General features: G+C 66.7%; 44 protein-coding genes and 1 pseudogene (2 of these 45 only partly in view). 21 read left to right on the top strand and 24 right to left on the bottom strand.

The window, feature by feature from the left end; all coding sequences use genetic code 11:
• The 4 genes from ACZK4Z_RS08870 to ACZK4Z_RS08855 all read left to right on the top strand — a co-directional run.
• Nucleotides 1-642 carry the 3' portion of a carbon-nitrogen hydrolase gene (locus ACZK4Z_RS08870; protein WP_005409280.1) on the top strand. It extends 246 nt beyond the left edge of the window, so only the last 642 of its 888 coding nucleotides appear in the window; its start codon lies beyond the left edge, outside the window; it ends in the stop codon at nt 640-642.
• Between the two features lie 14 nt (nt 643-656).
• The gene (locus tag ACZK4Z_RS08865; protein WP_107432020.1) at nt 657-1187 is read left to right on the top strand and encodes a GNAT family N-acetyltransferase; all 531 of its coding nucleotides are present in this window, start codon (nt 657-659) and stop codon (nt 1185-1187) included.
• Between the two features lie 4 nt (nt 1188-1191).
• A complete protein-coding gene (locus ACZK4Z_RS08860) occupies nt 1192-2412 on the top strand; it encodes a TraB/GumN family protein (RefSeq protein ID WP_107432021.1) in 1221 nt (406 codons plus the stop codon).
• Nucleotides 2413-2576: 164 nt separating this feature from the next.
• Nucleotides 2577-3578 carry a hypothetical protein gene (locus ACZK4Z_RS08855; protein ID WP_043035156.1) on the top strand — a complete coding sequence of 334 codons (1002 nt, stop codon included), beginning with the start codon at nt 2577-2579 and terminating at the stop codon, nt 3576-3578.
• A 90-nt stretch (nt 3579-3668) separates the two neighbouring features.
• Here the strand turns inward: ACZK4Z_RS08855 and ACZK4Z_RS08850 are convergent, their stop codons facing one another.
• From ACZK4Z_RS08850 to ACZK4Z_RS08840, 3 genes are read right to left on the bottom strand one after another with little or no spacing between them, the layout of a single operon-like run.
• On the bottom strand, nt 3669-6749 hold the full coding sequence (locus tag ACZK4Z_RS08850; RefSeq protein ID WP_478451366.1) for an efflux RND transporter permease subunit: 3081 nt from the start codon (nt 6747-6749) through the stop codon (nt 3669-3671).
• Complete coding sequence (locus ACZK4Z_RS08845; protein WP_478451364.1) at nt 6746-10267, bottom strand: efflux RND transporter permease subunit; 3522 nt, start codon at nt 10265-10267, stop codon at nt 6746-6748. The genes ACZK4Z_RS08850 and ACZK4Z_RS08845 overlap by 4 nt, the downstream gene beginning before the upstream one ends.
• Complete coding sequence (locus ACZK4Z_RS08840; protein WP_149909093.1) at nt 10264-11415, bottom strand: efflux RND transporter periplasmic adaptor subunit; 1152 nt, start codon at nt 11413-11415, stop codon at nt 10264-10266. Before ACZK4Z_RS08840 ends, ACZK4Z_RS08845 begins: the two co-directional genes overlap by 4 nt.
• Before the next feature lie 206 nt (nt 11416-11621).
• Between ACZK4Z_RS08840 and ACZK4Z_RS08835 the strand changes: the two genes are divergently transcribed.
• Together ACZK4Z_RS08835 and ACZK4Z_RS08830 are read left to right on the top strand one after the other, a co-directional pair.
• Nucleotides 11622-12011, top strand: a complete 390-nt coding sequence (locus tag ACZK4Z_RS08835; RefSeq protein WP_005413034.1) for a c-type cytochrome — start codon at nt 11622-11624, stop codon at nt 12009-12011.
• Between the two features lie 9 nt (nt 12012-12020).
• The gene (locus ACZK4Z_RS08830) at nt 12021-12482 is read left to right on the top strand and encodes a c-type cytochrome (RefSeq protein ID WP_006361215.1); all 462 of its coding nucleotides are present in this window, start codon (nt 12021-12023) and stop codon (nt 12480-12482) included.
• A 185-nt stretch (nt 12483-12667) separates the two neighbouring features.
• Here the strand turns inward: ACZK4Z_RS08830 and ACZK4Z_RS08825 are convergent, their stop codons facing one another.
• Complete coding sequence (locus tag ACZK4Z_RS08825; RefSeq protein WP_180836829.1) at nt 12668-14551, bottom strand: ATP-binding cassette domain-containing protein; 1884 nt, start codon at nt 14549-14551, stop codon at nt 12668-12670.
• Between the two features lie 256 nt (nt 14552-14807).
• The gene (locus ACZK4Z_RS08820) at nt 14808-15683 is read right to left on the bottom strand and encodes a LysR family transcriptional regulator (protein WP_125895769.1); all 876 of its coding nucleotides are present in this window, start codon (nt 15681-15683) and stop codon (nt 14808-14810) included.
• 102 nt (nt 15684-15785) lie between these two features.
• Here ACZK4Z_RS08820 and ACZK4Z_RS08815 point away from each other — a divergent pair, with 102 nt between their 5' ends.
• Nucleotides 15786-16865, top strand: a complete 1080-nt coding sequence (locus ACZK4Z_RS08815; protein ID WP_253144384.1) for a YeiH family protein — start codon at nt 15786-15788, stop codon at nt 16863-16865.
• A 154-nt stretch (nt 16866-17019) separates the two neighbouring features.
• Nucleotides 17020-18396: an ATP-dependent RNA helicase DbpA gene (gene dbpA / locus ACZK4Z_RS08810; protein WP_049461879.1), complete on the top strand. Its 1377-nt coding sequence runs from the start codon at nt 17020-17022 to the stop codon at nt 18394-18396.
• Between the two features lie 142 nt (nt 18397-18538).
• Here dbpA and ACZK4Z_RS08805 read toward each other — a convergent pair whose 3' ends face one another.
• The 4 genes from ACZK4Z_RS08805 to ACZK4Z_RS08790 all read right to left on the bottom strand — a co-directional run bounded on the left by ACZK4Z_RS08805 (nt 18539) and on the right by ACZK4Z_RS08790 (nt 22349).
• Complete coding sequence (locus ACZK4Z_RS08805) at nt 18539-19075, bottom strand: adenine phosphoribosyltransferase (protein ID WP_032969786.1); 537 nt, start codon at nt 19073-19075, stop codon at nt 18539-18541.
• Nucleotides 19076-19664: 589 nt separating this feature from the next.
• Entirely contained in the window at nt 19665-21230 is a 1566-nt protein-coding gene (locus tag ACZK4Z_RS08800; protein WP_180836821.1) for a protein adenylyltransferase SelO, read from the bottom strand.
• 32 nt (nt 21231-21262) lie between these two features.
• Nucleotides 21263-21952, bottom strand: a complete 690-nt coding sequence (locus ACZK4Z_RS08795; protein WP_180836819.1) for a glutathione S-transferase family protein — start codon at nt 21950-21952, stop codon at nt 21263-21265.
• A 187-nt stretch (nt 21953-22139) separates the two neighbouring features.
• The gene (locus tag ACZK4Z_RS08790) at nt 22140-22349 is read right to left on the bottom strand and encodes a cold-shock protein (protein ID WP_004153307.1); all 210 of its coding nucleotides are present in this window, start codon (nt 22347-22349) and stop codon (nt 22140-22142) included.
• A gap of 301 nt (nt 22350-22650) precedes the next feature.
• On the opposite strand from ACZK4Z_RS08790, the gene ACZK4Z_RS08785 reads away from it, so the two are divergent.
• Nucleotides 22651-23139 carry a YaiI/YqxD family protein gene (locus tag ACZK4Z_RS08785; protein WP_010484520.1) on the top strand — a complete coding sequence of 163 codons (489 nt, stop codon included), beginning with the start codon at nt 22651-22653 and terminating at the stop codon, nt 23137-23139.
• 6 nt (nt 23140-23145) lie between these two features.
• On the opposite strand, the gene ACZK4Z_RS08780 is transcribed toward ACZK4Z_RS08785, so the two are convergent.
• Entirely contained in the window at nt 23146-24024 is an 879-nt protein-coding gene (locus ACZK4Z_RS08780; RefSeq protein ID WP_125895965.1) for a pseudouridine synthase, read from the bottom strand.
• Between the two features lie 124 nt (nt 24025-24148).
• Between ACZK4Z_RS08780 and ACZK4Z_RS08775 the strand changes: the two genes are divergently transcribed.
• The 3 genes from ACZK4Z_RS08775 (at nt 24149) to ACZK4Z_RS08765 (ending at nt 28039) form a co-directional block, all read left to right on the top strand.
• Nucleotides 24149-24697 carry a YaeQ family protein gene (locus ACZK4Z_RS08775; protein WP_125895966.1) on the top strand — a complete coding sequence of 183 codons (549 nt, stop codon included), beginning with the start codon at nt 24149-24151 and terminating at the stop codon, nt 24695-24697.
• Nucleotides 24694-25878, top strand: a complete 1185-nt coding sequence (locus tag ACZK4Z_RS08770; protein WP_121503055.1) for a BaiN/RdsA family NAD(P)/FAD-dependent oxidoreductase — start codon at nt 24694-24696, stop codon at nt 25876-25878. The genes ACZK4Z_RS08775 and ACZK4Z_RS08770 overlap by 4 nt, the downstream gene beginning before the upstream one ends.
• A 91-nt stretch (nt 25879-25969) precedes the next feature.
• A complete protein-coding gene (locus tag ACZK4Z_RS08765) occupies nt 25970-28039 on the top strand; it encodes a GGDEF/EAL domain-containing response regulator (RefSeq protein WP_121503054.1) in 2070 nt (689 codons plus the stop codon).
• Nucleotides 28040-28147: 108 nt separating this feature from the next.
• Here the strand turns inward: ACZK4Z_RS08765 and fabV are convergent, their stop codons facing one another.
• The 6 genes from fabV to queA all read right to left on the bottom strand — a co-directional run bounded on the left by fabV (nt 28148) and on the right by queA (nt 35896).
• Nucleotides 28148-29407, bottom strand: coding sequence for an enoyl-ACP reductase FabV (gene fabV, locus ACZK4Z_RS08760; protein WP_293796529.1), 1260 nt, complete (start codon nt 29405-29407; stop codon nt 28148-28150).
• A gap of 720 nt (nt 29408-30127) precedes the next feature.
• Nucleotides 30128-31108: a protein translocase subunit SecF gene (gene secF, locus ACZK4Z_RS08755; protein WP_125895587.1), complete on the bottom strand. Its 981-nt coding sequence runs from the start codon at nt 31106-31108 to the stop codon at nt 30128-30130.
• Nucleotides 31109-31123: 15 nt separating this feature from the next.
• Nucleotides 31124-32980, bottom strand: a complete 1857-nt coding sequence (secD, locus tag ACZK4Z_RS08750; protein ID WP_125895586.1) for a protein translocase subunit SecD — start codon at nt 32978-32980, stop codon at nt 31124-31126.
• A gap of 61 nt (nt 32981-33041) precedes the next feature.
• Nucleotides 33042-33386 (bottom strand): preprotein translocase subunit YajC, encoded by a 345-nt coding sequence (gene yajC / locus ACZK4Z_RS08745; protein WP_046430173.1) that lies wholly within the window; start codon nt 33384-33386, stop codon nt 33042-33044.
• A 134-nt stretch (nt 33387-33520) separates the two neighbouring features.
• Complete coding sequence (gene tgt, locus ACZK4Z_RS08740) at nt 33521-34651, bottom strand: tRNA guanosine(34) transglycosylase Tgt (RefSeq protein ID WP_125895585.1); 1131 nt, start codon at nt 34649-34651, stop codon at nt 33521-33523.
• A gap of 177 nt (nt 34652-34828) precedes the next feature.
• A complete protein-coding gene (queA, locus tag ACZK4Z_RS08735; RefSeq protein WP_125895584.1) occupies nt 34829-35896 on the bottom strand; it encodes a tRNA preQ1(34) S-adenosylmethionine ribosyltransferase-isomerase QueA in 1068 nt (355 codons plus the stop codon).
• Between the two features lie 210 nt (nt 35897-36106).
• On the opposite strand from queA, the gene ACZK4Z_RS08730 reads away from it, so the two are divergent.
• Both ACZK4Z_RS08730 and ACZK4Z_RS08725 read left to right on the top strand, forming a co-directional pair.
• Nucleotides 36107-37603, top strand: coding sequence for an aminotransferase class III-fold pyridoxal phosphate-dependent enzyme (locus ACZK4Z_RS08730; RefSeq protein WP_125895583.1), 1497 nt, complete (start codon nt 36107-36109; stop codon nt 37601-37603).
• A gap of 241 nt (nt 37604-37844) precedes the next feature.
• The gene (locus ACZK4Z_RS08725) at nt 37845-38438 is read left to right on the top strand and encodes an LOG family protein (protein WP_125895582.1); all 594 of its coding nucleotides are present in this window, start codon (nt 37845-37847) and stop codon (nt 38436-38438) included.
• A gap of 19 nt (nt 38439-38457) precedes the next feature.
• On the opposite strand, the gene ACZK4Z_RS08720 is transcribed toward ACZK4Z_RS08725, so the two are convergent.
• Entirely contained in the window at nt 38458-41298 is a 2841-nt protein-coding gene (locus ACZK4Z_RS08720; RefSeq protein ID WP_125895581.1) for a bifunctional diguanylate cyclase/phosphodiesterase, read from the bottom strand.
• A 247-nt stretch (nt 41299-41545) separates the two neighbouring features.
• Here ACZK4Z_RS08720 and ACZK4Z_RS08715 point away from each other — a divergent pair, with 247 nt between their 5' ends.
• From ACZK4Z_RS08715 to ACZK4Z_RS08695, 5 genes and pseudogenes are all read left to right on the top strand, one after another.
• Nucleotides 41546-42064, top strand: a complete 519-nt coding sequence (locus ACZK4Z_RS08715; protein ID WP_229301232.1) for an RNA polymerase sigma factor — start codon at nt 41546-41548, stop codon at nt 42062-42064.
• Nucleotides 42061-43064 (top strand): annotated as a pseudogene (locus ACZK4Z_RS08710) (hypothetical protein). The gene ACZK4Z_RS08715 and the pseudogene ACZK4Z_RS08710 overlap by 4 nt, the downstream one beginning before the upstream one ends.
• Before the next feature lie 40 nt (nt 43065-43104).
• The gene (locus ACZK4Z_RS08705; RefSeq protein ID WP_049400110.1) at nt 43105-43701 is read left to right on the top strand and encodes an IMPACT family protein; all 597 of its coding nucleotides are present in this window, start codon (nt 43105-43107) and stop codon (nt 43699-43701) included.
• Entirely contained in the window at nt 43694-45466 is a 1773-nt protein-coding gene (locus ACZK4Z_RS08700; protein ID WP_032128297.1) for an ABC transporter transmembrane domain-containing protein, read from the top strand. Before ACZK4Z_RS08705 ends, ACZK4Z_RS08700 begins: the two co-directional genes overlap by 8 nt.
• Before the next feature lie 70 nt (nt 45467-45536).
• Nucleotides 45537-45731, top strand: coding sequence for a hypothetical protein (locus ACZK4Z_RS08695; protein WP_005409247.1), 195 nt, complete (start codon nt 45537-45539; stop codon nt 45729-45731).
• 265 nt (nt 45732-45996) lie between these two features.
• Here the strand turns inward: ACZK4Z_RS08695 and ACZK4Z_RS08690 are convergent, their stop codons facing one another.
• From ACZK4Z_RS08690 to ACZK4Z_RS08680, 3 genes are all read right to left on the bottom strand, one after another.
• Nucleotides 45997-47121, bottom strand: a complete 1125-nt coding sequence (locus tag ACZK4Z_RS08690; protein WP_125895579.1) for a prephenate dehydrogenase — start codon at nt 47119-47121, stop codon at nt 45997-45999.
• Nucleotides 47118-48026 (bottom strand): pyridoxal kinase, encoded by a 909-nt coding sequence (gene pdxY, locus ACZK4Z_RS08685; RefSeq protein WP_043035460.1) that lies wholly within the window; start codon nt 48024-48026, stop codon nt 47118-47120. Before pdxY ends, ACZK4Z_RS08690 begins: the two co-directional genes overlap by 4 nt.
• A 743-nt stretch (nt 48027-48769) precedes the next feature.
• Nucleotides 48770-49969 (bottom strand): MFS transporter, encoded by a 1200-nt coding sequence (locus ACZK4Z_RS08680; protein WP_478451361.1) that lies wholly within the window; start codon nt 49967-49969, stop codon nt 48770-48772.
• A gap of 72 nt (nt 49970-50041) precedes the next feature.
• Here ACZK4Z_RS08680 and ACZK4Z_RS08675 point away from each other — a divergent pair, with 72 nt between their 5' ends.
• On the top strand, nt 50042-50839 hold the full coding sequence (locus ACZK4Z_RS08675) for an AraC family transcriptional regulator (protein ID WP_049463047.1): 798 nt from the start codon (nt 50042-50044) through the stop codon (nt 50837-50839).
• A gap of 92 nt (nt 50840-50931) precedes the next feature.
• On the opposite strand, the gene dnaJ is transcribed toward ACZK4Z_RS08675, so the two are convergent.
• The 4 genes from dnaJ to hrcA form a co-directional block, all read right to left on the bottom strand.
• Nucleotides 50932-52056 carry a molecular chaperone DnaJ gene (gene dnaJ, locus ACZK4Z_RS08670; protein WP_032128292.1) on the bottom strand — a complete coding sequence of 375 codons (1125 nt, stop codon included), beginning with the start codon at nt 52054-52056 and terminating at the stop codon, nt 50932-50934.
• 154 nt (nt 52057-52210) lie between these two features.
• Nucleotides 52211-54136, bottom strand: a complete 1926-nt coding sequence (gene dnaK, locus ACZK4Z_RS08665; protein WP_093999974.1) for a molecular chaperone DnaK — start codon at nt 54134-54136, stop codon at nt 52211-52213.
• A gap of 182 nt (nt 54137-54318) precedes the next feature.
• Nucleotides 54319-54834 carry a nucleotide exchange factor GrpE gene (gene grpE / locus ACZK4Z_RS08660; protein WP_005409240.1) on the bottom strand — a complete coding sequence of 172 codons (516 nt, stop codon included), beginning with the start codon at nt 54832-54834 and terminating at the stop codon, nt 54319-54321.
• Between the two features lie 63 nt (nt 54835-54897).
• On the bottom strand, nt 54898-55962 hold the full coding sequence (gene hrcA / locus ACZK4Z_RS08655) for a heat-inducible transcriptional repressor HrcA (RefSeq protein ID WP_005409239.1): 1065 nt from the start codon (nt 55960-55962) through the stop codon (nt 54898-54900).
• 115 nt (nt 55963-56077) lie between these two features.
• Between hrcA and recN the strand changes: the two genes are divergently transcribed.
• A protein-coding gene (recN, locus tag ACZK4Z_RS08650) for a DNA repair protein RecN (protein ID WP_049404573.1) crosses the window boundary here: on the top strand, nt 56078-57671 show its 5' portion. 68 nt of this gene lie beyond the right edge of the window; 1594 of the gene's 1662 nt are visible here — the first part of the coding sequence; it begins with the start codon at nt 56078-56080; the stop codon falls past the right edge of the window.

Below are 57671 nucleotides of genomic sequence, written 5' to 3'. Positions count from 1 at the left end.
CATGGCGTGGTGCTGGTCGGCTCGCTGTTCGAGCGCCGTGCTGCCGGCCTGTACCACAACACCGCCGTGGTGTTCGAGAAGGACGGTACGCTGCTCGGCAAGTACCGCAAGATGCATATCCCGGACGATCCGGGCTTCTACGAGAAGTTCTACTTCACCCCGGGCGACATCGGTTTCAAGCCGATCGATACCTCGGTGGGTCGCCTCGGCGTGCTGGTGTGCTGGGACCAGTGGTACCCGGAAGCGGCACGCCTGATGGCGCTGGCCGGCGCCGAGCTGCTGCTGTACCCGACCGCGATCGGCTGGGACCCGGACGACGTGCAGGACGAGAAGACCCGCCAGCGCGACGCCTGGGTGCTGAGTCACCGCGGCCACGCCGTGGCCAACGGCCTGCCGGTGCTGAGCTGCAACCGCGTCGGCCACGAGGCATCGCCACTGGGCGCGTCGGGCATCCAGTTCTGGGGCAACAGCCACGTGCTCGGCCCGCAGGGCGAATTCCTGGCCGAAGCCGGCACTGACGCCACCGTGCTGCTGTGCGATGTCGACCTGCAGCGCAGCGAGCACGTGCGCCGCATCTGGCCGTTCCTGCGCGATCGCCGCATCGACGCGTACGGTGACCTGCTCAAGCGCTACATCGACTGAGCCGGAGCCCGCGCATGGCCGTCCTCATCCGTGATGCCGGCCCGGCCGACATCGCCGCGATCACCGCGATCTACGCGGTGGAAGTGACCGACTTCGTCAACACCTACGAGTACGACATCCCCGACGCGACCGAGATGCTGCGCCGTATGCGCGACATCATCGATCGCGGCTTCCCCTACCTGGTCGCCGAGATCGACGGCCAGGTGGCCGGCTATGCCTACGCCAACACCTACCGCACCCGCGTTGCCTACCAGTGGACCGTGGAGAACTCGGTCTACGTCGATGCCGCGTTCCAGGGCCAGGGCGTGGGCACCGGCCTGCTGCAGGCCTTGATCGATGCCTGCGTGGCGCGTGGTTACCGGCAGATGGTGGCCGTGATCGGCGAACCGACCAACGCCGCGTCGATCAAGCTGCACGAACGCTTCGGCTTCGAGCTGGTCGGCGTGTTCCGTGGCCTTGGCCGCAAGCACGGCCGCTGGCTGGATACCGTGCAGATGCAGCGCGCGCTCGGCGATGGCGCCGACACCGCACCTTCCAATGAATGAACCCATGACCGAAACCCTTCCCGAAACCGGCGACGACCTGTTCGCCGGCCAGCCGGTGCGCGTCGTTGAACGCGATGGCGTGCGTTATACCCTGCTGGGCACTGCCCACGTCTCCCGCGCCAGCGTCGAGGCGGTGGAAAAAGCCATCGACAGCGGCCGCTTCGATGCCGTTGCCGTTGAACTGGACCCACAGCGCCTGCAGGCGCTGAGCGATCCGGACACACTGGCCAAGCTCGATCTGGTCGAAGTGATCCGCAAGGGCCGCGTGGCCCTGTTCGCCGCCAACCTGGCCCTGTCCGCGTACCAGCGCCGCCTGGCCGAACAGCTCGACATCGAGCCGGGCGCCGAACTGAAGCGCGCGGTGGAACTGGCGCGCGAGCGCAACCTGCCGGTACACCTGATCGACCGTGAAGTCGGCCTGACCTTCCGCCGTGCCTCGCAACGGCTGGGCTTCTTCGGCAAGCTGAAGCTGGTCGCCGGGCTTGGCGCAGGTCTGTTCTCATCCGAGGAAGTGGGCGAAAACGAGATCGAGAAGCTCAAGCAGGGCGACATGCTGGAGTCGAGCTTCGGCGAGTTCGCCAGCGAGAGCCCGGCGCTGTACGAGACCATCATCGGCGAGCGTGACCGCTACATGGCCACGCGCCTGCGCGAGGAACACGACCCGCAGCAGCGTGAAGTGCTGGCGGTGGTGGGTGCCGGTCACCTTGCCGGGCTGGCCCGCTACCTGGAAACCGACACCGAAGCACCGGCACCGCTGCGCGCCGAGCTGGAAGCGGTGCCGAAGAAGCGCAACATTCCGTGGTTCACGCTGGGCATCCTGGCCATCGTGGCGACCGGCATCGGCGTAGGTTTCTACCGCGGTGGCCTGGGCGTGGGCACCGAACTGCTGGCGACCTGGGCGATGTATACCGGCGGCCTCGCCGGCCTGGGCTGCCTGCTGGCCGGCGGCCATCCGCTGAGCATCCTCACCGCGATCGCGGTGGCGCCGTTCAAGCCGTTCCGCCTGAGCATCCCGACCGGCGCATTCTCGGCGCTGGTGGAAGCGCGCCTGCGCAAGCCGGCGTATGAGGACTTCCTGAAGCTGCGCGACGATGCGCAAAGCCTGAAGGGCTGGTATCGCAACCGCGTCACCCGCGTGGTGCTGACCTTCATGCTGACCAACATCGGCAGCATGCTCGGCCTGTGGCTGACCACGTTCAAGGTGTGGGGCAAGGTGGCGGGTTGATTGTTCCGTGTAGCGTCGAGCCAAGCTCGACTGCGCTCTGGTAGGTGCCAACCTTGGTTGGCACATCATTCCCAAGCAAAAAAGCCACGCATTGCGTGGCTTTTTTTGTGCCACGCTTCCGGCAAGTATGATCAATGAAACTTTTCTGAGCCTGGAGGGCCAGTATGGGAAAAGGTATCAAGATGGCTTCAGCCGTGGACGATCGGAGGAACCGACATACGCTCGAATCACTGCAGAATCGAGCCGAAAATGGTCAAACAATCCCTCCACTGTTCTGTGATGGTGTTGGATGCTCTGCGTCCGTCCGTTTCGTCAAACTTGGACTTCGAAATGGACCGCCGGGAAAAGAGCCGGTAGAGCGGGCTGCATACATAGGCCTCACATCAGCCAGAGATTCAGATCACGCGACAAGCTGCAGCTACAACGCAACCGGAAAGCTCAAGCTGATCATCGCCAATCAATCTGATCCTGACTTCTTGTCAAGCCTTGACGAAGGAAAACACGAGCTTCGCTTACAGCTGCTACACAACGCACTTGGCAATTCTGATCGATCTGTGAAGGCTGGTTACCAGACTGGATCGAAAACTAAAGATGAACACATAAGAACAGACTACATCAGAACTGGTGGAAAGCTCGACGGCTATCTCCGAACTACGATGGACATTCTCAAGCTGCGCGAACGCTGCGAGGAGGATGCCGAGCTGAGCGCGACGCTGCTCCTGCGCTTTGGCAATCGCAAAATCCCTTGGCGCCGTTTCTACTTTGAACAAGATCGGTATGAGGACGCTTGGAAAATGCTGCGTAAGGCCGAGCCTTCGGCCCACCCGTTTGCGATAGCCGGCGTTGTGGATCGAATCTGGCTTCCAAACACCGGTTCGAATCAACGGAATACGTTTCTCAATCTGATTCCGGAACGGCACAAGGTTGGAACTGACGGGATACAGCTGACGTATGGAGCAAGTATCGGTCACACTGACCAAGAATGGCTCCAGCAGTATCCGCATGGCACCCATGTCATTGCGTTTGGCCTTTGGAGGGCATCAGACCCCCAACAAAACTCGGTAAGGCGTCTAGACCCTCACGCGCGCGTAAAGGGTTTCCTCAACCATCAGATCACGCTGTTTCCAAAGTTCAAATCACAGGTGATCAAGGTCGAAATGAGCTGAAAGAAAGGGGGAGGCCGCCCCACTACGACCGGCCTCCCCCACACCACAACACGTTGTCGTGCATTACGGACGGTCGAGCAAGCTCGACCACTACACCGGGGTACCCGGCACGATCTCCAGACCGCGGGCGCGGCGGATCAAGCGTGTCACCGCACTGCGCAGGTCATCCAGCACTGCATAGATCGTCGGCAGGAACAGCAGGCTGACCACGGTCGAGAACGCCAGGCCGCCGGCAATCGCGCGCGCCATCGGCGCGTACTCCGGGCCGTTGCCGAACATCTGCGTACTGGTCAGCGAGATCGGCACCATCGCCAGGATCGCCGTGCCCATGGTCATCATGATTGGCCGCAATCGCTCGCGTGAGCCCTCCACCAGCGCCTGGGTGCGTCCCATGCCGCCGCGCCGCAGGTTGTTGATGTGCTCGATCATCACGATGCCGTTGTTCACCACCACGCCCATCAGCACCAGGATGCCGATGAAGGACATGATCCCGAACGAGGTGCCGGTGATCCAGAACAGCCAGAACACGCCGAAGATCGAGAACAGCACGCCACTCATGATCGCCGCCGGGAACAGCAGCGACTCGAACACCGCCGCCATCACCACGTAGATCATCACCAGCGCGATCAGCAGGTTGAACACCATCTGCTGCATCGCTTCGTCGTCGTTGCCGTAGTCACCGCCATCGAAGGTGAAGCCATAACCGGCCGGGAAGTTCATCGGCTTGAGCACCGACTCCATCGCCTTGCGGCCATCCGGCGCGGTGACCTTCTCGGCCAGGTTGGCCTTGATGGTCAGCGTGGTCTGGCGGTTGGTGCGGCCGATCTGGGTGGCGGACGAACCGACGTCGACGGTGACCAGGCTCAGCAGTGGCACGCTGCGGCCATCGCCGGTACGCACGCTGAAGCCGGCCAGGTCTTCCGGGCTGCTCTGCTCGGCACCGGCGAAGCGCACCCATACCGGCACTTCGTTGTCACCACGGCGGAACTCGCGCATCGGTGCACCGCGCAGCGCCAGGCCGACGAAGCTGGCTACCTGTTCGGCATTGAAGCCGAACGCCGCCGCACGCTCGCGGTCGACGCGCACCTTCAGTTCGCCGCCCTTTTCACCATTGTCGATGCGCACATCGCGCAGCTCGGTGCGCTGGGCCAGCAGCGGCACCACTTCCTGGCCGATCTCCTGCAGCATCGAACTGGAGTCGCCGACCAGCTGCACCTGCACGCCCTGGTTGCCGCCACCGCCGCCATCACCGCCCTGGTTGCCGACGAAGTAGTCGGTGCGGGCCGACTTCGGCAGGCCTTTGCGCAGTTCTTCCTGCAGCGCCTTGATGTCCTTGGCGTACTTCTCGTCCAGGGTGACCACGGTGGAGCTGCCTTCCTGCTCGCTGTACCAGGAATACACCTGCTTGACGTGCAGGCGCTCGCGGTTGGCGTCGATCCAGTTCTCCACACGCGCCACTTCCTCGGACATCTGCCGGTAGGTGTAGGCGCCCTTCCACATGTAGCCGATGAAGATGTCCTTGCCGCCGTCGCCACCGAACATGTCGACCTTGGTCAGCTTCATCGGCACCAGGCTGACCAGCACCACCAGCACGATGCCGAGCAGGCTCCAGCCACGATGGCGCAGCGACCAGTCCAGCAGCTTGGCGTAGCGGCGCTGCAGCCGCGCGATCAGGCCGGTCTGCGAGTGCACCAGCTTCGGCGTGGCCATGCGCGCGGACAGCATCGGGATCAGGCTGACCGCGACCAGCCACGAGGCCAGCAGCGAGACCGAGATGGTGATCGCGATCTGCGCCATGAAGATGCTGATGTTGTTGGTCTCGCCGAACAGGTTCGGCACGAACACGATGCAGTGGCACAGCGTACCGGCACTGAGCGCGATGGCCACGTTGCGGGTGCCGATGATCGAGGCCAGCCGCGGCTGCCCGGGCATGCGCTCGCGCTCCTGGTAGATGCTCTCCACCACCACCACGGCGTTGTCGACCAGCATGCCGACCGCCAGCAGCAGGCCCATCATGGTCAGGATGTTCAACGTCACCCCGGCGAAGTACATGAAACCCAGGGTGATGGTGAAGCAGATCGGAATGGCCAGGGTCACCATCAGCGTGGACGGCCAATGGCGCAGGAAGAAGAACAGCACCGTGATCGACAGGATCAGGCCGACCGCACCGGCCTCGGCCAGTTCCAGCAGCGAGGAGGTCACCGCCTTGCCCTGGTTGTCGATCACCTTGATCTGCACGTCGCGCATCGACGCTTCGGCACGGATCGATTCAACCTCGGCCAGTGCCGCGCGCGACACCTCCACCAGATTGGCACTGCGCTCCTTGAAGATATCCAGGCCAACCGCCGGGTTGCCGTCCAGGCGGCGCCCGTAGTTCATCCGCGCCGGCTTCAGGCGCACATCGGCGATATCGCCCAGGCGCAGGCCCTTGGCGTTGATCACCAGATCGCGCATTTCCTGCAGGTCGGTGATCTCACCCACCGGCTGCACGCGCACGCGCTGGCCGTTGTCGTCGATCTGCCCGGCCGAGATCGAGAAATTCAGCGTACGCAGGCGCTCGCTCAGTTCATTGATGCTCAGGCCGTGCGCGTTGAGCCGGTTCGGATCGATGGCGATCTCCACCTCGTTCGGCGGCGCACCGGTGATGTCGACACGGGCCACGCCGGGAATGCGCTCGATGCGCCGCTTGAACTCGCGGTCGAGCATGTCATAGGCGGTGGTCAGGTCGGTGGTGCTGGCCAGGCGCACCTTCAGCACCGGCTGGTCGCTGCTGGACCACTTGAACACGTTGTAGCGCTGCAGGTCGTCGGGCAGGTCGCTGCGGATCGCGTCGATGCGCTCGCGTGCATCGGAGGCGGCGATGGCGATGTCGCGGTCCCAGTCACTGAACTCGATGTAGACCAGCGCCGCCTCCGAGGTGGCCGACGAGCGCATGCGCTTGATGCCGGTCATCGTCGCCAGCGATTCCTCGACTGGGCGGATGATGGTCCGTTCCACTTCCTCCGGGGTGGAGCCGGTGTACGGAATCTGCACGAACAGGAACGGCGCGGAGATGTCCGGCAGCGCTTCCAACGGCAACCGGAACGAAGCGATCAGGCCGATCACCACCAGCGAAACGAAACACATGATGGTGGTGACCGGACGGCGGATGGAGAACTCGGCCACACTCATGCCGGTTCCTCCGCACCCGCCGCACTGCCCGCTGCACCCGGCTCGACCTCACCGGCATGCTTGCGGCCACGTTCGCGGTAATACGCATCGCCACGACGGTCCATCAGGTCGTACACCACCGGGATCACCAGCAGGGTCAGCAGGGTCGACACCAGCAGGCCGCCGATCACGGTGATCGCCATCGGCGCGCGCACTTCAGCGCCCTCACCCATCGCCACCGCCAACGGCAGGAAGCCGAACAGCGTGCACAGCGTGGTCATGATGATCGGCCGCAGGCGCGAGCGCGCGCCTTCCACCAGCGCCTCGTGCTTTGCTACGCCGGCCTCGCGCAGCTGGTTGACCTTGTCGATCAGGATGATCGCGTTCTTGGTGACCAGACCGACCAGCAGGATCAGGCCGATGAACACCACCACCGAGATGGGCTTGCCGGTCAGCATCAGCGCCAGGATCGCGCCGACCAGCGCCAGCGGGATGGTGAACAGGATCACGAACGGATGCAGCAGCGATTCGAACTGCGACGCCATCACCAGATAGACCAGGAAGATCGCCAGGCCAAAGGCGAAGATCAGCGACTTCGCCGCCTGCGCCAGCTCCTCACCCTGGCCACCGATGTGCAGGCCGACGCCCGCACCCAGCGGCTGCTCGGCGACCATCTGCTGCACTTCGCGCATGGCCGCGCCAAGATCGATGTCGCGCAGGTTGGCCGACACCACCGCCACCCGCGTCTGGTCGGCGCGATGGATCTCGCTGGGACCAGTGGTAGCCACCACCTCGGCCACCGCGTCCAGCGTCACCGGACGGGTACTGCCCGGATTGACGATCAGCCGACGGATGCTCTCCACGCTGGCGCGGTCGCCTTCCTGTGCACGCACCAGCACGTCGATCTTGCGGTCGCGGAAGCTGTAGCGGGTGGCCACGTCGCCGCGCACCTTCTTCACCACCACGTCGGCGATCTGGCGGGTGGTCAGGCCCAGCGCACCGGCACGCTCCTGATCGAAGCGGATCTGGATTTCCGGGAAGCCCTCTTCCACCGTCGACTTCACATCGGCGTAGTGCGCATTGCCGCGCAGCAGCGCCGCCAGGCGCTGGCCGGCCACTTCCAGCGTGGCCATGTCCTGCCCGCGCAGCTCGATTTCCAGCGGCGTGGAGAAGCTGAACAACGCCGGCCGCGCGAAATCGACCTGCGCACCCGGGTGCTGGCCCATGGTGTCACGCAGGCGCTCGGTGATCTCGGCCTCGGTGCGTGCATTGCCACCGCCTTCCATCACCACGGTCAGCTTGCCGATGTTCTCGCCGCTCTCGGTGGGGCTGGCATCCAGGCGGGTGCCACTGCCACTGACACCGTACAGCGAGGCCACGCCTTCGCCCTTGCCGTGTGCCAGCTGCAGTTCACGCACCAGCGCATCGGTCTGCTTCAGCGGCGTGCCGGCCGGCAGCTTCACCGTCATTTCGAAACGGTCCTGCGCCAGCTGCGGAATCAGGTCGGCACCGAGCATCGGCACCAGCGCCATGGTCGCCACGAAGATGATCGAGGCCACGCCCAGCACTTTGCCCGGATGCGCCAGCGCGCTCGGCAGCAGGCGCAGGTAGCCACGCTCGGCACCGGCGTAAGGCTTCATTGCCAGATCGCTGGCCTTGCGCATCACCGGACCCACCACCGCCACCACGCCACGCCACACCCGCACCACCAGCCAGGCCAGTGCGTAGAAGCTCCAGCGCGCGGTCGCGACCACGCCACGGCGGCCCAGCGCGACCGGCTTCTGCCAGCGGCTCTGCGGCTGCCACGGCGCGTTCGGCGCCTCTTCCGGGAACGCCAGCGGCGGCCGTCCCTTCAGCGAGCTCAGCATCGGGATCAGGGTCATCGACACCAGCAGCGAGATCGCGATGGCGATCGCCACGGTCAACGCCTGGTCGCGGAACAGCTGGCCAGCGATGCCATCGACGAACACCAGCGGCAAGAACACCGCGATGGTGGTCAGGGTGGAGGCGACCACCGCCATGCTCACTTCGCGGGTACCGGCGATGGCCGCCTGCAGGATGCCCAGGCCACGCTCGCGGGCCTTAGCGATGCTCTCCAGCACCACGATCGAGTCATCCACCACCAGGCCGGTGGCCAGTGCCAGACCGCCCAGCGACATCACGTTCAAGCTCAGGCCGAGCTGGCCCATGAAGAAGAACGTGGCGATGATCGAGACCGGCAGCGACAGGCTGATCACGAACGTGCTCCAGCCATCACGCAGGAACAGGAAGATGATCAGGATCGCCAGCAGGCCGCCGATCACTGCATCCTTCTTGACGTCGGCGATGGCGTGCTCGATGAAGCGCGACTGGTCCTCGATGGTGGTCATCTCGACATCGGACGGGAACGTGCCCTTGATCTGCTCCAGGCGCTTGCGCAGCGCTTCGGCGGTGGACACGGTATTGGCGTCGCCTTCTTTGTAGATCGCCAGTTCGACCGATTCCTTGCCGCCCAGGCGGATCACCGCTTCGCGCTCCTTGTAGCCCTGGCGCACGGTGGCCACGTCCTTCAGGCGCACCGGCACACCGTTGGCGACCACGCTGGAACCACCGCCGGACGATGCGCTCTGCGCCGCCGATGCCGCCGCGATGGCTGCCGCCGAACCGGTCGACGCGGCGATGTTGAACATCTGCTGCAACGCCGAGTCGGCCGCGCTGCCGTTCGACGCCTGGGTGGTGACCAGCAGGTTGCGGATCTCCTCCAGATCGGCGAACTGGTTGACGGTACGCACCAGGAAGCGCTGCGAACCCTCCTCCAGGCGGCCGCCGGAGATGTTGATGTTCTCGTCCTTCAGGCGCTTGATGACGGTGTCGATCGGCAGGTTCAACTGGGCCAGCTTCTGCTGGTCGATGTCGACCTGGATCTCGTCCTCGAGGCCACCACCGACCTTGACTGCCGCCACACCGCTGACCGGCTCCAGCTTCTTCTTCAGGTCTTCATCGGCGTAGCGGCGCAGGCCGGTCAGCTCGCGGACCGCATCGGCATCGCTGGTCGGCGCCACCTTGTTCGACAGCACCAGGCGCATGATCGGCTCGGTGGACGGATTGAAGCGCAGCAGCACCGGGGCCTTGGCCTCCAGTGGCAGGTTCAGCGCTTCCATCTTGTCGCGCACCTCCAGGCTGGCCTGGTCCATGTTGGTGCCCCAGGCGAACTCCAGCACTACATCACTCTGGCCGGTGCGCGAGACCGACTTCAGCTTGCGCAGGTTCTTGACCACGCCGACCGCTTCTTCAACCGGCTGGGTGATCAGGGTTTCGATTTCGGTCGGCGCCGAACCGGTGTACTCGGTGCGCACGGTCAGCGTCGGGTAGCTCAGGTCGGGCAGCAGGTTGACCTTGAGGTTGCCCAGCGCGATCAGGCCGAACAGCAGCAGGGTGACCGTGCACATGGCGATGGTCACGCGGCGGCGGGTGGCGAATTCCACCAGGCCGCCGCGCATGCTGGCGGCGGCGCCGTCGCTCGCCGGCGAGGCACCGTGGTCGTGGCCCGGGGCGGTCATTGCGTGCTCCCGGCCTTGTCTGCCGGCTTGGCGGCCGCTGCGACCGTCTTCGGCTTTGCCTTCGGATCGGCGATCACCTGCACTGCGGTGCCGTCGCGCAGGGCGACCTTGCCGGCGGTGACCACCTGATCACCGGCCGCCAGGCCATCACGGATCTCCACCCACGGGCCCTCGGCGTAACCCAGCTTGACCGGAACGCGTGCGACCTTGCCTTCGCGCACCCGGAACACCGCCGGCTCACCATCGTCGAGCAGCGCCAGGCGCGGCACCACCAGCGCATCGGCACGCTGGTCGTAATCGATGCGGATGCGCCCGAACATGCCGGGCTGCAGCGCATGTGCGGCGCCATCGAAGGCGCTGACCACGCGAAACGTACCGCTGCCCGAATCCACCACCGGCGCGATGCGATCGACGGTGCCGGTGAAGCTCTGGCCCGGCAGCGCGTCGGCGGCCAGCGTCACCGGCTGGCCAGCGCGCAGGGTGGCCAGCTCGCGCTCGGGCACGTTGAGGGTGGCTTCCAGCCGCGAGTTGTCGACGATGCGGAAGATCGGCGTGTTGATCTGCACGAAGTTGCCGGTCTTGATCGAGCGCGACGCGATCACGCCGGAGATCGGCGCCACCACCGTGGTGTAGGACAGTTCCAGCGTGGCCAGGCGGTACTGCGCGCGTACGTTTTCCAGGTCGTAACGCAGCTGGTCGACGTCGGCGGCGCTGACCATCTGCTGGCCAACCAGTTTCTGCGCGCGCTGGTAGTTGTTTTCCAGCTTGCGCATCTGCGCTTCGCTCTGCGCCACAGCCAGCCGAGCGCGGTCCGGGTCCAGCCGCACCAGCGGCTGGCCGGCGGTGACCCGCTGGCCTTCTTCGACCAGCACCGCCAGCGCCACGCCGGAAGTCTTGGCCACCACCTGCGACTCGGCGCGTGGTTCCAGCGCAGCGGTACCGGTGTAGCTGGCCGCGACAGCACGGTGGCTGGCCACGGCCACTTCGACCGGGACCGCATCGACCTTCTTCTCCTCCTTGGTCTCGGCGGCCTTGGCTTCGGAATTGGGCCCTGCGGCGCAACCGCCCAGCAGCAGGGAGGTGGAGATCAGCAGTGCGGCAGCGCAGATTCCGCTGCGACGGCCTGACAGGAAGGTTGGGTGCGACATCGTCAGATCCCTGGAGGATGCGTGGACAGGTGTGGTAGCAAAGTAATGCACCACTTCACGGCAACACCATATCCCAAAGGTCATGGTGTCTTCGTGCCACTGGTCGGCCCGCCCCCCATTTCAGCTAGATGAAACCTGGGGCTATACTCGGGTCGTTCCGTACCCCACGCCGGAACGACCAGACCCGAATCCCCGGAAACGACACCATGCGCCCGCAGCCGCTCGCCGCTTGTCTCGCTCTGGCCGTCCTCCTGCCCCTTGGGGCCGCCGCACAGCCCGCTCCTGCTCCTGCCACACCTGCCCCGGCCCCGGCTCCCGCCGCTGCCCCGGCGCCTGCCGCCCCCACCGGCAACTTCGACAATGGCCGTGTCCTGGCCTACACCTGCCAGGGGTGCCATGGCATCACCGGCTACAAGAACGCCTACCCCAGTTACCGGGTGCCGAAGATCGGCGGCCAGACCCAGCAGTACCTGGCCCAGGCCCTGACCGAGTACCGCCAGGGCAAGCGCAGGCATCCGACGATGCAGGCGCAGTCGATGAGTTTCAGCGAACAGGAGATCGCCGATCTCTCTGTTTACCTGTCCACCGTCAAGTAAGGCCCGCCCATGTCGAAAGCCGCGCATCCGATGCGTCACGCCATCGCCCTGTCCGTTGCCCTGCTGCTGGCCGCCTGTTCACAGTCGCAGGTGGAAAACAGCGAGAAATCCGCCGCCGACCCGGGCCATGCCAGCGGCGAACACGGCTCTTCATCCTCCGCCGGCCTGCCACCGGGCCGCGAGGCCGCCGGCGAGGCCCGCGCCAAGGTGAAGAGCAAGGCCACCAACCAGAGCTGCATCGACTGCCACGGCGCCGACGGCAACGCGCCGATCGATGCGACCTACCCGAAGCTCGGTGGGCAGTACGGCGACTATCTGGCGCATGCGCTGCAGGCGTACCGTGCCGGCGACCGCCAGCATGCGCTGATGACCCCACAGGCGAAGGACCTGAGCGATCAGGACATCGCTGATCTGGCGGCGTATTTCGGCAGCCGGCCGAGCCAGCTGCGGGATCTGCACGGGGTCAAATGACCGCCGGCGCCCCGGTGGGTGCGGACCTTGGTCCGCACGGACCGTTGATTGGTGGGTGCGGACCTTGGTCCGTACGGAGGCGTAACCGGCTTCGGTAGGTGCGGACCGTTGGTCCGCACGGATCCCGATATCCACGCATGGCGTGGATCTACTGAGTTCACCGGCAGCGCCGGCGGACGCTCAGCTCAGCCTTCCAGCTCTTCCCAGCGCGCGTACGCCGCATCCAGCTCGGCCTGCACCTTGGCCAGCTGCTGGGTGTGCGCCGCCACTTCAGCGCTGCTGCGGGTGTAAAACGACGGGTCGTTCATCGCCGAGGTCAGCCCTTCGACGTCGCCTTCCAGCTTCTCGATGGTCTTCGGCAGCTGCTCCAGCTCGCGTGCTTCCTTGTAGGCCAGCTTGCGCTTGGGCGCGGCCGGCGTAGCGGCCGCTGCAGCAGGTGCAGCTGCCGCTGGCTTGGCGGCAGCCACCACCGCCGGCGCGGCGGCAATGCTGCTGGCGTACCGCTGCCAGTCGCTGTAGCCACCCACGTACTCACCGATCACGCCGTCGCCTTCCATCACCAGCGTGGAGGTCACCACGTTGTCAATGAAGTCACGGTCATGGCTGACCAGCAGCAGCGTGCCGGTGTACTCGCCCAGCAGCTCTTCCAGCAGCTCCAGGGTTTCCACGTCGAGGTCGTTGGTCGGTTCGTCCATTACCAGCAGGTTGGACGGCTGCGCGAACAGCTTGGCCAGCAGCAGGCGGTTGCGCTCGCCACCGGACAGGCGGGTGATCGGCGCACGCGCACGTTCCGGGGTGAACATGAAGTCCTGCAGGTAGGCATGCACATGCTTGCGCTTGCCGTTGAACTCGAGGAAATCGCGGCCTTCGGCCACGTTCTCGATCGCGCTCCAGTCTTCGCGCAGCACCGCGCGGTACTGGTCGAAATAGGCGATCTGCAGATTGGTGCCCGCGTTGACCTCGCCCTTGGCCGGCTGCAGTTCGCCCAGCAGCAGCTTCAGCAGCGTGGTCTTGCCGCTGCCGTTGGGGCCGATCAGGCCGATGCGGTCGCCACGCAGGATGGTGGTGGTGAAATCGCGGACCATGGTGCGCTCGCCGAAGGCGAACGAAATGTCCTTGACGTCGATGACCTTCTTGCCGGAGCTGACGCCTTGGGCAGCTTCCATCTTGACGTTGCCACTGAGGTCGCGGCGCTGCGAGCGTTCGGTGCGCATCGCCTTCAGGCGGCGCACGCGGCCTTCGTCGCGGGTACGACGGGCCTTGATGCCTTGGCGGATCCAGACTTCTTCCTGCGCCAGCAGCTTGTCGAAACGGGCGTTTTCCTGCGCCTGCGCGTTGAGGCGTTCCTCGCGGCGGCGCTCGTAGTTGGCCCAGTCGCCCGGCCAGCTGGTGACCTGGCCGCGGTCGATCTCGACGATGCGGGTGGCCAGTGCACGCAGGAAGCGACGGTCGTGGGTGACGAACACCACGCTGCCGCTCCAGCCCTTCAGGAACGCTTCCAGCCAGTCGATGGCTTCGATGTCCAGGTGGTTGGTCGGTTCGTCCAGCAGCAACACATCCGGGCTGGACACCAGCGCACGGGCCAGCAGCACGCGGCGCTTCATGCCGCCGGACAGGCGGCCGAACTCGGCCTCGCCATCCAGGTCGAGCTTGGTCAGGGTTTCGCTGACACGCTGGTCCAGGCCCCAGCCGTTGGCGGCGTCGATCTTGGCCTGTACGTTGCCAAGGGCTTCGCCATCGAATACTTCGGCATGGCTGAGGTGGTGGAACTCGGCCAGCCACTGGCCCAGTTCGCCGAGGCCGTCGGCGACGACGTCGAACACCGAGCCAGCAGCGCCGTGCGGCACTTCCTGCTCCAGGCGGGTGACACGCACGCCCTGCTGCACGCGGACTTCGCCGTCATCGGGCTTGTGGTCGCCGGACAGCAGCTTGAGCAGGGTGGATTTGCCGGCGCCGTTGCGGCCGATCAGGGCGATGCGTTCGCCCGGCTCGATCGACAGTTCGGCCTTTTCCAGCAACAACGGGCCGCCGACGCTGAAGTCGACGTTCTGTAGGGTAATCAGAGGCATCCGGCCATTGTACCGGTTGGGGGCGTCGGCCGGGCTGCACCCGGCACCCGCGGTAGTGCCGGCCGCTGGCCGGCAACCTCAACGGCAACGTCAAAAGCGGGTTTCCTGCGGGATGGCGGAGTGGATCCCGCGATCTGTCGGAACGGCATTCTGCTCTGGTGGGTGTCGACCCTGGTCGACACAGTAGATCCACGCCATGCGTGGATGAGCACTACAAGAAGTGTCGATGGATGGAATCAACTGGGGTTCTGATGGATTACCCCACCTCCCCCAGCAACGCCTGCAACCCCGGCAGCCACTGCTTGCCGGGATGCCGTACCAGCCACAGGGTGCGCTGCAGGGCGGGCAACGGGGTCTCAAGCACGCGCAGGCGGCCGAGGGCCAGCGGCTCTTCCAGCGCATGACGCGAGAGACAGGCCAGACCGAGCCCGGCGATGGCGGCCTGCTTGATCGCTTCGGTATTGCCCAGCTGCAGGGTCTGCGCGAAACCGCGCAGGTGCGGCAACAAGGCCTGCTCCACCGCTTCGCGGGTACCCGAGCCCGGTTCGCGCAGCAGCCAGCGTGCGCGGCGCAGTTCGTCCAGCGACCAGCGCGCGGGGGCATCGGTGGCGGCGACGATCACCAGCGGGTCCTGCTGCCAGGCGGTGACCTGCAGGCCGCGCTCGTGGCACGGGCCTTCGATCAGGCCGGCGTCCACGTCCAGTCGCTGCACGGCGGCGACAACGCCGGCACTGTTGTCGATGCGCAGGTCGACCTCGGCCTGTGGCGCCTGGCGCAGCAGATCGGCGATGCGTGGGGGCAGCAGGTAATTGCCGATGGTGGTGCTGGCGGCCAGCACCAGCCGCAGTGGCGCGCCCTGCGACGGGTCACCGCCGGCGGCGAGCTGGCGCTCGAGGTCGGCGGCGTTGACCAGCAGCGTGCGCGCGGGTTCCAACAGGGCGCGGCCGTGGCCATTCAGCGCCAGGCGGCGGCCGATGCGGTCGAACAGGGGCGTGCCGAAGTGCGCTTCCAGCTCCTGCAGGGCGGCGCTGCTGGCCGACTGCGAAAGCGCAATGGCCTGGCCGGCAGCAGTGGTGCTGCCATGGTCGGCGATGGCGACGAAGACCTGCAGCTGGCGCAAGGTCAGGCGCATGGCACTTACCTTCTTGATGGGTAGGTTTCACCCATATTATTCGTTTTACAGGTCAGCGACAGAGGCGCACGCTTGCCCCATCACTCCAGCCCTGCCCCTGCCATGAACGCCCCCGCTCTCTCCCCCTGGTCCCTGCCCGCCCTGCGCCAACGCTGGCAGCCGCGCCTGCCCGGCCTGCTGCTGGTGGGTCTGATCGCGGCAGCGTCGCTGTACCTGGCCGAGCTGCCCTGGCTGCAGGCGCACGGTCTGAGCGCGCTGACAGTGGCCATCGTCGCCGGCATCGTGGTCGGCAACACCCTCTATCCGCGGCTGGCGCCGAGCAGCGCAGCCGGTGTCGGCTTCTCCAAGCACTGGCTGCTGCGCGCCGGCATCGTGCTGTACGGCCTGCGCCTGACCTTCCAGGACATCGGCCATGTCGGCGTCAGCGGCGTGCTGATGGACGTGCTGGTGGTGGCTAGCACCTTCGGCCTGGCCTGCTGGCTGGGCGTGCGTGTGTTCAAGATGGAGCGTGAGGCGGCAATGCTGATCGGTGCCGGCAGCGCGATCTGCGGCGCGGCGGCGGTGATGGCCGCCGAACCAGTGGTGCGCGGCCGTGCTGCGCAGGTCACGGTAGCGGTGTCGACAGTGGTGGTGTTCGGCACGCTGGCGATGTTCCTGTATCCCGCCCTGTATGCGCTGGTGCAGTCGCACGGCTGGCTGGCAATGGACGCGCGCCAGTACGGTCTGTTCACCGGCGCGACGGTGCATGAAGTGGCACAGGTAGTCGCCGCTGGCCGCGCGGTCAACGAAGCGGCGGCTGACACGGCGGTGATCACCAAGATGGTGCGGGTGATGCTGCTGGCACCGTTCCTGGTGGCGCTGTCGCTGTGGCTGGCGCGTGGCGGCAAGGCCAGCGCCGATGGCAGCAAGGCGCGCATTGTGGTGCCGTGGTTCGCTTTTGGTTTCGTGGCGGTGGCCGGGTTCAACTCGCTGCATCTGCTGCCGGCCGGCCTTCAGGCGGGGCTGGTGCAGCTGGATACCGTGCTGCTGGCGATGGCGATGGCCGCGCTGGGCCTGACCACCCACGTCTCGGCGCTGCGCCAGGCCGGCCTGAAGCCGCTGCTGCTGGCACTGATCCTGTTCGCCTGGCTGCTGTTCGGGGGCCTGGCGATCCACCAGGGCGTGCTGGCGGTGCTTGGCTGAGCAGGAGCGTGCCGACCAAGGTCGGCACCCACCAGTAGATCCACGCCATGCGTGGATGGCGGCTCCAATTGGGGGTCAGAGCCCTTTCCTGCGGAAAGGGATCCGACCCCACCCCATTAGGCGGGAGCGGCCGCGCGGACGGGTACAATGCGCCATGACTGACTTCTCGACCCTGCCGCTGAGCCCGGCCCTGCAGCCCGGCCTGGATGCCCTCGGCTACACCACCCTTACCCCCGTGCAGGCGCAGAGCCTGCCGGCCATCCTGGATGGCCGCGATGTGATCGCACAGGCGCCGACCGGCAGCGGCAAGACCGCCGCCTTCGGCCTCGGCCTGCTGCAGGCCATCGACCCCAGCCTGATCCGCGTGCAGGCGCTGGTGCTGTGCCCGACCCGCGAATTGGCCGACCAGGTCGGCAAGCAGATCCGCAAGCTGGCCACCGGCATCCCCAACCTGAAGCTGCTGCTGCTGGTCGGCGGTGTGCCGCTGGGCCCGCAGCTGGCGTCGCTGGAAGGCCACGACCCGCACGTGGTGGTCGGCACTCCTGGCCGTGTGCAGGAGCTTGCACGCAAGCGCGCGCTGAATCTTGGCGCGGTGCGCACGCTGGTGCTGGACGAAGCCGACCGCATGCTCGACATGGGCTTCGAGGAGCCGATCCGCGAGATCGCCGGCCGCACCCACAAGGATCGCCAGAGCCTGCTGTTCTCGGCCACCTTCCCCGACAGCATCCGCACCATGGCGCGTGACCTGCTGCGCGACGCGGTGGAAGTGACCGTGGAGGGTGCCGACCAGGCACCGGCCATCCGCCATCTGTTCTGCGAGGTGGAACCGGCGCACCGCCAGAAGGCGCTGGCTGGCCTGCTGCTGAAGTACACGCCGGAATCGGCGGTGGTGTTCTGCAACACCCGCAAGGACGTGGACGAAGTGGCCAACTCGCTGCAGCAGTTCGGCTTCTCCGCACTGGCCCTGCACGGCGACATGGAGCAGCGCGACCGCGAGGAAGTGTTGTTGCTGCTGGCCAACCGCAGCTGCAACGTACTGGTGGCCAGCGATGTGGCCGCACGCGGCCTGGACGTGGAAGAGCTGGCGGCGGTAATCAACTACGAGCTGCCGACCGACGTGGAGAGCTACCAGCACCGCGTGGGCCGTACTGGCCGTGCTGGTGCCAGCGGCCTGGCGATCAGCCTGGTGGCCGGCCGCGAGAAGACCCGTGCCGAAGCCATCGAAGCGCAGATGGGTCAGCCACTGGACTGGCAGAAGACGCCGCTGGCGACTTCGCGCCCGGCCGAGCTGCCGCAGGCCGCGATGCGCACGCTGCGTATCGACGGTGGCAAGACCGACAAGCTGCGCCCGGGCGATATCCTCGGTGCACTGACCGGCGACGCCGGCCTGTCGAGCAAGTTCATCGGCAAGATCGCGATCTTCCCAACCCGCTCCTATGTGGCGATCGCGCGTGAGCAGGCCAACAAGGCCGTGGCCAAGCTGGAAGCCGGCAAGATCAAGGGCCGACGTTTCCGCGTGCGGATGATGTAACCGGGTGACCTGTAGAGTCGAGCCATGCTCGACTCTGTGGGAACAGCGAACGGCAACAGCGCTGCCACCCAAGGTTGGCAACTACCGGCTCCAGGCCATTCGCTCTGGTAGATGCCAACCTTGGTTGGCACCCACCCTTCGATCAGAACACCAGTTCGGTGTGCAGCGGCAGGTCCGCTTCCCAGCGGGCGCGGCCGCCGAGACCGTCCAGTTCGACCAGCACGCCGGCACCGACCACGTCAACGCCCAGGCGGCGCACCAGCGACAACGCGGCGACCAGCGTGCCACCCGTAGCCAGCACGTCGTCGATGATTGCCACGCGGGCACCGGCCGGCAGCGCATCGGCGTGCACTTCGATGCAGTCGCTGCGGTATTCCAGCGTGTATTCCTCGCGCAGCACCTGGCCCGGCAGCTTGCCCGGCTTGCGCACCGGCACGAAGCCGACGCCCAGTTCCAGCGCCATCGCGGCGCCGAGGATGAAGCCGCGCGATTCGATGCCGACCACCGCGTCCAGCTTCTGGTCGCGCCAGCGGTCGGCCATCGCGGTGATGGCACCGCGGAAGTCCTCGCCGTGGGCGAGCAGCGGCATGATGTCCTTGAACAGGATGCCGGGCTTGGGGAAGTCGGCGATGTCGCGCAGGCGGGAGGCCCACTGCGGAGCGACGATGGCGTCGGTCATGTCACGTTGGCTATCTGATGGCGGCATAGGGTACCTGTTCCGGGCGCCGCCTGCCTGTTGGGGGTGTTCGGCCGGGCTGCGCCCGGCACCTGCAGAGGCTACCGCGCAAGCAAAAGCGAAAGCAAAAGCCGCATTCCGAGAGATGGCGGGGTGGGTCCGGTTGCGGGAGACGCCGTAAACCCGTCCATGGGGGCTTGGCCGCGGCATCCATGCCGCGGACACTCCCGCAACCGGACCCACCCCGCCTTCGACAGACTTCTGCGATCTGTTGATCCATGCGATGCGTGGATGGATCTCTATCGAAATCGAATGTTTCGAGAATTGAACGAAGAGCATCCACGCATGGCGTGGATCTACCGTGTCGACCAAGGTCGACACCTACCCACAGCAGCGGGAATCTGTCGGAGGCGGGGCGGTGTGGGGCTGCAGGACCGTTGGCGCCATGGATGGCGCCATCGAGCCCCCATGGACGGGTTTACGGCGTGTCCTGCAGCCCCACACCGCCCCGCCAGACCACGGAATCCGCTTTTGCTCTGGCTGTTGCCCTGGCCTCTGCGGGTGCAGGGCGCAGCCCTGCCGAAACCCACCCTCAGGAACTGCAGGACAGCATCGAGCAGCCGGCGCGGTTGTCGGCCCACGCCGGGCGCTTGCCGGCGAAATGCTCCAGCCCGGCACGCTCGGTGTACGGATCACGCAGTACGTCCTGCAACGCATGAACACCGCCGAGGTCGCCCTGTTCGGCGCGGTCGATGGCTTCCTGCGCCAACCAGTTGCGCAGCACATACAGCGGATTGGCCGCGGCCATCTTCGCCGTGCGTTCGCTGGCCGACAACGGATCGGCCTGCAACCGTGCCGCGTAGTCCTGCAGCCACTGCTGCAACGGTGCCTGCACCGCCTGCTGGCGCGCCTCGTCGTAGTACACCGCGTCCAGCAGCGCCGCATCCGCTGCCGTCGGATCGAGGCGCATCAGCGCGCGCCAGGCCAGGGTCATGTCCATGGCACCGTCCTGCATCAACTGCTGCCAGCGCAGGTAGAGCTGCAGGTCGTCATCGTCGGCAGCGGCCAGGCCCAGCTTGGCTGCGGCATCGCGACGGGTGCAGGCCACGAAGGTGGACTGGTAGGCCGCCAGACCGGCCTGCAGCGGCGCCACATCGGCGAACAACGGCGACAACGCCTGGGCCAATCGGCTCAGGTTCCAGTACGCCACCTGCGGCTGGGTACCGAAGCGATAACGCCGGCCCTGCGCGTCGGTGGTGTTCGGCGTCCAGTCCGGATCGAAATCCTCGACCCAGCCGTAAGGGCCGTAATCGAGTGTGAGGCCGAGCACGGACAGGTTGTCGGTGTTCATCACGCCATGCACGAAACCCACGCGCATCCAGTGCGCGATCATCTCGGCGGTGCGCACCGCGATCTGCGCGAACCAGTCGCCATACAGCGCCTCGCCCTGCCCTTCGAGCTCCGGAAAGTCGCGGGCGATGCAGGCGTCGACCAACTGCTGGAGCAACGCGGTTTCGCCACGCGAGGCCGGCAGTTCGAAGGAACCAAAGCGCAGGAACGACGGCGATACCCGGCACACGATGGCACCCGGCTCCGCGCGCGGGTGGCCGTCGTAGAACATGTCACGCACCACGTCGTCGCCGGTACCGACCAGCGACAACGCGCGCGTGGTCGGCACCCCCAGATGGTGCATGGCCTCGCTGCACAGGAATTCGCGGATGGACGAGCGCAGCACCGCGCGGCCATCGGCGCCGCGCGAATACGGCGTCGGTCCGGCACCCTTCAGCTGCAGTTCCCAGTGACGGCCATCGGGTGCGACCAGTTCGCCCAGCGAGATCGCGCGGCCGTCGCCGAGCTGGCCCGCCCAATGGCCGAACTGATGGCCACCGTAGTTGGCCGCCCATGGCTGCATGCCTGCATACAGTGCGTTGCCACCGAATACACGCGCGAAACCTTCGCTCTCGACCTCAGCGGTATCGAAGCCGAGCATCGCGGCGACGTCCGGCGCCCAGGCCAGCAGCGTGGGCGCCGTCACCGGGGTCGGCATCACCGGCGACCAGGCCGCGCCCAGCACTTCGCGGCGGCGCGGGCCGGATTCGGGGTCGCCCGGCAGGGTATGCAGCAGGCGGTTGTCGAAACGGGGGCTGTCGGTATCCATGGTGCTGAAGATGGGGGCGACGGCCGCCCGCCTCAATTGCCGCTGAGCGCCTGCAGGTGGCCGCCGTGGGCCTCGGCACGCTGGTAGGCCGGGCGCTCACCGATACGCTTGAGGAAGCCACGCAGTGCCGGCTTGTCGTCGAGGCCACCACCGCGCGCGGCAGCGGCCTGGATCGGGAAGCTCATCTGGATGTCGGCCGCACTGAAGCGCTCACCGGCAAACCACGGGCTTTCGGCCAGGCGGCGCTCCATCCAGTCCAGGTGCAGGCGCCGCTGCGGGCCGATGAAGCCGCGCTCGGCCTTGTCGGCAATGCTGCGTGCGATCGGGCGGGCGAAGAACGGCATCGGCGCGCTGCGGATGCGACCGATCACCAGGGTCAGCAGCAGCGGCGGCATCGCCGAGCCTTCGGCGTAGTGCAGCCAGTAGCGGTAGGCGATGCGCTCGGCACCATCGGCAGGCGTCGGCGACGGCGACAGCTGGCGCTGGGTGTCGTAGCGGTCAGCGAGGTAGTCGAGGATCGCCCCGGACTCGGCCAGTACCAGCTCGCCATCCTGCAGCACCGGCGACTTGCCCAGCGGGTGCACGTTGCGCAGTTCCGGCGGCGCCAGCAGCGTCTTCGGATCACGCGGATAGCGGCGCAGTTCGTAGTCCAGCCCCAGCTCCTCCAGCATCCACAGCACGCGCAGGGAACGGGAGTTTTCCAGATGGTGGACGATGCGCATGGGGGGTGATCCTTGGGGAGGCCCACATCGTACCGCGCGCAGTGCATGCCCTTTGTAGAGTCGAGCCATGCTCGACTGGCTTTGAGAACAGTCGAGCGTGGCTCGACTCTACAAAAAACGGCGGGCAATAAAAAACGCCGGAAGCTTTCGCTTCCGGCGTTCTGGCTACCAAACGGTAGCAGACGGATTAGACCGCCTGCACCTGGTCAGCCTGCATACCCTTCTGACCCTGGACGGCGATGAAGGTAACCTTCTGGCCTTCCTGCAGGGTCTTGAAGCCGGTGCCCTGGATGGCACGGAAGTGCACAAACAGGTCCGGGCCGCTTTCCGGGGTGATGAAGCCGAAGCCCTTGGCGTCGTTGAACCACTTGACGGTGCCGGTCTGACGATCAGACATTTGACTAACTCCTGAAACACATGTTGAAAAAATCGCAGCCACCGGGTATCGGGGCCGAGACTGAGTTGCAGGCGTTGGTAAAGCGGATCGATGAGCGGATCGTGAGATCAACTGCACCAGGCCACGATTCACGGTGACCCTAGCAAACACAGTGGGACGAACGATACGCGTGTTTTCTGCAAAAAGCGATAGCCCGGACGTTCATGGGCAGACCCCGCCCGCTAGACGTGACAAGGGCTGGCAGCCGATCGAGGCTAACTCCGAGTCCCCATTCAGGATTTTCCTACCCTACACTGGGTAAATGACTGAAGCTGAAACCCAAGCTGAACCCGCTCTCCCACGCATCTGGGTAGACGCGGACGCCTGCCCCACCGTCATTCGCGACATCCTGTTCCGTGCCGCTGAACGCGTTGGGATCGAGCTGACCCTGGTCGCCAACCAGTGGATCCGGACCCCGCCCTCACGCTGGCTGCGCTCGATCCAGGTCCCCCAGGGCCTGGACGTGGCCGACAGCGCCATCGTCGAGCGGGTCGCCGCCGGTGACCTGGTGGTCACCCAGGACATCCCGCTGGCCGCACTGGTGCTGGAAAAGAAGGCGGTGGCGCTGAACCCGCGTGGCCAGCTGTACACCCCGAACAACATGGCCGAGCGGCTGTCGATGCGCAATTTCATGGAAGAGCTGCGCGGCGCAGGGGTGCAGACCGGGGGCCCACCGCCGCTGGGACCCCGTGACCGGCAGCTGTTCGCCGCCGAACTGGACCGCTGGCTGGCGCGGCGCCCGGTTCGCTGAACGGCCCTACCCGCCCAGGCCGGGCAGGCACAGGCGGCGCTGGCTGCTGAACCGCCTGGGCTCGCCGCTCAATGGATCGTCGAAGGCCAGCCCCTGCGCCAGCAGCTGCAGGGGCGCCTCGACCGTTTCATCCGGGCGCAGCATCAGCTGTGGATACAGGTCATCGCCCTCGATGGGGGCGCCCAGCATCGCCATATGCACGCGCAGCTGGTGTTTGCGGCCGGTTTCCGGCCGCAACCGGTAGCGCCAGACCGGCCCCTCGGCCTCGATCAGCTCGATCCGGCTGCGGGCATTGGGCTCGCCCGGCACTTCGGCCATGCGGAAGAACGGCTCCCCTGGCACCAGCCGGCTGTCCCGCTGCAACGGAAACGCCAGCCCCGGCAGCGCCGGTGCCAGCGCCTCGTAGGTCTTCCCGATGCGCCGCTCGCGGAACAGCCGCTGGTAGGCATCACGCGTGCCTGCCTGGGTGGAAAACAGCACCAGGCCGGCGGTCAGCCGGTCCAAGCGGTGCAGCGGCACCAGCTCGGTGTTGCCGGTGCGGACGACCAGGCGCGAGAGCAGGGTTTCCCGTACATACCCACCGGCCGGCGTCACCGGCAGGAAGTGCGGCTTGTCGGCCACCAGCAGGTGCGCATCCAGATGCAGGATGGTCTCGGCGAAGGGAATCACCGGCTCGTCGGCCACCTCGCGGAAGTACTGGATTTCCAGCCCCACCTGCCAAGGCATGTCCGGCGCCAGTGCCCTGCCCTGCGCATCCTGCACGCGGCCTCGGGCGAAGCGGTCCTGCCATTGCGCACGGTCGATGCGCGGGAAACGCGCGCACAGGCCATCGAGCAGGCTGGACCAGTGGCCGGGTGGCAGCTGCAGGCGGCTGGGCAAGGTCATGGCGTCCACTCCGGCCACGGGAAAGAGCGCAAGAGTGCCACCGTTGACGCTGCGCAGACAGACCGGCAACGGACACCCCTGGAGCAAACCTCTATCATTGTCGTCTTTAGTCCACGGACCCCCCATGGCCCTCACCGCCACCATCCGCAAGGCCGAACTGCAGATCAGCGACATGGATCGCGGCTACTACGCGACCCACAACCTGACCCTGGCCCAGCACCCGTCCGAGACCGACGATCGCCTGATGGTGCGCCTGCTCGCCTTCGCGCTGAACGCCAGCGACCGCCTGGAATTCGGCCGCGGCCTGAGCACCGATGACGAGCCGGATCTGTGGGAACACGACTACACCGGCGACATCCTGCAGTGGATCGACCTGGGCCATCCGGACGAATCGCGCATCCGCAAGGCCAGCAACCGCAGCCGCCAGGTGCAGGTGATCAACTACGGCGGCAACGCCTCGGAGATCTGGTGGGGCAAGCAGAGCAAGGGCCTGGCACGCTTCGACAATCTCTCGGTGGTTGATCTGGACGGTGAATTCGTCGAGCGCTGGGGCCAGCAGATCCAGCGCGCCATGCGCTGGAGCGTGCTGATCCAGGACGGTGAAGTGCAGCTGCTCAACGACCAGATCCAGCTCGACGTGATCCCGAACTGGCGCAAGCGCGCCAAGGCATGAGCACGATCCGTTGCGACGTGGTTGTCATCGGCGCCGGTGCGGCCGGGCTGATGACCGCGATCACGGCTGGCCAGCGCGGCCGCCAGGTGCAGGTGATCGACCATGCCAACAAGGTCGGCAAGAAGATCCTGATGTCCGGCGGTGGCCGCTGCAACTTCACCAACACCGGCACCACCCCGGCCAACTTCCTGTCGGCCAACCCGCACTTCTGCAAGTCGGCACTGGCGCGCTACACGCCCTGGCACTTCATCGAGCTGGTCAGCAAGCACGGCATCGCGTATCACGAAAAAGAGCTGGGCCAGTTGTTCTGCGATGTCTCGTCCAAGCAGATCGTGAAGATGCTGGTGGACGAATGCCAGGCGGCAGGCGTGCAGGTGCGTACCGACTGCAGCGTGCAGCGCATCGAGCATGGCAGCGATGGATTCCGCGTGCACACCACGCAGGGCCTGTTCCATTGCGCCTCGCTGGTGGTGGCCACCGGCGGCCTCTCCATTCCCAGCATGGGCGCCAGCGGCTTCGGCTATGAAGTGGCCCGACAGTTCGGCCACCAGGTGCTGCCGACCCGCGCCGGGCTGGTGCCGCTGACGCTCAGCGGCAAGCACCAGGAACGGCTGGCCGACCTCAGCGGCGTCGCTCTGCCCATCGAGGCGCGCTGCAACGGAAAGAGCTTCCAGAATTTCATGCTGCTGACCCATCGCGGCGTGAGTGGCCCGGCGATCCTGCAGATCTCCTCGTTCTGGCAACCCGGCGACGCGCTGGAGCTGGACCTGCTGCCCGGCCAGGATGCCGGCGAGTGGTTGCGCCAGATGAAGCGCGAACGTCCTGCCGCCGAGCTGCGCACGGTGCTGGGCGAGGTACTGCCGAAGCGGCTGGCACAGCGGTTGTGCGAACACTGGCTGCCCGACCGGCCCGTGCGCCAGCTGGACGAGCCGGTGCTGCGCCAGGCCGCGCAGCTGCTGGGCGCGTTCCCGCTGGTGGCCAGTGGTACCGAGGGCTACCGCACCGCCGAGGTCACCCTGGGCGGCGTGGATACCGCCGAGGTCTCGTCCTCGACGATGGAATCCAAGCGCGTGCCCGGCCTGCATTTCGTCGGCGAGGTGCTGGATGTGACCGGCTGGCTGGGCGGCTACAACTTCCAGTGGGCCTGGGCCAGCGGCCACGCAGCCGGTGGCGTGGTGTGAACCACATCGCCGTTCAATGCGTGCAAGGGGTGCGCGCATGGACGGTTCGCCGCGCATCGTGTATCTAGATTTGCAGATTGGGGAGCAGTGCATGCAGAACGCGAACGACATCACCATCCGCCTGCTGATCGTCGATGACAGCGGCGAGAATGCCGAAGCCATCGTCAGCACGCTGCGCAACAGCGGCATCGCGGTACGCCCGTGGCGTCCGCAGGATGCAGCCGAGCTGGCCCAGGTGCTGGCCAGCCAGGCCATCGACCTGGTGCTGGCTTCGCCCTCCCAGGGCATCCCGCTGCCACTGGTGGCCCAGCATATTGCTGCCAGCGGCAAGGACATTCCACTGGTACTGCTGGCCGAGCGCATCGACGAGGACGAACTGGTGCAGGCCAGCAGCCATGGCATCCGCGCCCTCGCCCTGCGCCAACGTCCGGAGCATCTGCTCGCCGTGGTCCGTGACCAGTGGGTGGACCTGCAGGCGCGTCGTGGCCTGCGCCGCATCGAGGCGCAGATGCGCGAGACCGAGCGCCGCTGCGACGCGCTGATCGCCTCCTCGCGCGACCCCATCGCCTACGTGCATGAAGGCATGCACATCCGCGCCAACGACGCCTATCTGGAGATGTTCGGTTACGAGCATTTCGACGACATCGAAGGCATCTCGCTGCTGGACATGGTCGCCGCCCAGCACGTGGAGGGCTTCAAGCAGCTGCTGAAGGGCCTCAGCCGTGGCGAGGCGCCGCCGCCCCAGTACCAGCTCGACGCGCGCCACGAGGATGGCAGTGCGTTCCCGGCGACGATGGAGTTTGCCGCTGCCACCTACGAAGGCGAATCCTGCCTGCAGGTGGTGCTCCGCCGCCGCATGGAATTCGACCCCGAGCTGGCACGTGAGGTCGAGGACCTGCGCCAGCGCGACCAGGTCACCGGCCTGCTCAATCGCCCGACCTTCATGCTGCAGCTGGAAAGCGCGGTGGCCCAGGCCGGGCGCAGCGAAGGCCAGTTCGGCCTGCTGCTGATCGAGCCGGACCACTACGCGCGCCTGCTGCCGGACATTGGCCTGGCCTCGGCCGACACCCTGATCGGCGCGCTCGCCGCGCTGCTGGCCGAAGTCGTTGGCGAAGACGCACAGCTGGCCCGCTTCGGCGAGCACAATTTCGCCGTGCTGCAGGCCGGGCCCTATGCGCAGACCGTGGCACTGGCCGAGCGCATCCGCGAAGCCTACGCCGCGCACGTCTTCAGCATCGGCGCACGCTCGGCCACGGTAACGGTCAGCATCGGTGGCGTGCAGGTGGGCGAGAAGATCGCCAGTATCGGCCAGGTGCTGGCACGCGCCAGCGAATGCACGCAGGCCGCCGCAGAACTGGGCAACACCTGCCGCATCTTCGACCCGGCCGCCGCCGACCGCGTGGAGGAAGAACGCGTGCTGCGCTGGGTCGCCCGTATCCGTGAAGCGCTGGCCGGTGACGGCTTCCAGCTGCACTACCAGCCGGTGCTGAACCTGCAGGGCGAGTCGCTGGAGCTGTATGAGGCCTACCTGCGCCTGGAGCACAATGGCGAACTGCTGAGCCCGACCGCGTTCCTCGGTATCGCGGAGGAGCACGGCCTGCTGGCCGACATCAACCGCTGGGTGGTGTCACGGGCCATCGCGGTGCTGGGCCAGCGTGCACGCGAAGGCCATGCCACGCAGATGCTGGTGAAAGTGACGCCGGAATCCTTCGACGACCCGCAGATGATCGCTACCCTGCGCCGCGAGCTGCAGGCTCAGGGTGTGCCCGGCGAACGGCTGTGGCTGCATGCGCCGGAAGCGAAGGTGTTCACCCACCTGCGCAGTGCACAGCAGTTCCTTGCCGAAGTAGCACCGCTGGGCTGCCGCATCGGCCTGGAGCAGTTCGGTTCGGGGCTGGATTCGTTCCAGCTGCTGGCCCACTTCCAGCCGCAGTTCCTCAAGCTGGACCGTGGCTTCACCAGCGACCTGGCAGCCACCCGCGAGAACATCGACCGCATCAGCCAGATCACCGCGCGCGCGCAGGAAGCCGGCATCCGCACCATCGCCGAGTTCGTCAGCGATGCCAATTCGATGACGTTGCTGTTCAGTGCCGGCGTGGACTACGTGCAGGGCGACTTCGTTGGCCCGGCGTTGCCGGAGATGGGTTTCGAGTTCGGATGACCGATGGTAGTGCCGGCCGCTGGCCGGCAACCTCAGGTACCCGGGATTGCCGGCCAGCGGCCGGCACTACCCAAAGAGAAGGCCGGCTTTCGCCGGCCTCTTCGTTGATCAGGTCATGTCGACCAGGTTTTCGATCTTCACGTCCGGATTGACGTCGGCCTCGTAGTCGACACCCTCCACGCCAAAACCGAACAGGCGCAGGAAATCGGCCTTGTAGCCGGCCAGATCGCTGATCTCGTACAGGTTCTCGTTGGTCACCTGCGGCCACAGCGCGACCACCTTGCCCTGCACGTCCGCGGCCATTTCCTTGTAATCGGCACGCAGGCGGCCGTCGTCATCGACCAGCGCGACGGTGTGGCCATCGCCATCGACCAGGTCGTGGCGCAGACGATCGACCGCCACGCCATCGGCCTTGCCGCCGTAGAGGATGTCGTACAGCACGTCGAGCTGTTCGATGCAGCCTTCGTGCGTGCCCTTTTCCTTCATCACCTTGAACAGCAGCGACAGGTACAGCGGCATGGTCGGAATGGCCGAGCTGGCCTGGGTGACCACGGCCTTCAGTACCGACACGCGTGCATCACCACCGATCTTGGCCAGCTTCTCGCGCAGGCCCAGCACCTTGTTGTCCAGGTCCTTCTTGGCCGCACCGATCGAGCCATTCCAGTAGATCGCCTGGGTGATCTCTTCGCCCACGTAGGTGAAGGCGGTGGTGGTGCAGCCATTGGCCAGCACGCCAGCGTCGGCCAGCGCATCGATCCACATCTGCCAGTCCTCGCCACCCATCACCGCGACAGTGCCAGCGATTTCTTCCGGGGTGGCCGGCTGCAGATGGGTCTCGGTCAGCACTTCCTTGTCGGTATCCAGGCCACGCAGGGTGATCGGCTCGCCGATCGGCTTCAGCGTGGAGCTGATTATCTCTCCGGTTTTCGGGTGCTTGCGGCGCGGCGCGGCAAGGCTGTAGACGACCTGGTCGACCTGGCCGAGATCGGCCTTGATCATCTCGATGGTCCTGGCCTTCACTTCATCGGAGAAGGCATCGCCGTTGATGCTCTTCGCGTACAGGCCGGCTTCGTCGGCGTACTTGTGGAACGCGGCCGAGTTGTACCAGCCCGCGGTGCCCGGCTTGGTTTCACTACCCGGGCGTTCGAAGAAGATGCCCAGGGTGGCGGCGCCACTGCCGAAGGCGGCAGTGATGCGCGCAGCCAGGCCGTAGCCGGTGGAGGCGCCGATCACCAGCACGCGCTTGGGACCATTCTGGATCGGCGGACGTGCGCGGATGTAGTCGATCTGCTGCTTGACCGCGGCTTCGCAGCCGGTCGGGTGGGTGGTGACGCAGATGAAGCCGCGGACGCGCGGTTTGATGACCATGGATACCTCGGGTTGGCAGATGCGGCGCGCGGGGCGCTCAGCAGGAATACGGGCGCGCGCCTGCGCGCGCGAACCGCAGGATCGTAGTGCGCGGGGGAAGATTGCACAACCGACGGCGGCGTAGGGTGGGGTTTGTTCTGCAGGGTTGCACCCTGCACCCGCAGAGGCCGGAGCAACGGCCGGAGCCGGAGCAACTTCAAAAGCTGGGTTCCTGTGGGTTGGCGGGGTGGGTCCGGTTGCGGGGGACGCCGTAAATCCGTCCATGGAGGCTTGGCCGCGGCATCCATGCCGCGGACACCCCCGCAACCGGACCCACCCCGCCTTCGACAGATTTCCGCGATCTGTCGGAGCGGCATTCTGCTCTGGTAGGTGTCGACCTTGGTCGACATGGATGAACTCATTCAATATCTGACAGATGTGTCGACCAAGGTCGACACCTACCAACAGCCGCGCGATCCAACAGCCGCAGGAATCTGTCAGAGGTGGGGCCATGTGGGTTGGCAGGACCGTTGGCGCCATGGATGGCGCCATCGAGCCCCCAAGGACGGGTTTACGGCGTGTCCTGCCAACCCACATGGCCCCACCATTCCACGGAATGCCCGCTGTTGCTATTGCTGTTGCCGACCAGCGGCCGGCACTACCGCGGGTGCAGGGCTGCAAGCCCTGCACACAAAAACCCCGCTTGCGCGGGGTTCTCTGTGTGTTGCCTGCAGCGGGTGCTTACGGGCGACGGGCCAGGGCCTCGATGTCCTTCGCCTTCGGCAGCAGGTCCTGCTTGCTGACGCGCAGGAAACCGATCGTCAGCATCGGCACCGCCACCAGGATCGAGGACAACACCACGATCACCGCACCGATCATGTGCGTCTCGGCCAGGCCTTCCATCGAGCTGCCGCCGTACATGTACAGCGCCAGCGCCGACAGGAAGAACATCACCGCGGTGATCACCGTACGCGACAGCGTCTGGTTGATCGAACGGTTCAGCACTTCCATCGAGTCCACGCGCAGGCTGCGGAAGTTCTCGCGGACGCGGTCGAAGACCACGATCAGATCGTTGATCGCAAAGCCCATCACCGACAGCAGGCCGGCCAGCACGGTCAGGTCGAACTCACGGCCCAGCAGGGACACGTAAGCGACCGTCACGATCAGGTCGAACATCGCCACGATGCTGGCGGTGACCGCGAACTTCCATTCGAAGCGCACCGCGATGTAGATCAGGAAGCCGGCCAGCATGAAGATGGTGGCGTACAGGCCATTCATCGCCAGGTCCTTGCCGATCTGCGGGCCCACGAACTCGTTGCGGAGCACGGTGGCCTGGTTGTCGGCGGTGGACAGTGCCTTCACCACGGCGGCGGCGGTGGCCTTGTCCTCGTGCGCGGCGTCGCCGGTACCGGCAGCGTGCTCACCGTGCGGGGCCAGGCGGATCAGCAGATCGGTGTTGCCACCGACGCTCTGCACCTGGGCACCGTCGAAGCCACTTTCCTCGAGCCTGGTACGGACCTGCTCGACGTCCACCGCCTTGTCGAAGCGGGCTTCGATCAGGGTGCCGCCGGTGAAGTCCAGAGCGTAGTTGAAGCCCTTGAAGCCGATGATGGCAACCGAGGCCAGGAACACGATGACCGTGACAACCATCGCGACATGGCGCCAGCGCATGAAGTCGATCTTGGTGTCGTTCGGGAGGATGTGCAGCGGAAACAGTTTCATGTGCGTGTCGTCCCGTCAGATGGCCACGTTCTGGAGCTTCTTGCGGCGGCCGTAGATCAGCGTCGCCAGCGCACGCGACACGGTGATCGCGGTGAACATGGAGGCGAAAATACCGATGATCATGGTCAGCGCGAAGCCCTTCAGCGGACCGGTACCGAATGCGAACAGCGCCACACCGACGATCAGGCCGGTCAGGTTGGCGTCGAGGATGGTGCCGGAAGCACGCTCGTAACCGGTCACGATCGCGGTCTTGCCCGGCACGCCGGCACGCAGCTCTTCACGGATACGCTCGTTGATCAGCACGTTGGCGTCCACCGACAGGCCGACCGACAACGCCAGACCGGCGAAGCCCGGCAGGGTCATGGTCGCGCCGAACAGCGACATCACCGCCACCACGATCAGCAGGTTGAACAGCATCGCGATCGAGGTGATCACGCCGAACATGCGGTAGTAGACGCTGAAGAACACCAGGGTGAACAGGAATGCGAACACCACCGCGCGCATACCGTTCTTGACGTTCTCGGCACCCAGGCTCGGGCCCACCACGCGCTCTTCGACGAAGTCCATCGGCGCGGCCAGCGAGCCGGACTTCAGCAGCTTGGCCAGGTCCTCGGCTTCCTTCTTCTGCAGGCCGGTGGTCTGGAAGTTCTTGCCGAACACGCCGTTGATGTTGGCCACCGAGATCACTTCCTCGTTGACCTTGAAGCCACGCACTTCCTGGCCGTCGACGACGGTCACGGTCGGCACGCGCTCGGTGTAGACCACCGCCATCGGCTTGTTCACGTTGGCGCTGGTGAAGTCGAACATGCGCTGGCCGCCGACATTGTTCAGCGTCACGCTGACCGCCGGAGAGCCGCTGTTCGAATCGGTCACCGCCTGCGCGCCGACCATCTGGTCACCGGTGACGATCACGCGCTTGTTCAGCAGGACCGGACCACCGCCATCACGACGCTGGTAGACCTTCGCTTCCGGCGGAATGCGCCCGGAGTTGATGGCGTCCTGTGCATTGCCGTCAACCACCGCGCGGTACTCGAGGGTAGCGGTGGCGCCGATCATGCGCTTTGCTTCGGCGGTGTCCTGCACGCCCGGCAGCTGCACCACCACGCGGTCGGCACCCTGGCGCTGGATGATCGGCTCGGCCACACCGAGCTGGTTCACGCGGTTGCGCAGGGTGTTGATGTTCTGCTCGATGGCGCCGTTGGCAATCTGGGTGATTTCGGTTTCCGGCACGGTCACCGTGATGCGATTGCCGCTGACGTCGTAGCCGAGGGTCGGCTGCGCCTTCACCAGGGCGGTGCGGGCACGCTGCGCGGCGTCGTCACCGGCGGACGGGCTCAGGTTCGCCACGATGCTGTTGTCAGCGCGGCGTTCCACCGACTGGTACGGGATGCGGGCGTCGCGCAGGGTGCTGCGCACGTCTTCGGTGTAGGCGTCCAGGCGCTTGTCGAGGGCGGCCTTCTGGTCGACCTGAAGCACGAAGTGCACGCCACCCTGAAGGTCCAGGCCCAGCACCATCGGACGACCGCCGAGGTTGGCCAGCCAGTCCGGCACGGTCGAGGCCAGGTTCAGGGCCACGGTGTACTTTTCGCCGACCGTGTCACGCAGGGCGTCGCTGGCAGCGGACTGCGCCTTCAGGTCCGACAGGCGGACGATCAGGCTTTCCCCTTCCTTCTCGACACCGATGGTGGTGACACCGGCCGTCTTCAGGTCGGCCAGCACACGGTCACGCAGCGCATCGTCGATCTGGCCGCCACGGTTGGCGGTGATCTGGAGGGCCGGGTCCTTCTGGTAGATGTTGGGCAGCGCGTACAGCGCGCTGAGCGCCAGTACGATCAGGATGACGACGTACTTCCAGCGTGGAAATTCGAGCATTGCTTGGGTCCCGCGCGGCGCCATCCCCGGCGCCGCGGTTGTGCATCGGAAAGGGAGTGGCTTACTTGGCCGAATCCAGGGTGCCGGTCGGCAGCACGCTGCCAACAGCGCCCTTCTGCACGCGGATGCGCACGTTCTCGGCCACTTCGATGGTGATGAAGTTGTCGCCGATGTCGGTGACCTTGCCGGCGATGCCGCCATTGGTCAGCACTTCGTCACCACGCTTGATCTTCTCCAGCATGGACTTGTGTTCCTTCTGCCGCTTCATCTGCGGGCGGATCATCAGGAAGTACATGATGGCGATCAGGATGACCGGGAACAGCAGCGTGGTCAGGCCCATGCCCTGCGGTTGGCCGCCGGCGGCCTGGGCGTGGGCGGCGGGAATCAGGAAGGCAAGCAGGTTCATCGTTGGTCCTTTGGTTGGGCGGCGCTTCGGCCCTTTCACGGGCACGAGGTGTCGACCGCGGATCTGGGTCAGCCTTGAAGTATGCCACGGCCCCGGGCATTCGTCCTTGGGCCGTTTGGCAGGGGGTGTTCGGGTTACAGGGGCGGCGCGACCGCCCCGCGTGCCGCGTAGAAAGACTCACGGAAGGCCAGGAAGGTTCCCGCCTCGATCGCCGCGCGGATGTCGGCCATGAGCTTTTCGTAATAGAACAGGTTGTGCAGGGTGCCCAGCATCGGCGCCAGCATCTCGTTGCAGCGGTCCAGGTGGCGCAGGTAGGACCGGGTGTAGCCGCCGGTGCAGGCCACGCAGCCGCAGCCCGGCTCGATCGGGTCCATGTCGCGCGCGTACTGGGAATTACGGATGCGAACGGTGCCGAACGAGGTGAAATAGTGGCCGTTGCGCGCGTTGCGGGTGGGCATCACGCAGTCGAACATGTCCACGCCACGTGCGACACCCTCGACCAGGTCCTCCGGCCGGCCCACGCCCATCAGGTAGCGCGGGCGGTCGGCGGGCAGTTCCGGGTCCAGGTGGTCGAGCATGGCGTTGCGCTCGTCTTCGGGCTCGCCCACGGCCAGGCCGCCGATGGCATAGCCGTCGAAACCGATCGCCTGCAGGGCATCGGCCGAGCGGCTGCGCAGGTCGGTGTGCACGCCGCCCTGGACGATGCCGAACAGGGCCGCGTCGTTGCCCAGCTCGTCATGCGCGTTGCGGCTGCGCTGGGCCCAGCGCAGGCTCAGCTCCATCGAACGGCGGGCGACATCCTCGGTGGCCGGGTACGGGGTGCACTCGTCGAAGATCATCACCACGTCCGAATCGAGCACCTTCTGGATCTTCATGCTCTCTTCCGGGCCCAGGAACACGCGGGCACCGTCGGTTGGCGAAGCGAAGGTCACGCCCTGTTCGGTGATCTTGCGGCGATGGGCCAGCGAGAACACCTGGAAGCCGCCGGAGTCGGTCAGGATCGGGCCATCCCAGCGGCAGAAGCCGTGCAGGCCGCCGTGGTCGGCGATGATGTCCAGGCCCGGCCGCAGGTACAGGTGGAAGGTATTGCCGAGGATGATCTCGGCGCCCAGCGCACGCACCTGGTCCGGCAGGATGCCCTTGACCGAGCCATAGGTCCCCACCGGCATGAAGGCCGGCGTTTCCACCGTGCCACGCGGGAAGGTCAGGCGGCCACGGCGGGCACGGCCGTCGCGGGTCTTGAGCTGAAACTGCAATCGGGACATGGAGCGGTCATTCGGGCAAATAGTCGCCCATTGTCTCCCAAAACCGGGTCGACCGCCCATTCAGGCCTGAACGGCACGGCAGTAGAGCCACGCCATGCGTGGCTTTCCTGGCCTCCAGGCACCGGCAAGTGCGCACCAACGGTGCGCACCCACCACAAGCAGGCAGAGGTCAGCGCCCTACCCCGCCTGCGGGAACAACAGCATCGCGTCGCCGTAACTGAAGAAACGGTAGCGCTGCGCGATCGCGTGCTGGTAGGCCTCGAACACGCGCGCCTTGCCGGCGAACGCGGAAATCATCATCAGCAGCGTGCTTTCCGGCAGGTGGAAGTTGGTCACCATCGCGTCGACGCTGCGGATGCGGTAGCCGGGGGTGATGAAGATCTGCGTTTCACCCGCGAACGGCAGCAGTTCGCCATCGCGCATCGCGCTTTCCAGGGCGCGCACCACGGTGGTACCGACGCCGATCACCCGACCGCCGGCGGCGCGCGTGCGCCGTACCTGCTGCACCAGCTCGGCACCCACGTTCAGCCACTCGCGGTGCATTACGTGGTCCTTCAGATCATCGGCACGCACCGGCTGGAAGGTGCCCGCACCCACGTGCAGGGTGACGTGGCCAAAGTCCACACCCTTGTCCTTCAGCGCGGCCAGCAGCGGTTCGTCGAAATGCAGGCCGGCGGTCGGCGCGGCCACCGCGCCCACTTCGCGCGCGAATACGGTCTGGTAGCGCTCGCGGTCGTCCATGCCCGGCTCGCGCTGGATGTAGGGCGGCAGCGGCAGGCGGCCGGCATGCAGCAGCCACTGTTCCAGCGATTCCGGCACATGGAATTGCAGCACATAGAACTCGCCGTCGCGGCCCAGCACCTCGGCTTCGCCACCGGCATCCAGCGCGATGCGGCTGCCGGCCTTGGGCGACTTGCTGGCGCCCACCTGGGCACGTGCCTGCTGGCCGCCGAGCAGGCGCTCGATCAGGATCTCGACGCGGCCGCCACTGGCCTTCTGCCCGAACAGGCGCGCCGGGATCACCCGGGTGTCGTTGAACACCAGCAGATCGCCCGGCTGCAGCAGCGACGGCAGGTCACGCACCTGCAGGTCGGTGAAGGCATCGGGCGCCGGAGGCACCAGCAGCAGGCGGCTGGCGGAACGCTCGGCCAGGGGCGCCTGCGCAATCAGTTCAGCCGGCAGGTCGTAGTTGAAATCGGACTTCTTCAAGGCAGTGGGCGGCAACAGGTCGACAATGGCGCGCATTGTACGTCCAGCGTCTGCGAGCCAGCGCGCTCCGCGGCGAACGTCGCGCAAAATGCTGCTATGCAGCAGGTTTCCGCGGGGTTATCGCGCAAAAAAACAAGTGCTAGCATCGAGTCGGAAGTCCGCTGCACGAGCCTGCCCCAAGCGCGCGTGATGACGCGCGTTTTGCTTTTGAAGACCCGTGCGACCCATTGTTTCAGGAGATCTGCAATGAGCTTCATCGAACGCCTCGCCCCCCTGCGCAACCAGCCCGGCACCCGCCTCACCTCCGGCCTGGACGACGCCACCCTGACCGCCCTGTCCGCCAACCACCCGCAGCTGATCGCCGCGGTGGACGCCGCCGCCGAGGAATTCGCGCGCGTGCAGGCCGACCTGGGGCCGCTGCTGGCGCAGGACGAACAGGCGCAGATCGACGCGATGCAGGACGGTTTCGTCAATTTCTATGCCGATGACGCGGTGACCCCGTATGTGGCACTGGCTGCGCGCGGCCCGTGGGTGGTCACCCTGAAAGGCGCCGTGCTGTACGACGCCGGCGGCTACGGCATGCTCGGCTTCGGGCACACCCCGGACGCCGTGCTGGAGGCGATGGCCCGCCCGCAGGTTATGGCCAACATCATGACCCCCAGCCTGTCGCAGCAGCGCTTCATCACCGCCCTGCGCGCCGAGATCGGCCACCGCCGTGGCGGCTGCCCGTTCGCCCGTTTCATGTGCCTGAATTCCGGTTCCGAGGCGGTCGGCCTGGCCGCGCGCATCGCCGACGTCAACGCCAAGCTGCAGACCGACCCGGGCGCACGCCACGCCGGTGCTGCGATCAAGCGCGTGGTGGTCAAGGGCAGCTTCCACGGCCGTACCGACCGCCCTGCCCTCTATTCGGACTCCAGCCGCAAGAGCTACATGCAGCACCTGGCCAGCTACCGTGGCGAGGATTCGGTGATCACAGTGGCGCCGTACGACGAAGCCGGCCTGCGCAAGGTGTTCGAGGATGCCACGCGCAACCAGTGGTTCATCGAGGCGGTGTTCCTGGAACCGGTGATGGGCGAAGGCGACCCGGGCCGCTCGGTGCCGCCGTCGTTCTATACCGTCGCCCGCGAACTGACCCGTGCCCATGGCAGCCTGCTGCTGCTCGACTCGATCCAGGCCGGCCTGCGTGCGCATGGCGTGCTCTCGGTGGTCGATTACCCGGGCTTCGAAGGCCTGGACCCGCCGGACATGGAGACCTACTCCAAGGCACTCAACGCCGCGCAGTACCCGCTGTCGGTGCTGGCGGTGACCGAGCATGCCGCGCAGCTGTACCGCAAGGGCATCTATGGCAACACGATGACCAGCAACCCGCGTGCACTGGACGTGGCCTGCGCCACCCTGGCCCAGCTGACCCCGCAGGTGCGCGCCAACATCGCCGAGCGTGGTGCCGAGGCCGTGCGCAAGCTTGAACAGCTGAAGAACGAGCTGGGCGGACTGATCACCAAGGTGCAGGGCACCGGCCTGCTGTTCTCCTGCGAACTGGCGCCGCAATTCAAGTGCTACGGCGCCAACTCCACCGAGGAATGGCTGCGCCAGCACGGCATCAACGTGATTCACGGTGGCGAGAACTCGCTGCGCTTCACTCCGCACTTCGGCATGGACAGCGAAGAGCTGGACCTGCTGGTGGGGATGGTCGGCCGCGCGCTGCGTGAAGGCCCGCGCCGCGAGCAGGCAGCGGCGGCGTAAGTCTCGTTCTTTGTAGAGTCGAGCTTGCTCGACTCAGCCGTAGCCGCGATCTGAACGAAGAGCAGCCGAGCATGGCTCGGCTCTACAGGGGCCCACCGCGGTCTGAACGAAGAGCAGCCGAGCGCGGCGCGGCTCTACAGAAGGCCCCTGAAGGCCTCATAATCCTTGGGCACCCCGTCCCTGACCGCCCTGCGGTCGGCGACGGGGCGTTTTCGTTTCCGGCCAAGAGACAGGAAGATCCATGAAATCGATCTGTGTGTACTGTGGTTCCAACGCTGGCAGCAAGCCGGCCTACACCGAACGCGCCCTTGCCCTGGGCGACCGCATCGCCCGCGACGGGATGCGCCTGGTGTACGGCGGCGGCAATGTCGGCCTGATGGGAACCGTGGCCAATGCCGTGCTCGCCGCCGGCGGCGAAGTGACCGGCGTGATCCCGCGCCAGCTGGCCGACTGGGAAGTGGCCCACCGCGGCCTGACCGAACTGGAAATTGTCGGTTCGATGCATGAGCGCAAGTCGCGCATGTTCGACCTCGCCGATGGCTTCGTCACGCTGCCCGGCGGCTTCGGCACCATGGAAGAGATCTTCGAGATGCTGACCTGGCGCCAGCTTGGCATCGGCAACAAGCCGTGCGCCTTCCTCGACGTGGAAGGTTTCTACGCCCCGCTGATCGGCATGATCGACCGCATGGTGGAAGAGCGCTTCCTGCACCCGGACCAGCGCCAGGACCTGTGGTACGGCTCGGATATCGAAGCGATGCTGGAGTGGATGAAGAACTACAAGCCAGCGCAGGCCTCGAAGTGGATCGACGAAAAGCGTCGCGCCGCCCTGCGCTGATGCTTTCCTGCGCGGCGGCTCAGACCGCCGCGCAGCTCCACGGTGCGGGCCGCCCCAGCAGATAGCCCTGGCCGTAGTCGCAACCCAGTTCGCGCAGGGTCTGCCGCTGCGCCTCGGTTTCGATGCCCTCACCGATGGTCTCGATGCCCAGCGTACGCGCCAACGACAGCACGCCCTCGACCAGTGCCCGCGTGCTCTGCACTTCCGGCCCATGCAGGCCGGCGATGAAGCTCTGGTCGATCTTCAGCGTACTGATCGGGAAACGGTGCAGGTAGGACAGCGCCGAGAAGCCGGTACCGAAATCGTCCAGCTGCACCTGGATGCCGCGCTCGCGCAGGCCCTGCAGGATGCGCAGCGTGTGCGGGCCATCGTCCAGCAGCGCCACCTCGGTGATCTCCAGGCGCAGCCGGCGCGGATCGGCACCACATGCATCCAGCAGGCCGAACAGGCGGCCGCTGAACCCGGCGGAGCGGAAATGGCGCGGTGATACGTTCACCGAGACGTAACTCTGCCCGCCCTCGGCCAGGCCGGCAATCACCTGTTCGTAGATCAGCCAGTCGACCTGCTCGATCAGGCCGCTTTCCTCGCCCAGCTCCAGGAACGCCCCCGGCAGCAGCAGGCCGCGGCGCTCATGCTGCCAGCGCAGCAGCGCTTCGTGGCCCACCACCTCGCCATCGGACAGGCGCACGATCGGCTGGTAGAACGGCACGAAATCGCGGTTGTTGATCGCACGACGCAGGTCGGCTTCCAGATCGAGGCTGCGCATGGCCTGCTCGCGCATGTCTTCGTCGAAGATCGCACAGCGGTCATGGCCCTGCGCCTTGGCCCGGTACATTGCCGCGTCGGCATCACGCAGCAGCTCTTCGCCGGTGCGGTAGCGGGGGTTCCACAGCGCGATGCCCAGACTGCCGGACGGGAACAGTTCGCGCCCGGCGATCCACATCGATTCCTGCAGCGCCAGCAGGAGGCGCTGGCCAAAGTCCAAGGCCTGGGCCAGGCCCTGCGGGCATTGCAGCAGCACCGCGAATTCGTCACCGCCCAGCCTGGCCACCACGTCCTCGGTGCCGGCCATCGATACGATGCGCTTGGCCACTTCCACCAGCATGCGATCGCCAGCAGCATGCCCGATGCTGTCGTTGACCAGCTTGAAGCGGTCCAAATCGAGGAACAGCACGGCGAACACCGGGCCGCCCTCACGCTTGGCCAGGGCCAGCGCATCCTGCAGGCGGTCCAGCAGATGCAGGCGGTTGGGCAGCCCGGTCAGCGCATCGTGCATGGCCTGGTGGGTCAGGCGCTGTTCGGCACGCAGGCGCTCGCCGATCTGGCCGAGCAGCTTTTCGTTGACCTCGGCCAGTTCGCGCGTGCGTTCCTCCACGCGCTTCTCCAGCTCGGCATGCGCCGAGCGCAGCCGTTGCTGGTCGCGCTGACGGGCCAGGCCGGTACCGATGTTCTGCGCGACGAAGGTCAGCAGGCGCTGGTCATGCACGCTGAAAATGCTGTTCTCGCTGTAGCTCTGCACCACGATCGCGCCGACCACTTCGTCGTCGCGCAGCAGCGGTACGCCCAGCCAGCAGTGCGAACGCGCACCGGATTCACGCACTTCGCCACTGGCCAGCAGCGCGTCGATCTGCGCACGTGATGCCAACAGTGGCCGCCGGTTGCGCACGACGTACTCGGTCAGGCCCCGGCTGAACGGTCGCGGCGCGCGGCTGGCGTTGTGCTCGTCCACCGAATAGACGAAGTCCAGGCCGTTGCCGGCCGGGTTGACCAGGGCGATGTAGAAATTGCGAGCGTCGAGCAGGCGCCCGACCACCCCATGCACCTGTCCGTAGAACTGCGCCAGGCTGTCGGCCGACATCGCCATCTCGGCGATGTTGTACAGGGCGGTCTGCAGCTGTTCGGCGCGTCGACGCTCGGCCACCTCGTCCTGCAGGCTGTGATTGGCGCGCTGCAGTTCCTGGGTGCGCCGCGCCACCTGCTGCTCCAGCCGCACCTGCGCCTGGCGCCGGTCCATCGCGGTCTGCACGTGCTGCGCAACGAAGCCCAGCAATGCGCGCTCGGCCTCGCCATAGCGGGCCGCCTGCTCATAGCTCTGGACCACGATGGCACCGCATACGCGGCCATCGCGCAGCATCGGCACGCCCAGCCAATCCAGACTTTCGGGCCCGCGTTGCGGGTCGTGCTCCTGCTCCATCACCTGCGCCAGCAGTTCGCGCGAGGGACCACTGAGCGGCTTGCCATGACGCAGCAACGCCACGGTCAGGCTGCGCGGCATCTCGCTGGCGTCATGGCTCTGCGTGGGATCGGCGACGAAATCATCGACCTGATCGGCGAAGTACAGGAAACGGATCTGGTCGCGCACATCGTCGTATTCCACGATGTAGCAGTTCTCGGCATACATCAGCGTGCCCAGCACACCATGCACGTGGCGCAGCATCTCGGGCATTTCCAGGTCGGCACCGGCCAGATCTGCAATCTGGAACAAGGCCTGCTGCAACCGCTCGGCCTCTTCCAGCGCCTTGATCTGGCCGGCCTGGCGGCCGCGCTGCAGCGCCAGCTCCATCGCCTGCCGGGCAACCCCCCACCATGCCGGCGAAGGCACCGCGCCTTCCACCGACAACAGCAGGCGCGCCCCATCATGTTCCCAGCCGTGCTGGCCGTCGCCCACGCCTGGCGCCGCCGCATCACCTCCGGCAGCCGCCCTCGGCCAGGCCCCCTGGCCACGGCCAAGCTGCGGGTCATCCCAGCCGACGCGGACCACGGCCGCTTCCGGCAGAAGCGCATGCAACGCGCGCACCAGCGCCGCGCTCAGCACGGCCTCGTGTGGTGGCTCTTCCGCCGGTTCAGCATGCGTGGACAAATGACAATCTCTTGGCGCCGTCAGTGCGTCGCCTCCCCTGAGCCGCCGAGCATAGCGCGCCACCCGGGGGGCAATGGAAGCCCGTGAACCCCGAATCGTGCGCCCGTACGTTTTTCCTGCTGACCGTAGCCCCTTCCGAGCCATGACCCTCGCCCTGCCCGCCCTCGCCACCGGCTATGCGCCATCGCCTGCAGGCCTTACCCTGTACGCCGTGGAAGCCAGCGCACTGCCAACCGATGAAGCCTTGATGCTGGCCTGGGCCGGTGGCGACCTGCGCGCGTTTGAAAGCCTGTATGCGCGCCATCGCAAGCGCCTGTTCGGCTTCCTGCTGCGGCAACTGCGCGACAACGCGCTGGCCGAGGAGATCTTCCAGGACGTCTGGCAGCGGGTGATCAGCGCCCGTGCGGGGTGGCAACCGGACGCGGCGTTCAGCACCTGGCTGTTCCGCATCGCCCACAACCGCCTGAACGACCATTGGCGCGCCGCCCGCCACCGGCCGGCTGCCCCGGCCGATGCCGATCTGCGCCTGGCCGCGATCGAGGATGGACAGACCCCGGAAGGCGAGCTTTCCGAATTCGAACAACGTCGCCGCATCCAGCTGGCGATGGAACAACTGCCGCCCGAGCAGCGCGAAGTGCTGCAACTGCGGCTGGATCAGGAACTGAGCCTGGAGGAGATCGGCCAGATCACCGGCGTAGGCCGGGAAACCGTGAAATCGCGGCTGCGCTATGCGATGGACAAGCTGCGTGCGGGATTGAACGCATGAACCGAGACGAACCGCTGACGCCGGAAGAACGCGAGCTGGCCCGGCTGCTCGGCCGTCGCGCCGAACAGGCACCGCCCGCCGCACTGGACGCCGCCATCCTGGCCGCGGCCCGCGCTGCCGTGGACGCTCCGGCTGCCGATGCGGTCGCCTCTCCCGAAGCACCACGTACGCAGCGCACACGCCCGCGTTGGCCGGCGGTGTTCGGCATCGCCGCCTCGATGGTGCTCGCCATCGGCATCGCCTGGCAGCTGCGTCCGGAACCGCCACCGATTCCGGCGGGTGAGGCCGCTGTTGCGGCGGCACCGGCTGCGGCAGAAGACGTCGCGGCTGCCGATCAGGCCGCTGAGCGCAGTGCAGCCGACAGCGCGGTGGCGACTGCGGAACCGGCCGCTGCGCCCGCAGCACCCGAGGCAGCCCCGGTTGCCGCTGCCCCGGCACCGGCCATCGCGCGCGCAAGCAAGCCTGCGCCGGCCGAGACCGCTGAAGCGCCGGCCCAGGCTGCACGATCGATGGCTGCGGATGCGGCCGCCGATACCTCCTTTGCGGCCCTGCCGCCCGCTCCGGCCGCAGCGCCGGCAGCAGCCCCCCTGCGCCTCCGGCTCCCACCGCCTACTCGGCACCCGCGCCGCTGATGGCGCCGGTTGTCGCCAGTGGTTCGCTGAAGGCGCGCTCGGCAGGCACGCCAGAGTCCAACAGCGTGCAGGCCGAACAGGCCCCGGCATTGGACCGGGTAGAAATCACCTCGATGAAGCGCGAGGCTCCCAGCCGTTCCGCACCTGGCATCATGCGCCGCGGCAGCGATGCGGGCCTGAGCGCGGATGCCGTGCAGGCCGAGGTGGACGCTGACGCACGACTGCCGCGCCGGCAGTGGCTGCAGAAGATCCGTACACGACGCGACGACGGCCAGCGCGATCTGGCCCGTGCCAGCCTGGAGCGCTACATGCAGCAGTACCCGGAAGCACGCCTGCCGCGCGACCTGCGCCCGCTGCTGGACGACTGAAGCGGACGGGAATACCCGGCAACCCCGTAGAATGACGGGAATGCTCGATACTCTCGCCCAGCCGGTCAGCCACACGCTGGAAGTCAAACACAGCCGTTTCATCGCCCATGCCGCGCCGATCGATGGCGCCGCAGCGGCCATGGCGTTCCTGCAGCAGGTTGCGGTGGCCGATGCCACCCACAACTGCTGGGCCTACCGGCATGGGCAGGACTATCGCTCCAGCGACGATGGTGAGCCGGCCGGCACGGCTGGACGTCCGATTCTGGCGGCGATCGACGGCCAGGGTTTCGACCGGGTGATGGTGGTAGTGACGCGCTGGTTCGGCGGTATCAAGCTCGGTGCCGGTGGCCTTGTGCGCGCCTACGGCGGCGCCGCCGCCGAGTGCCTGCGCACCGCCCCGCGCCTGCCGCTGGTGGCGATGGCCCGGCTGCAGCTGCTGGCCGGCTTCGAGGACCTGGGTACCCTGCATGCCACCCTGCCCGCCTTCGGTGCCGAAAAGCGCGATGAACAGTTCGATGCCAATGGTGTGTGCCTGCGGATCGAATTGCCTGCCGATCAGGTCGACGCATTGAAAATCCGCCTGCGCGACGCCACCCGTGACCGTATCCGCATAGAAGACGACGACCAGGATGACTGACAAGGACGACGCCCCCGCTTCGACCCCGCCGCTGCGGCGCCTCGGCAGCCTGCGCACGCTGTGGCCGTTCGTGCGCCGCCACAGCGGCCTGTTCACCGCCTGGCTGCTGGCCCTGGCGGTGTCTTCTGCAGCCACGCTGAGCCTGCCTCCGGCGGTGAAGCAGATGATCGATCACGGTTTCAGCAGCGGCGGCCAGATCAACCGCGCCTTCGCCCTGCTGATGCTGGTGGCGGTCGTCATGGCGTTGGGCACGGCCGCGCGCTTCTACTTCGTATCGTTGCTGGGTGAAAAGGTCGTGGCCGACCTGCGCAGCCAGCTGTATGCCCACCTGATCCAGCTGGGCGCCGGCTTCCACGACCGCAGCCGCAGCGGAGAGCTGGTCTCGCGCCTGACCGCGGACACCGAACTGCTGCGCAGCGTGGTCGGCTCGACCATGTCCGTAGCATTGCGCAGCACGGTCACCGTCATCGGCAGCCTGGCAATGCTGTTCGTCACCAGCCCGCGGCTGGCCGCATGGTCGCTGCTAGGCATTCCGCTGGCGGTGCTGCCGATCATCATCGGCGCGCGCAAGCTGCGCACGGTCGCACGCAACAGCCAGGACCGCATCGCCGATGCCAACAGCCTGGCCAGTGAAACCCTGGGTGCGGTACGCACGGTGCAGGCACATGCACGCGAGCCGTACGAGCGCGGGCGCTTCGACAAGGCACTCGGTGATGCCATCGGCGCCGCCCGTCGCCGCATCGGCGCACAGTCGCTGGTCACCGCCAGCGCCATCCTGCTGGTGTTCGGCGCCATCGTCGGTGTGTTGTGGCTGGGCGCGCACGACGTCATCGACGGCCGCCTCAGCGCCGGTACGCTGGGCCAGTTCGTGCTGTATGCATTGATCGGTGGCGGCTCGGTGGGCGCGCTGGCCGAAGTGTGGAACGAACTGCAGCGCGCGGCCGGCGGCATGGGCCGTATCGGCGAACTGCTGCAGGAAGACATCGAGATCCGCGCGCCGGCACAGCCGCACGCGCTGCCGCAGCCGCTGCGTGGCGAGATCCGGTTCGACGACGTGGTGTTCCACTACCCGCAGCGACCGGACCAGGCCGCACTGGACCACTTCAACCTGCACGTGCACCCCGGCGAGACCGTGGCGCTGGTGGGTCCGTCGGGGGCGGGCAAGAGCACGGTGCTTTCGATGCTGCTGCGCTTCCATGATCCAGCCAGCGGCCGCATCGACGTGGACGGCATCGACGTGCGCCAGGTCGACCCGGCCGAGCTGCGTGCGCAGCTGGCGCTGGTGCCGCAGCAGCCGACGCTGTTCGCTGCCAGTGCGCGCGACAACATCCGCTATGGCCGCCTGCAGGCCAGCGACGCCGAAGTCGAGGCTGCCGCGCGTGCTGCCGAGGCCGATGGCTTCCTGCGCGCGTTGCCGCAGGGCTATGACAGTGAGCTGGGCGAGCGCGGTGCCCGCCTGTCCGGTGGCCAGCAGCAGCGTGTGGCGATTGCCCGTGCGCTGCTGAAGGATGCGCCGATCCTGCTGCTGGACGAAGCGACCAGCGCGCTGGACGCGCAGAGCGAGCACAGCGTGCAGCAAGCGCTGGAGCGGTTGATGGCGGGCCGCACCACACTGGTCATTGCCCACCGCCTGGCCACCGTGCTCAAGGCCGACCGCATCGTGGTGATGGACCAGGGCCGCATCGTCGCCGAGGGCACGCACGCACAGCTGCTGGCCGAAGGTGGACTGTACGCTGAACTTGCGCGCCTGCAGTTCATCGATTGATGACGTCCGGCTAACATCGGCGCGGCCAAGCTGGCCGCGCAACAACCGCATCCGCTGAAGGAGGTGCACGATGTCGTTCCGTCAGTTCCCCGCCGTCGACAGCAACGGCGAAAGCCACATCATCATCGAGTTCAAGCCCGAGGCGAATGGCAGCGGGCATCACTCTGAAGCCACGCCACGCTACGAACTGGATGACGGGCGGCCGCTGGTGCGCGATGGCCGCGAGTTCACCACCAGTGGCGGCGAGCTGCGACTGACGATCTGAGGTTCGCCGGGCATGACCCGGCGCTACCCGATTTCGTATCGCCCCGCTCTGGCGGGTGTCGACCTTGATCGACCCGCTTTCTTGCCTCTGGTAGGTGTCGACCTTGGTCGACACACCTTTTGCCCAAGGCGGTCGAACATGGCTCGACTCTACAAATGGCGTGATCAATTTTTGGCCAAGCATCTTGACAGCCTTTGCTGGCAGGGCCTGAGCGAGGTTATCCACACGTTTGCTCAGGAACCATCCACACCGCCTGTGGATGAATTCAGCCCAGCACCCGCCCAATGCCGCTGGCGTCCACGTCGGCTGCTGCCCGGGTGATCGCCGCCGCATCGCTGCCGGCCACGAACCCGATGCGAAAATGCACTTCGCCACCAGGCGTGCGCGAGGAATGGATCGAAGCCAGGCTGATGCGATGCTGCTCGAACACGTTCAGCAGCTCACGCAGCGAGCCGGGCCGGTCTTCCGGCAGGTGCACCGACAACGCATTACGCTCGGTCAGGTCAGCCAGCAGATAACCCACGCGTTCAAAGGTGTAGTTGCCGTCCGCCAGCGCCTGCTCGCCGAAGGCACCGCGGTTTGCCGACAGCAGCTGCTCGCGGAATTCACCACGCGCACGGTCGTCGCCCTGCCCGACCTGCGCCTGCAGGGCCTGCAGCTGGCCGACCAGCCGTTCCAGCATCGGCGCCACGTACGGGTTACCGAACTGGATGTCTTCGTAGATCGCCGGGTTGAGCGACAGGATGCGCGAGATGATCGCCGTGTCCAGCTCGAACGATGCCGAGCGGTACGGCATCATCGCGGCCAGATCGCCCAGCTGCGGCTGGTACTGGCGCAGCACGCCGGCCTGGGCCAGGTGGGTGGCATGCACCATCGCCTGTACCAGCGCCATCATCTGGTCGTGGTGCTGCGGCGTGGCCCGCACGCACTCGGCCTGCAGCGCCGTGCACAGCGTATCGACCCATGGCTGCCAGTGCTGCAGCCGCGCTTCGCAGACCACCATCACCCGGCCCTTCAGGGTCGGCGCCTTGGGTGGCGCGGTCATCGGGTGCAGGCCAACCACTTCGGCTTGAGAGGCCAGCATCGCCTGCACCGGCGCTTCCTTCACCGAGGTCACGTCCAGCCACAGCCGGTCCTGCTCACGGCCGGCCGACTGCCGCACGTACTCGGCAATCAGAGCCGGCGTATGCCGGATCGGTGCCGAGAACACCAGCACGTCGGCCTGCGCCAGCAGCTGTTCCGGCGTATGCGAGTCCGGATCGGCCGGATCGTGGCCGATCACCTGCAGCTGCATGTGCTGCTGGAAGAAGCGGCTCAGCCAGCGCCCATAGGCGCCGGCACTGCCGACGATGCCGACCGTGCGCGGCGTGCGTTCGAGCAAGCCGCTCATGCCACGCGTTCGGCGCGGAAGCGCGTGCCTTCGGCCAGTGCGGCAGGCGCCGCCGCGATCACGTCGAACTCTTCGAAGCCATTGTCCAGAGTCGCCTCCAGCGCCGCATGGGTACCGGCAATCGCACGCGAAATCGCCTGCTGCATCGATTCACCTCGCAACAGGAACGACACCACCAGCGACATCAGCACGTCACCGGTGCCGGCCACGTCCACCGGCAGCAGCGGCGAAGTCCAGCGCCAGGTTTCCTCGCGACCGACCGCCAGGGTCACCAGCTCACCCGGGTTACCGCCCACGCTGTGCGCGATCACCCAGTGCGGGCCACGGTCCAGCAGCGTGCGCGCGGCGGCGATGGCATCGGCCTCGGCCAGTGCCGGCATACCGGTCAGACGATTCAGTTCGAAGGCGTTCGGGGTCACCAGCCAGGCATGCGGCAGCAATCGCTCGGCGAAGATCGCCTCCAGGCCCGGTTCCACGTAGGGGCCGGTGTGGGTGTCACCAATCACCGGATCCAGGCAGTAACGCAGCTGCGGACAGGCCGGCAGGATGTTGTCCAGCCAGTCGGCGAAGGCGGCACCGTTGGCGGTGCTGCCGAAGTAGCCGGACACCAGCATCTTCGCCCGCTGCGGCAGGCCGCGCTCGTGGGTGCCCAGCAGCAGGTCGGCGAACCAGTCGGCGGGCAGCACGCGACCACGCGTGGTGTCGTAGAACGGCGCGTTGCTCAGCAACACGGTCGGGATCTCCGCCACGCGCACGCCGAGTGCGCGCATCGGCGGTACGGCGGCGCTGTTGCCGGCGTGGCCGTAGACAAGTTGCGACTGGACCGAGATGACATCGATCGGCGACGGACCATCCGGCCGCTGGCGGCGGCCGTGGACCAGGTGGTTATCAAGGGATTCGCTCATGGCCGCATTCTACGCCCAAGGGAGTTTTCGGCAGGGCTTGCAGCCCTGCACCTGCTCAATGCAACGGCAATCGCAACGGCCGAAGCCAAAGCGGCCTTCCGTGGGGTGGCGGGGCGGTGTCGGAGTGCGGGGATGCCGCAAGTACGTCCTTGTAGGCTTGGCAGCGGCATCCATGCCGCTGACACCCCGCAATCCGACACCGCCCCACCTTCGACAGGTTCACGCGGCTGTTGGTAACTGCGGCTGTTGTTCCGCGCGGCTGTTGGTAGGTGTCGACCTTGGTCGACACATCTGTCAGATATCGAATGAATTCATCCACGCATGGCGTGGATCTACCGTGTCGACCAAGGTCGACACCTACCAGAGCCGGACGCCGTTCCGACAGATCGCGGAAAACTGTCGAAGGCGGGGTGGGTCCGGTTGAGGGGGCGTGAGCCGCATGGGCCCGAGGCATGCCTCGGGCGGGTTGGGCAGGACGCCCAACCCCGGTCTTGCCGTGTGCGCAGGACTGCGCACACGAGCAAGCGGCGACCGAGCTTACATGGGTGAGGGCGCTTTGCTTGCGAAGCATTGCTTCGCAAGCGCCCGAACGCACAGCCGCCAGCGGCTGGGCCGGGCCCCGGAGGGGGACTTGCAGCGTCCCCCTCAACCGGACCCACCCCGCCAACGCGCGGAATGCAGGCTTTTGACGTTGACGTTGATTCAGCAGGTGCAGGGCTGCAAGCCCTGCAAACCCCACCCCCTCAGTGAGCAGCAGGCCGCGACGGTGGCAGCCACGCCGCCACGATGCCCAGCAGCGGCAGGAACGCGGTCAACTGGTAGACGTATTCGATGCTGGTCTTGTCCGCCAGCAGGCCCAGCACAGCCGCCCCAAGCCCGCCCATGCCGAAGGCGAAGCCGAAGAACAGGCCGGACACCATGCCGATGCGGTGCGGCATCATTTCCTGCGCGTACACCACGATCGCCGAGAACGCCGAGGACAGCACGAAGCCGATCAGCACCGCCAGCACGGTCGTCCACAGCAGATCAGCATGCGGCAGCATCAGCGCGAACGGGGCCACGCCCAGGATCGAGGTCCAGATGATCGGCTTGCGGCCGATGCGGTCACCCAGCGGGCCACCAAGGAAGCCGCCGGCGGCGGACGCCACCAGGAACGCGAACAGATGCAGCTGGGCCTGCGCCACCGGAATGCCGAAGTGGTGGATCAGGTAGAAGGTGAAGTAGCTGCCGATGCTGGCCATGTAGAAGTACTTGCTGAAGATCAGCACCAGCAGGATCGCCAGTACCTTGGCCACGGTGCGCGGCGGATGCCGCGGCGCCATCGCAGCCGTGCTGACCGGTCGAGGCGTACCCAGATGCAACGCGTACCAGCGGCCGACATAGGTCAGCAATGCGATGCCGATCAGGGCAGCACCGGTAAACCACGATGCGGCGTGCTGGCCATACGGCACGATCACTGCGGCGGCGATCAACGGGCCCAGCGCTGTTCCGAAATTGCCACCCACCTGGAACACCGACTGCGCGAAGCCGTGACGGCCGCCCGAGGCCAGTCGCGCGATGCGCGAGGCCTCCGGATGGAAGATGGCCGAGCCAATACCGACCATCGCCGCCGCCATCAGCACCACCGCGTAGTTCGGTGCGAAGCCGAGCAGCAGCATGCCGCACAGGGTCGAGGCCATGCCGATCGGCAGCGAGTACGGGGCTGGGCGACGGTCGGTGGCCATGCCGATCAAGGGCTGGAAGATCGAGGCGGTGAGCTGGTAGGTCAGCGTGATCAGGCCGATCTGGGTGAAGCTGAGATTGAAGCCGCCCTTGATCACCGGATAGATGGCCAGGATCAGCGACTGCATCATGTCGTTGACGACATGCGAGGTGGAAATGGCGGCCAGCACGCCGGGGGCAACCGGGCGTGAGGTCGTTGCGGGAGAAGCCAGGGTCGACATGGACACAGTCAGGTTGGGGGCGAGCCACGCATGCTACGGTGGCCTCCCCCTCCCTTCTGCCGCGTTCGGGTCATGGCATATCGCAAAAAGGACACTCCCTGCCCGGTCCGCGAGACTGCGCCGTGGAACGAGGTTCCGGTGCACCGCCCGGTGACCTGCCGCGCCCGCCACTACAAACCCGGCACCCACATCGCGCCCCACCGGCATCGCCGTCACCAGCTGGTGTTCGCCATGTCCGGACTGATGGTGGTGCGTGCGGACGGGGGCCGCTGGGTCGTACCCTCGACCCGCGCGATCTGGGTGCCGGCCGGCATGGCGCATGCGGTGGACTGCATCGCTGAGGTGCATATGCGCAGCCTGTATGTGGAACCGGACTTCGCGCCGCAGCTGCCGGACGAGGCGTTCGCGGTACAGGTAGCGCCGTTGCTGCGCGAGCTGCTGCTCGCCGCCAGCCTGATCGAGACCGCGCATGTGGATGACAGCCGCGACGGCCGCGTGGTGCGCCTGCTGCTGGACGAGCTGCACCGCATGGACGTGCTGCCGCTACACCTGCCCTCGCCCTCCGACCCGCGCCTGCAGCGGATCTGCCAGCACATCCAGAAACATCCCGGCGACGACGCCACCCTGCAGGACTGGGCGCAGGCGCTGCAGGTGGACGTGAAAACCATCCAGCGTCATTTCGCCAGTGAACTGGGCATGACCTTCGGGCAGTGGCGGCAGCAGGCGCGGCTGTTGGCCGCCCTGGAGCGACTGGCGGTCGGCGACAAGGTCATCGATGTCGCGCTGGCGATGGGCTACGACAGCCCGAGTGCATTCACCAGCATGTTCAAGCGCCAGCTCGGGCAGACGCCGGCGGCGTTTTTCCGGTAGCGCCGGGCCATGCCCGGCGGCGGCAGTGCGGCACCACAAACGAAAACGCCGGGCATTGCCCGGCGCTGTCGTTCAACACATGCGTCGATGGATCAGGACGTCATCCGGTCCCAGAAGCCCTTCACGCCATCCATGAAGGTGGCCGACTTCGGCGAATGCTTGCGCGCTTCCTCACCGACGAAGGTGGCTTCGAACTGCTCCAGCAGCTTGCGCTGTTCGTTGGTGAGGTTGACCGGGGTCTCCACCACCACACGGCAGTACAGGTCGCCTTCGCTGCGGCTGCGCACCGAACGCACGCCCTTGCCACGCAGGCGGAACAGCTTGCCGGTCTGGGTCTCGGCCGGAATGCGGATCTCCGCTTCGCCGCCCAGGGTGGCCACCCGCACGGTGTCACCCAGTGCCGCCTGCGAGATGCGGATCGGCACTTCGCAGTGCAGGTCGTCGCCATCGCGCTGGAAGATCGCATGCTCGCGCACGCGCACTTCCACGTACAGGTCGCCCGGCGGCGTACCGGCCGGACCGGCCTCGCCTTCGCCCTGCAGGCGGATGCGGTCGCCGGTATCGACGCCCGCCGGCACCTTCACCGACAGCACCTTGTCTTCCTCGACACGGCCATTGCCGTGGCAGGTCTTGCAGGGCTTGGCAATGATCTGGCCGCGGCCGCCGCAGTTGTGGCAGGCCTGCTGCATGGCGAAGATGCCGCGTTGGATGCGCACCTGGCCGCGGCCATGGCACACGTTGCAGGTCTCGACCTTGCCGTCTTCGGAGCCACTGCCATCGCAGTCGCCGCACTCGGCCAGGGTCGGGATCTCGATGCGGCGCTCGACGCCGCGCACGGCCTCTTCCAGGTCCAGTTCCATCACGTAGCCGATGTCGGCGCCACGACGGGCCTGGCGCGGACCACCGCCGCCACCGCCAAAGATGTTGCCGAAGATATCGCCGAAGATATCGTTCATGTCCGGGCCGCCCGGACCGCCACCGCCCATGCCGTGCTCGAACGCGGCGTGGCCATGGCTGTCGTACATGCGGCGCTTGTTGCCGTCGGACAGCACTTCGTAGGCTTCCTTGCACTCCTTGAAGGAGGCTTCGGCCGCCGCATCACCCGGGTTGCGGTCCGGGTGGAATTTCATCGCGCATCGACGGTAGGCCTTCTTCAGCTCTTCGTCGTTGGCGGTGCGGGCAACGCCCAGCACTTCGTAGTAATCGCGCTTGCTCATATCGTGAATCGGGTTCCGGAAAGTCGGGATTCGTCAAAGCGGAAGAGCGGAACCAGGTCCGCTCTTGCGTCGGGCGCCCCGACACACCGGTGGGCGGTCAGGACCCTGATGCGACAACGGGACGCTGATGGCCAGCGTCCCGTGTCGGTCCGGATCAGGACTTCTTGTCGTCCTTGACTTCGGTGAACTCGGCGTCCACCACGTCATCCTGCGGCTTGCCCGCATTGCCAGCGTCGGCACCCGGGGCGGCACCGCCCTGGTCGGCCGAAGCGGCGGCGAACAGCGACTGGCCGGCTTCTTCCAGTGCCTTCGACTTGGCTTCGATCTGTGCCTTGTCGTCACCCTTCATCGCGGTTTCCAGGTCGGCCAGCGCCGCCTCGACCTTGCCGATGACATCGCCGCCGACCTTGCTGCCGTGCTCGGTGATGGCGCTGCGGGTGCCGTGGATCAGGGCGTCGGCCTGGTTGCGGGCCTGCACCAGCTCCTGGAACTTCTTGTCTTCTTCGCGGTTGGCTTCCGCGTCGGCGACCATGCGTGCGATCTCTTCCTCGGACAGGCCCGAACCGGCCTTGATCTCGACCTTCTGTTCCTTGTTGGTCTTCTTGTCCTTGGCCGACACGTGCAGGATGCCGTTGGCGTCGATGTCGAAGGACACTTCCACCTGCGGCAGGCCGCGCGGGGCCGGCTCGATGCCGGACAGGTCGAACTTGGCCAGCGACTTGTTGAAGCGGGCCTGTTCGCGCTCACCCTGCAGCACGTGCACGGTCACGGCCGACTGGTTGTCCTCGGCGGTGGAGAACACCTGCGAAGCCTTGGTCGGGATGGTGGTGTTCTTCTCGATGATCTTGGTGAACACGCCGCCCATGGTCTCGATGCCCAGCGACAGCGGGGTCACGTCCAGCAGCAGCACGTCCTTGACGTCGCCGCCCAGCACGCCGCCCTGGATCGCAGCACCCAGTGCCACGGCTTCGTCCGGGTTGACGTCCTTGCGCGGTTCCTTGCCGAAGAACTCGGTCACCGCCTGCTGCACCTTCGGCATGCGGGTCTGGCCACCGACCAGGATCACTTCGCTGATGTCGCTCGAACGCAGGCCGGCATCGTTCAGGGCGACGCGGCACGGCTCGATCGACTTCTTGATCAGGTCTTCCACCAGCGCTTCCAGCTTGGCGCGGGTCAGCTTGATGTTCAGGTGCTTCGGACCCGAGGCGTCAGCGGTGACGTACGGCAGGTTCACTTCGGTCTGCTGGGCGCTGGACAGCTCGATCTTGGCGCGCTCGGCGGCGTCCTTCAGGCGCTGCAGGGCCAGCGGATCCTTGCGCAGGTCGATGCCCTGGTCCTTGTTGAACTCTTCAACCAGGTACTCGATGACGCGGTTGTCGAAGTCTTCGCCGCCCAGGAAGGTGTCGCCGTTGGTGGCCAGCACTTCGAACTGCTTCTCGCCGTCGACGTTGGCGATCTCGATCACCGAGACGTCGAAGGTGCCGCCGCCCAGGTCGTACACCACGATCTTGCGATCCTTGTTGTCGCCCTTGTCCAGGCCATAGGCCAGCGCGGCCGCGGTCGGCTCGTTGATGATGCGCTTGACGTCCAGGCCGGCGATGCGGCCGGCGTCCTTGGTTGCCTGGCGCTGGCTGTCGTTGAAGTAGGCCGGCACGGTGATGACCGCTTCGGTGACCTTCTCACCGAGGAAGTCCTCGGCGGTCTTCTTCATCTTTTCCAGCACCTTGGCCGAGATTTCCTGCGGGGCCATCTTCTTGCCGTCGCTGGTGGCCACCCAGGCGTCGCCATTGTCATGGGCCAGGATGCTGTACGGGACGTGCGCGATGTCCTTCTGCACTTCGGCGTCGGTGAACTTGCGGCCGATCAGGCGCTTCACCGCGTAGAAGGTGTTCTTCGGGTTGGTCACGGCCTGGCGCTTGGCCGAGGCGCCGACCAGGACTTCGCCGTCCTTGGTGTAGGCGACGATCGACGGGGTAGTGCGATCGCCTTCCGAATTCTCGATGACGCGGGCCTTGCCGCCGTCCATGATCGCCACGCACGAGTTGGTGGTGCCGAGGTCGATACCAATGATCTTGCCCATGGGGGAGACTCCTGAGGATGCTTGTTGGTGTCAGTCCGGCCGTTCGGCCGGTGGATGAATACGATGTGGGGGAGGCTCGTGGAACATTCAAGCCGTCTCCCGAACGCTGTGTTCAGCGCCTGGAAAACCTTGCCAGGCATGGCCTGGCACAACCGGGACCGGGCAAAGCCCGGCCTGGTCCATCAATCGGCGGCCACCACCACCAGCGCCGGCCGCAGCAGGCGCTCGTTGAGCAGGTAGCCCTTCTGGAACACGGTCACCACGCTGCCCGGGGCAGCGCCCGGCGTCGGCACCTGGCTGATGGCCTGGTGGTGTTCCGGGTTGAACGGCTGGCCGATCGGATCCAGCAGGACCAGTCCGTTGTCGGCGGCCACCTTCAGCAGCTGCTTGTAGGTCAGCTCCAGGCCTTCGCGCAGCGGGTGCGGGTCGTCGCCGGCGGCCTTCAGGCCGGCATCCAGGCTGTCGAACACGGGGAGCAGATCGCCCAGCAGCTTCTCGTTGGCGAACTTGCGGGCCTGTTCGATGTCACGGGCAACGCGCTTGCGCTGGTTCTCCAGGTCGGCGCGCTCACGCAGGGCATCGGCCTTGACCTGTTCGATTTCGGCGCGCAGGCGCTCGACTTCGTCGTTGACGCCGGCGGTGGCGGCCGCATCGGCGGCACTCTGCTGGGATTCGATATCTGGCTGTTCGTGGTTCATGTCTGGGTCCCTGGCGGTCAATCTCCGCCTCCACCCACCCTAGTGTGGGCGGGATGCTGCGTTTCAAGCGTCGGATGTTCCCGGCGGGCGGCCGGCTGGCGAAAACGCCGCGCCCAGTACATCGGCGGTAGCCTGGACCAGCGGGATCACGCGGTCGTAGGCCATCCGCTTGGGGCCGATCACCCCCAGCACGCCCAGCACCTGGCCATTGGCCGTGTAAGGGGCAGTGACCAGCGAGACGCCCTGCAGCGGCATCATCCCGGTCTCCTCGCCGATGAAGATGCGCACGCCGGGCGCCTGGATGGTCCGCTCCAGCAGCTGCAGGATCTCCCGCTTGCTGGAGAACAGCTCGAACAGCTCGCGCAGGCGCTCCAGGTCGGACAGGTCCTGCACCCCCATCAGGCGAGTCTGGCCGGCCACCAGCATGTCGTCGGCCGCCGGCTGCAGGGCCTGCTCGGCCAGCTCGATGCTGTGCGCCAGCAGCTGTTCCAGCTCGGAGCGGGCATCGCGCAGTTCCAGCAGCAGTCGGGTGCGGATCTCGGCCATCGGCAGGCCGGCGAAATGGGCATTGAGGTAGTTCGCGACCTGCTCCAGCTGGCCCGGCGCGAACTCCTGCCGGGTCTCGATGACGCGGTTCTGCACCTCGTTGTCGGCAAACACCAGGATCGCCAGCACCCGGCGCCCGTCCAGCGCCACGAAGTCGATCTGGCGGAAGGCGAACTGCTCGCGTCGCGGCGCGCTGACCACGCCGACGAAGTGGCTCATCGCCGACAACAGCTCCGAGGCGCTGCCGAGCAGGGCCTGGGTGCTGCCGCCGCCAGCCAGTTCCTGGCGCAACCGGGCCAGCTCGCCTTCGCCCGGCGGCTGCATCTGCAGCAGGCTGTCGACGAACACGCGGTAGCCATGCGCGGTCGGGACGCGCCCGGCGGAGGTGTGCGGCGAGGCCAGCAGCCCCAGGTCTTCCAGGTCACCCAGGATGTTGCGGATGGTGGCCGGACTGACCTCCAGCCCGGCCACGCGCGCCAGCGTCTGCGAGCCGACCGGCTCGCCGTCCTGGATGTAACGCGCGATCAGCGTGCGCAGCAGATGGCGCGCACGCGGGGCAAGCTGGTCGGGAGAACCGTGCATGGAATCAACCTGTGAGACACGGACACTAGATAATGGCGGCGCATCACCTTGGCAAGTCATTGGACCTCCCTCGCCCGCGTGCTAGCGTTGCGCGGCTGCTGATACCCCCTTACCCATGCTCAGACATCTTTCGATCAAGGATTTCGCCGTCGTCCGCGCCACCGAACTGGAGTTCGGGCCAGGCATGACCGTGGTTTCAGGCGAGACCGGCGCCGGCAAGTCGCTGATGGTCGACGCGCTGGGCTTCCTGTCCGGCCTGCGCGCCGACAGCGGCGTGGTCCGCCACGGCGCCGCGCGCGCCGAGCTTTCGGCCGAGTTTGCGCTGGAGCAGCTGCAGGCTGCACGCCAGTGGCTGGCCGACAACGAGCTGGACGACGAGGAGCAGTGCCAGCTGCGCCGGGTCATCCGCGCCGATGGCGGTTCGCGGGCCTGGATCAACGGCCGCCCGGTGACTCTGGCGCAACTGGGCGACCTGGCCTCGCTGCTGGTGGAGATCCACGGACAGCACGAACAGCAGGCCCTGCTGACGCGCCCGTCGCAGCTGGCCCTGCTCGACGCCTATGCGCGCAACGAGAACGAACGCCGCCAGGTGCGACGCGCCGCCGCGGCCTGGCAGGCATTGGTCGATGAATCGCTGGCGCTGTCGCAACAGGGCGACGTCAGTGACCGGATCGGCTTCCTGGAGCACCAGCTGCGCGAGCTGGACCGTGAAGACCTGGAGCCGGAGTCGATTGCCGCACTCGGCGCCAGCCACCGCCGCCAGGCCCATGCCAGCGCCCTGCTGAGCGCCTGCCAGGCCGCCAGCAACCAGCTCAACGGCGACGACGGCAGCTCCGCGCTGGACCTGCTGCAGCAGGTGCGCCACGAGCTGTCGCGCCTGATCGAGCACGACCCGCGCCTGGGCGAGGTGGATGGCCTGATCGAGAACGCTTCGATCCAGCTGCACGAAGCCCTGTCGCTGCTGGATCGGGTGCATGACGACCTCGACGCCGACCCGGAACAGTTCGAGGAGAACGAGCGCCGCCTCGGCCGTCTGCACGACCTGGCCCGCAAGCACCGCGTGCCGATGGACGAGCTGGGTGCGCAGCGCGAGCGCATGCACGCCGAAGTGGAACAGCTGCGCGGCGCCGACGAACGCCTGCAGCGCCTGGCCGGCGAGATCGACAAGGCCGCCGCCGCCTGGCGCGCACAGGCCGAAGTGCTGACCGCCAGCCGTCGCAGCGCTGCTGCCGAGCTGTCGGCCACCACCACCGGCATCATCGCCGAGCTGGGCATGGGCGGCGGCCAGTTCCTGATCGAGCTGGAACCGCAGGACGCCGGCAAGCCCGACCCGCAGGGTGCCGAGCGCGTGGAATTCCTGGTCGCAGCCAATGCCGGCCAGCCGCCGCGCGCCCTGCGCAAGGTGGCCTCCGGCGGCGAACTGTCACGCATCTCGCTGGCCATCGAAGTGGCCGCGCTGGACCTGGATGCAGTGCCGACCATGGTGTTCGACGAAGTCGACTCCGGCATCGGCGGCGCGGTAGCCGACATCGTCGGCCAGAAGCTGCGCGCGCTCGGCGAGAAGCGCCAGGTGCTGTGCGTGACCCACCTGCCGCAGGTTGCCTCCAAGGGCCACGCGCATTACCGGGTCAGCAAGGCGCCGGTGGAAGGCATGACCCAGAGCGCGGTGGAAAAGCTGGACAGCAAGGCGCGCGAGGAAGAGCTGGCGC

It is taken from the genome of Stenotrophomonas sp. 71799_Sma (assembly GCF_056482505.1).
Note: the sequence above shows the minus strand (reverse complement) of the source record. Positions and strands in the feature narration are given on the sequence as shown.

Bases quoted from the DNA above. Each gene is read 5' to 3' on its own strand.
- ACZK4Z_RS08855 (WP_043035156.1), top strand. From the start codon at position 2,577: ATGGGAAAAGGTATCAAGATGGCTTCAGCCGTGGACGATCGGAGGAAC.
- hrcA (WP_005409239.1), bottom strand. From the start codon at position 55,962: ATGCACGGTTCTCCCGACCAGCTTGCCCCGCGTGCGCGCCATCTGCTG.
- ACZK4Z_RS08840 (WP_149909093.1), bottom strand. From the start codon at position 11,415: ATGTCGCACCCAACCTTCCTGTCAGGCCGTCGCAGCGGAATCTGCGCT.
- ACZK4Z_RS08820 (WP_125895769.1), bottom strand. From the start codon at position 15,683: ATGCGCCTGACCTTGCGCCAGCTGCAGGTCTTCGTCGCCATCGCCGAC.
- dnaJ (WP_032128292.1), bottom strand. From the start codon at position 52,056: ATGAGCAAGCGCGATTACTACGAAGTGCTGGGCGTTGCCCGCACCGCC.
- ACZK4Z_RS08790 (WP_004153307.1), bottom strand. From the start codon at position 22,349: ATGTCTGATCGTCAGACCGGCACCGTCAAGTGGTTCAACGACGCCAAG.
- fabV (WP_293796529.1), bottom strand. From the start codon at position 29,407: ATGGTCATCAAACCGCGCGTCCGCGGCTTCATCTGCGTCACCACCCAC.
- tgt (WP_125895585.1), bottom strand. From the start codon at position 34,651: ATGTCCCGATTGCAGTTTCAGCTCAAGACCCGCGACGGCCGTGCCCGC.
- ACZK4Z_RS08805 (WP_032969786.1), bottom strand. From the start codon at position 19,075: ATGACCGACGCCATCGTCGCTCCGCAGTGGGCCTCCCGCCTGCGCGAC.
- ACZK4Z_RS08800 (WP_180836821.1), bottom strand. From the start codon at position 21,230: ATGGATACCGACAGCCCCCGTTTCGACAACCGCCTGCTGCATACCCTG.
- ACZK4Z_RS08850 (WP_478451366.1), bottom strand. From the start codon at position 6,749: ATGAGTGTGGCCGAGTTCTCCATCCGCCGTCCGGTCACCACCATCATG.
- ACZK4Z_RS08835 (WP_005413034.1), top strand. From the start codon at position 11,622: ATGCGCCCGCAGCCGCTCGCCGCTTGTCTCGCTCTGGCCGTCCTCCTG.
- ACZK4Z_RS08815 (WP_253144384.1), top strand. From the start codon at position 15,786: ATGAACGCCCCCGCTCTCTCCCCCTGGTCCCTGCCCGCCCTGCGCCAA.
- ACZK4Z_RS08695 (WP_005409247.1), top strand. From the start codon at position 45,537: ATGTCGTTCCGTCAGTTCCCCGCCGTCGACAGCAACGGCGAAAGCCAC.
- ACZK4Z_RS08765 (WP_121503054.1), top strand. From the start codon at position 25,970: ATGCAGAACGCGAACGACATCACCATCCGCCTGCTGATCGTCGATGAC.
- ACZK4Z_RS08860 (WP_107432021.1), top strand. From the start codon at position 1,192: ATGACCGAAACCCTTCCCGAAACCGGCGACGACCTGTTCGCCGGCCAG.
- pdxY (WP_043035460.1), bottom strand. From the start codon at position 48,026: ATGAGCGAATCCCTTGATAACCACCTGGTCCACGGCCGCCGCCAGCGG.
- ACZK4Z_RS08785 (WP_010484520.1), top strand. From the start codon at position 22,651: ATGACTGAAGCTGAAACCCAAGCTGAACCCGCTCTCCCACGCATCTGG.
- ACZK4Z_RS08680 (WP_478451361.1), bottom strand. From the start codon at position 49,969: ATGTCGACCCTGGCTTCTCCCGCAACGACCTCACGCCCGGTTGCCCCC.
- secD (WP_125895586.1), bottom strand. From the start codon at position 32,980: ATGCTCGAATTTCCACGCTGGAAGTACGTCGTCATCCTGATCGTACTG.
- ACZK4Z_RS08700 (WP_032128297.1), top strand. From the start codon at position 43,694: ATGACTGACAAGGACGACGCCCCCGCTTCGACCCCGCCGCTGCGGCGC.
- ACZK4Z_RS08690 (WP_125895579.1), bottom strand. From the start codon at position 47,121: ATGAGCGGCTTGCTCGAACGCACGCCGCGCACGGTCGGCATCGTCGGC.
- dbpA (WP_049461879.1), top strand. From the start codon at position 17,020: ATGACTGACTTCTCGACCCTGCCGCTGAGCCCGGCCCTGCAGCCCGGC.
- ACZK4Z_RS08865 (WP_107432020.1), top strand. From the start codon at position 657: ATGGCCGTCCTCATCCGTGATGCCGGCCCGGCCGACATCGCCGCGATC.
- ACZK4Z_RS08825 (WP_180836829.1), bottom strand. From the start codon at position 14,551: ATGCCTCTGATTACCCTACAGAACGTCGACTTCAGCGTCGGCGGCCCG.
- ACZK4Z_RS08730 (WP_125895583.1), top strand. From the start codon at position 36,107: ATGAGCTTCATCGAACGCCTCGCCCCCCTGCGCAACCAGCCCGGCACC.
- ACZK4Z_RS08775 (WP_125895966.1), top strand. From the start codon at position 24,149: ATGGCCCTCACCGCCACCATCCGCAAGGCCGAACTGCAGATCAGCGAC.
- ACZK4Z_RS08845 (WP_478451364.1), bottom strand. From the start codon at position 10,267: ATGACCGCCCCGGGCCACGACCACGGTGCCTCGCCGGCGAGCGACGGC.
- dnaK (WP_093999974.1), bottom strand. From the start codon at position 54,136: ATGGGCAAGATCATTGGTATCGACCTCGGCACCACCAACTCGTGCGTG.
- ACZK4Z_RS08705 (WP_049400110.1), top strand. From the start codon at position 43,105: ATGCTCGATACTCTCGCCCAGCCGGTCAGCCACACGCTGGAAGTCAAA.
- grpE (WP_005409240.1), bottom strand. From the start codon at position 54,834: ATGAACCACGAACAGCCAGATATCGAATCCCAGCAGAGTGCCGCCGAT.
- queA (WP_125895584.1), bottom strand. From the start codon at position 35,896: ATGCGCGCCATTGTCGACCTGTTGCCGCCCACTGCCTTGAAGAAGTCC.
- ACZK4Z_RS08725 (WP_125895582.1), top strand. From the start codon at position 37,845: ATGAAATCGATCTGTGTGTACTGTGGTTCCAACGCTGGCAGCAAGCCG.
- ACZK4Z_RS08795 (WP_180836819.1), bottom strand. From the start codon at position 21,952: ATGCGCATCGTCCACCATCTGGAAAACTCCCGTTCCCTGCGCGTGCTG.
- ACZK4Z_RS08675 (WP_049463047.1), top strand. From the start codon at position 50,042: ATGGCATATCGCAAAAAGGACACTCCCTGCCCGGTCCGCGAGACTGCG.
- ACZK4Z_RS08780 (WP_125895965.1), bottom strand. From the start codon at position 24,024: ATGACCTTGCCCAGCCGCCTGCAGCTGCCACCCGGCCACTGGTCCAGC.
- ACZK4Z_RS08770 (WP_121503055.1), top strand. From the start codon at position 24,694: ATGAGCACGATCCGTTGCGACGTGGTTGTCATCGGCGCCGGTGCGGCC.
- ACZK4Z_RS08830 (WP_006361215.1), top strand. From the start codon at position 12,021: ATGTCGAAAGCCGCGCATCCGATGCGTCACGCCATCGCCCTGTCCGTT.
- ACZK4Z_RS08715 (WP_229301232.1), top strand. From the start codon at position 41,546: ATGCTGGCCTGGGCCGGTGGCGACCTGCGCGCGTTTGAAAGCCTGTAT.
- secF (WP_125895587.1), bottom strand. From the start codon at position 31,108: ATGAAACTGTTTCCGCTGCACATCCTCCCGAACGACACCAAGATCGAC.
- yajC (WP_046430173.1), bottom strand. From the start codon at position 33,386: ATGAACCTGCTTGCCTTCCTGATTCCCGCCGCCCACGCCCAGGCCGCC.